Origin of the sequence: Chryseobacterium sp. Bi04 (genome assembly GCF_918698085.1) — a bacterium.
Lineage (GTDB): Bacteria > Bacteroidota > Bacteroidia > Flavobacteriales > Weeksellaceae > Chryseobacterium.
This window is the reverse complement of record NZ_CAKKLP010000014.1, coordinates 1-57,671: the sequence shown is the minus strand read 5'-3', so window position 1 is coordinate 57,671 and position 57,671 is coordinate 1. Positions and strand designations below refer to the sequence as shown.

General features: G+C 35.8%; 44 protein-coding genes and 1 CRISPR repeat array (1 of these 45 running past the window's edge). Of the genes, 16 read left to right on the top strand and 28 right to left on the bottom strand.

Annotated elements, in window-relative coordinates:
- The 4 genes from gndA to LQV47_RS18465 all read left to right on the top strand — a co-directional run.
- Positions 1 to 124 carry the 3' end of an NADP-dependent phosphogluconate dehydrogenase gene (gene gndA, locus LQV47_RS18480; protein WP_230040153.1) on the top strand. 1,295 nt of this gene lie to the left of the window's left edge, so 124 of the gene's 1,419 nt are visible here — the last part of the coding sequence; the start codon falls outside the window, past its left edge; it ends in the stop codon at positions 122 to 124.
- Between the two features lie 11 nt (positions 125 to 135).
- A complete protein-coding gene (gene zwf / locus LQV47_RS18475; protein ID WP_230040151.1) occupies positions 136 to 1,614 on the top strand; it encodes a glucose-6-phosphate dehydrogenase in 1,479 nt (492 codons plus the stop codon).
- Between the two features lie 26 nt (positions 1,615 to 1,640).
- Positions 1,641 to 2,351 (top strand): 6-phosphogluconolactonase, encoded by a 711-nt coding sequence (pgl, locus tag LQV47_RS18470; RefSeq protein ID WP_230040149.1) that lies wholly within the window; start codon positions 1,641 to 1,643, stop codon positions 2,349 to 2,351.
- 608 nt (positions 2,352 to 2,959) lie between these two features.
- A complete protein-coding gene (locus LQV47_RS18465) occupies positions 2,960 to 3,466 on the top strand; it encodes a RidA family protein (protein ID WP_230040141.1) in 507 nt (168 codons plus the stop codon).
- An 80-nt stretch (positions 3,467 to 3,546) separates the two neighbouring features.
- Here the strand turns inward: LQV47_RS18465 and LQV47_RS18460 are convergent, their stop codons facing one another.
- Positions 3,547 to 3,993, bottom strand: coding sequence for a KTSC domain-containing protein (locus LQV47_RS18460; protein ID WP_230040138.1), 447 nt, complete (start codon positions 3,991 to 3,993; stop codon positions 3,547 to 3,549).
- A 934-nt stretch (positions 3,994 to 4,927) separates the two neighbouring features.
- Here LQV47_RS18460 and LQV47_RS18455 point away from each other — a divergent pair.
- On the top strand, positions 4,928 to 5,566 hold the full coding sequence (locus tag LQV47_RS18455) for a TetR/AcrR family transcriptional regulator (protein WP_230040136.1): 639 nt from the start codon (positions 4,928 to 4,930) through the stop codon (positions 5,564 to 5,566).
- Between the two features lie 377 nt (positions 5,567 to 5,943).
- On the opposite strand, the gene LQV47_RS18450 is transcribed toward LQV47_RS18455, so the two are convergent.
- A complete protein-coding gene (locus LQV47_RS18450) occupies positions 5,944 to 6,546 on the bottom strand; it encodes an NAD(P)H-dependent oxidoreductase (protein WP_230040133.1) in 603 nt (200 codons plus the stop codon).
- A 119-nt stretch (positions 6,547 to 6,665) separates the two neighbouring features.
- Between LQV47_RS18450 and LQV47_RS18445 the strand changes: the two genes are divergently transcribed.
- Positions 6,666 to 7,022 (top strand): helix-turn-helix domain-containing protein, encoded by a 357-nt coding sequence (locus tag LQV47_RS18445; protein WP_230040130.1) that lies wholly within the window; start codon positions 6,666 to 6,668, stop codon positions 7,020 to 7,022.
- Between the two features lie 47 nt (positions 7,023 to 7,069).
- Positions 7,070 to 7,666, top strand: a complete 597-nt coding sequence (locus LQV47_RS18440) for a Crp/Fnr family transcriptional regulator (RefSeq protein ID WP_230040128.1) — start codon at positions 7,070 to 7,072, stop codon at positions 7,664 to 7,666.
- 73 nt (positions 7,667 to 7,739) lie between these two features.
- Here the strand turns inward: LQV47_RS18440 and LQV47_RS18435 are convergent, their stop codons facing one another.
- The 3 genes from LQV47_RS18435 to LQV47_RS18425 all read right to left on the bottom strand — a co-directional run bounded on the left by LQV47_RS18435 (position 7,740) and on the right by LQV47_RS18425 (position 9,912).
- On the bottom strand, positions 7,740 to 8,588 hold the full coding sequence (locus tag LQV47_RS18435) for a universal stress protein (RefSeq protein ID WP_230040126.1): 849 nt from the start codon (positions 8,586 to 8,588) through the stop codon (positions 7,740 to 7,742).
- Positions 8,589 to 8,594: 6 nt separating this feature from the next.
- Positions 8,595 to 9,062, bottom strand: a complete 468-nt coding sequence (locus LQV47_RS18430) for a MarR family transcriptional regulator (protein ID WP_230040124.1) — start codon at positions 9,060 to 9,062, stop codon at positions 8,595 to 8,597.
- A 259-nt stretch (positions 9,063 to 9,321) separates the two neighbouring features.
- Complete coding sequence (locus LQV47_RS18425; RefSeq protein WP_230040122.1) at positions 9,322 to 9,912, bottom strand: alpha/beta hydrolase; 591 nt, start codon at positions 9,910 to 9,912, stop codon at positions 9,322 to 9,324.
- A 305-nt stretch (positions 9,913 to 10,217) separates the two neighbouring features.
- Here LQV47_RS18425 and LQV47_RS18420 point away from each other — a divergent pair, with 305 nt between their 5' ends.
- The gene (locus LQV47_RS18420) at positions 10,218 to 10,577 is read left to right on the top strand and encodes a DUF488 family protein (protein WP_354961219.1); all 360 of its coding nucleotides are present in this window, start codon (positions 10,218 to 10,220) and stop codon (positions 10,575 to 10,577) included.
- A gap of 169 nt (positions 10,578 to 10,746) precedes the next feature.
- Here LQV47_RS18420 and LQV47_RS18415 read toward each other — a convergent pair whose 3' ends face one another.
- The 20 genes from LQV47_RS18415 to LQV47_RS18320 form a co-directional block, all read right to left on the bottom strand.
- Complete coding sequence (locus tag LQV47_RS18415) at positions 10,747 to 11,685, bottom strand: alpha/beta fold hydrolase (RefSeq protein WP_230040120.1); 939 nt, start codon at positions 11,683 to 11,685, stop codon at positions 10,747 to 10,749.
- Between the two features lie 35 nt (positions 11,686 to 11,720).
- Positions 11,721 to 15,428 (bottom strand): metallophosphoesterase, encoded by a 3,708-nt coding sequence (locus LQV47_RS18410; RefSeq protein WP_230040118.1) that lies wholly within the window; start codon positions 15,426 to 15,428, stop codon positions 11,721 to 11,723.
- Between the two features lie 96 nt (positions 15,429 to 15,524).
- Positions 15,525 to 16,697, bottom strand: a complete 1,173-nt coding sequence (locus LQV47_RS18405) for a Pycsar system effector family protein (protein WP_230040116.1) — start codon at positions 16,695 to 16,697, stop codon at positions 15,525 to 15,527.
- 13 nt (positions 16,698 to 16,710) lie between these two features.
- Positions 16,711 to 19,026: a hypothetical protein gene (locus LQV47_RS18400; protein ID WP_230040115.1), complete on the bottom strand. Its 2,316-nt coding sequence runs from the start codon at positions 19,024 to 19,026 to the stop codon at positions 16,711 to 16,713.
- 109 nt (positions 19,027 to 19,135) lie between these two features.
- Positions 19,136 to 21,127 carry a polyphosphate kinase 1 gene (ppk1, locus tag LQV47_RS18395; protein WP_230040112.1) on the bottom strand — a complete coding sequence of 664 codons (1,992 nt, stop codon included), beginning with the start codon at positions 21,125 to 21,127 and terminating at the stop codon, positions 19,136 to 19,138.
- Between the two features lie 712 nt (positions 21,128 to 21,839).
- Complete coding sequence (locus tag LQV47_RS18390; RefSeq protein ID WP_230040110.1) at positions 21,840 to 23,366, bottom strand: CoA transferase; 1,527 nt, start codon at positions 23,364 to 23,366, stop codon at positions 21,840 to 21,842.
- Between the two features lie 33 nt (positions 23,367 to 23,399).
- Positions 23,400 to 24,356, bottom strand: coding sequence for a 3-hydroxyacyl-CoA dehydrogenase NAD-binding domain-containing protein (locus LQV47_RS18385; protein ID WP_230040107.1), 957 nt, complete (start codon positions 24,354 to 24,356; stop codon positions 23,400 to 23,402).
- Positions 24,357 to 24,586: 230 nt separating this feature from the next.
- Positions 24,587 to 25,576: a helix-turn-helix domain-containing protein gene (locus LQV47_RS18380; RefSeq protein ID WP_230040105.1), complete on the bottom strand. Its 990-nt coding sequence runs from the start codon at positions 25,574 to 25,576 to the stop codon at positions 24,587 to 24,589.
- Positions 25,577 to 26,148: 572 nt separating this feature from the next.
- Entirely contained in the window at positions 26,149 to 27,156 is a 1,008-nt protein-coding gene (locus tag LQV47_RS18375) for a cytochrome d ubiquinol oxidase subunit II (protein ID WP_230040103.1), read from the bottom strand.
- Positions 27,157 to 27,190: 34 nt separating this feature from the next.
- Positions 27,191 to 28,522, bottom strand: a complete 1,332-nt coding sequence (locus LQV47_RS18370; RefSeq protein WP_230040101.1) for a cytochrome ubiquinol oxidase subunit I — start codon at positions 28,520 to 28,522, stop codon at positions 27,191 to 27,193.
- A 32-nt stretch (positions 28,523 to 28,554) separates the two neighbouring features.
- Entirely contained in the window at positions 28,555 to 29,292 is a 738-nt protein-coding gene (locus LQV47_RS18365) for an OmpW family outer membrane protein (protein ID WP_230040100.1), read from the bottom strand.
- Between the two features lie 145 nt (positions 29,293 to 29,437).
- Positions 29,438 to 30,352 carry a hypothetical protein gene (locus LQV47_RS18360; RefSeq protein WP_230040098.1) on the bottom strand — a complete coding sequence of 305 codons (915 nt, stop codon included), beginning with the start codon at positions 30,350 to 30,352 and terminating at the stop codon, positions 29,438 to 29,440.
- A gap of 41 nt (positions 30,353 to 30,393) precedes the next feature.
- Entirely contained in the window at positions 30,394 to 31,665 is a 1,272-nt protein-coding gene (locus LQV47_RS18355; protein WP_230040095.1) for an NAD(P)/FAD-dependent oxidoreductase, read from the bottom strand.
- 526 nt (positions 31,666 to 32,191) lie between these two features.
- Positions 32,192 to 33,397, bottom strand: coding sequence for an ABC transporter permease (locus LQV47_RS18350; RefSeq protein WP_230040093.1), 1,206 nt, complete (start codon positions 33,395 to 33,397; stop codon positions 32,192 to 32,194).
- Complete coding sequence (locus LQV47_RS18345; protein ID WP_230040091.1) at positions 33,387 to 34,562, bottom strand: ABC transporter permease; 1,176 nt, start codon at positions 34,560 to 34,562, stop codon at positions 33,387 to 33,389. Before LQV47_RS18345 ends, LQV47_RS18350 begins: the two co-directional genes overlap by 11 nt.
- A 9-nt stretch (positions 34,563 to 34,571) precedes the next feature.
- Positions 34,572 to 35,573 carry an efflux RND transporter periplasmic adaptor subunit gene (locus tag LQV47_RS18340; RefSeq protein WP_230040089.1) on the bottom strand — a complete coding sequence of 334 codons (1,002 nt, stop codon included), beginning with the start codon at positions 35,571 to 35,573 and terminating at the stop codon, positions 34,572 to 34,574.
- A 32-nt stretch (positions 35,574 to 35,605) separates the two neighbouring features.
- Positions 35,606 to 36,952: a TolC family protein gene (locus LQV47_RS18335; protein ID WP_230040086.1), complete on the bottom strand. Its 1,347-nt coding sequence runs from the start codon at positions 36,950 to 36,952 to the stop codon at positions 35,606 to 35,608.
- 462 nt (positions 36,953 to 37,414) lie between these two features.
- The gene (locus tag LQV47_RS18330) at positions 37,415 to 38,620 is read right to left on the bottom strand and encodes an MFS transporter (protein WP_230040084.1); all 1,206 of its coding nucleotides are present in this window, start codon (positions 38,618 to 38,620) and stop codon (positions 37,415 to 37,417) included.
- An 88-nt stretch (positions 38,621 to 38,708) separates the two neighbouring features.
- Complete coding sequence (locus tag LQV47_RS18325; protein ID WP_230040082.1) at positions 38,709 to 39,623, bottom strand: helix-turn-helix transcriptional regulator; 915 nt, start codon at positions 39,621 to 39,623, stop codon at positions 38,709 to 38,711.
- A 71-nt stretch (positions 39,624 to 39,694) separates the two neighbouring features.
- Positions 39,695 to 40,210, bottom strand: coding sequence for a hypothetical protein (locus LQV47_RS18320; protein WP_230040080.1), 516 nt, complete (start codon positions 40,208 to 40,210; stop codon positions 39,695 to 39,697).
- A gap of 117 nt (positions 40,211 to 40,327) precedes the next feature.
- Between LQV47_RS18320 and LQV47_RS18315 the strand changes: the two genes are divergently transcribed.
- From LQV47_RS18315 to LQV47_RS18305, 3 genes are all read left to right on the top strand, one after another.
- Positions 40,328 to 41,734, top strand: a complete 1,407-nt coding sequence (locus LQV47_RS18315; protein WP_230040078.1) for a PLP-dependent aminotransferase family protein — start codon at positions 40,328 to 40,330, stop codon at positions 41,732 to 41,734.
- A gap of 299 nt (positions 41,735 to 42,033) precedes the next feature.
- Positions 42,034 to 42,210, top strand: coding sequence for a histone H1 (locus tag LQV47_RS18310; protein WP_047377485.1), 177 nt, complete (start codon positions 42,034 to 42,036; stop codon positions 42,208 to 42,210).
- A gap of 213 nt (positions 42,211 to 42,423) precedes the next feature.
- Entirely contained in the window at positions 42,424 to 43,995 is a 1,572-nt protein-coding gene (locus tag LQV47_RS18305) for a M20/M25/M40 family metallo-hydrolase (RefSeq protein ID WP_230040076.1), read from the top strand.
- 82 nt (positions 43,996 to 44,077) lie between these two features.
- Here LQV47_RS18305 and LQV47_RS18300 read toward each other — a convergent pair whose 3' ends face one another.
- On the bottom strand, positions 44,078 to 44,713 hold the full coding sequence (locus tag LQV47_RS18300; protein WP_230040073.1) for an HAD family hydrolase: 636 nt from the start codon (positions 44,711 to 44,713) through the stop codon (positions 44,078 to 44,080).
- 33 nt (positions 44,714 to 44,746) lie between these two features.
- On the bottom strand, positions 44,747 to 46,870 hold the full coding sequence (locus LQV47_RS18295; RefSeq protein ID WP_230040072.1) for a Tex family protein: 2,124 nt from the start codon (positions 46,868 to 46,870) through the stop codon (positions 44,747 to 44,749).
- Positions 46,871 to 47,399: 529 nt separating this feature from the next.
- On the opposite strand from LQV47_RS18295, the gene cas9 reads away from it, so the two are divergent.
- The 5 genes from cas9 (at position 47,400) to LQV47_RS18270 (ending at position 55,443) form a co-directional block, all read left to right on the top strand.
- Positions 47,400 to 51,686 carry a type II CRISPR RNA-guided endonuclease Cas9 gene (gene cas9 / locus LQV47_RS18290; protein WP_230040070.1) on the top strand — a complete coding sequence of 1,429 codons (4,287 nt, stop codon included), beginning with the start codon at positions 47,400 to 47,402 and terminating at the stop codon, positions 51,684 to 51,686.
- Positions 51,687 to 51,690: 4 nt separating this feature from the next.
- Positions 51,691 to 52,221, top strand: a complete 531-nt coding sequence (locus tag LQV47_RS18285; RefSeq protein ID WP_230040068.1) for a DUF6155 family protein — start codon at positions 51,691 to 51,693, stop codon at positions 52,219 to 52,221.
- Complete coding sequence (gene cas1 / locus LQV47_RS18280) at positions 52,221 to 53,114, top strand: type II CRISPR-associated endonuclease Cas1 (protein ID WP_230040065.1); 894 nt, start codon at positions 52,221 to 52,223, stop codon at positions 53,112 to 53,114. The genes LQV47_RS18285 and cas1 overlap by 1 nt, the downstream gene beginning before the upstream one ends.
- Positions 53,111 to 53,449, top strand: coding sequence for a CRISPR-associated endonuclease Cas2 (gene cas2, locus LQV47_RS18275; RefSeq protein WP_034678328.1), 339 nt, complete (start codon positions 53,111 to 53,113; stop codon positions 53,447 to 53,449). The genes cas1 and cas2 overlap by 4 nt, the downstream gene beginning before the upstream one ends.
- 57 nt (positions 53,450 to 53,506) lie before the next feature.
- A CRISPR array of direct repeats spans positions 53,507 to 54,540; the repeat unit is 46 nt; unit sequence GCTGTGACTAATCACTAAGATAATAATTTTGAAAGCAATTCACAAC.
- A gap of 585 nt (positions 54,541 to 55,125) precedes the next feature.
- Complete coding sequence (locus tag LQV47_RS18270) at positions 55,126 to 55,443, top strand: helix-turn-helix transcriptional regulator (protein WP_230040063.1); 318 nt, start codon at positions 55,126 to 55,128, stop codon at positions 55,441 to 55,443.
- Between the two features lie 94 nt (positions 55,444 to 55,537).
- Here LQV47_RS18270 and LQV47_RS18265 read toward each other — a convergent pair whose 3' ends face one another.
- On the bottom strand, positions 55,538 to 57,541 hold the full coding sequence (locus LQV47_RS18265; protein ID WP_230040060.1) for a T9SS type B sorting domain-containing protein: 2,004 nt from the start codon (positions 57,539 to 57,541) through the stop codon (positions 55,538 to 55,540).
- Positions 57,542 to 57,671: the final 130 nt, after the last annotated feature.

The window sequence follows — 57,671 nt, the reverse complement described above, 5'->3', positions numbered from 1 at the left end:
TACCACAGAATCTTTACCGGTAAATCTTATCCAGGCCCAACGTGATTATTTTGGTGCACATACCTACCAGCGAGTAGACAGAGAAGGTGTTTTTCATACGGTATGGAACAGTGCAAACAATTAAAATTCGGAAAAATGAATGAAAATAAAATCTTGCAGCCAACTACAATTATTATTTTTGGTGCTACAGGAGATCTGGCGAAAAGAAAACTTTTTCCGGCGTTTTATAATTTATATATCGATGGTAGAATGCCTAAAGGTTTTAATATTGTTGCATTAGGAAGAGCAGATAATACCGACGAATATTTTAGAAGCTATGTTAAAGAAAATCTGGAGAAATTCTCCAGAAAAAAAATAACTTCCGAAGATTGGGCAGGCTTTCAAGCCCATATTACCTACTTTCAGCATCAGCTGGATCAGGAAAGCTCGTATCAGGATCTTCATCAGAAATTAAAAGATTTTGATACTGTTTACGGAATAAGAGCCAACAGGTTGTTTTATTTATCCATTGGCCCGAATTTCATTGCTACGATTTCTAACCATATTAAAAATACAGCTTTAGCTTCTGATGCTAAAAAAGACCGGATTATTATTGAAAAACCCTTTGGACATGATAAACAATCCGCAATTGAGCTCAACAGCCTGCTTGCGCAGACATTCGAAGAAGAGCAGATCTACCGTATCGATCACTATTTAGGAAAAGAAACCGTACAGAATATATTGGCATTCAGATTTGGAAATTCTATTTTTGAGCCTTTATGGGATCATAAGTATATAGAATCTGTACAGATTACAGTGGCTGAAGAAGTAGGAGTAGAAACAAGAGGGGCTTTTTATGAGCAGACCGGTGCCCTGAAAGATATGATTCAAAACCACTTATTACAGATTCTCTGTATGGTGGCCATAGAACCACCGGCTTCTTTACAGTCGGGTGAGATTAGAGACCGGAAAGTAGATGTTTTGAAATCTATACGCAGGATCTCCCCGGATCAGGTAGATCATTATGCAGTAAGAGGACAATATGCAAAAAGTACAATCAACGGAACTGAGGCAAAAGGCTATCGCCAGGAAGATGGAATTGCTGCAGATTCCAATACAGAAACTTTTGCCGCTATAAAATTTTATCTCGATAATGAAAGATGGCAAGATGTTCCTTTCTATGTCCGTACCGGAAAAAAAATGAAAGAGAAACACTCTTATATTACCATTCAGTTTAAGCCTCTTCCGCATTCTACTTTTTCAGGAAGTCACCTTTTGTCGGCAAACAGGCTCATTATTAATATTCAGCCAATGATGGATATCAGACTGCAGTTTATGACCAAAAAGCCGGGGCTGTCACTGGTTCTACAGCCGGTAGAAATGATCTTTGATTACTTTGCCTGCCAGGAAGATACTCCCGAAGCATATGAAACGTTACTATTGGATGCTCTTTTAGGCGATCTTACACTATTTATGCGTTCTGATCAGGTAGAAGAAGCCTGGGATGTTGTAAAAACAATTCAGGAAGCCTGGGAGAATAATAAAGATTCATCCTTTCCAAACTATAGCGCGGGAAGCTGGGGACCGGAAGAGAGTTTTGCATTGGTGGAAAGACAGGGCCACAGCTGGGTATAATACCATATCAATTTAAACAGACGAAAATGAATATTACAGTATTTAATGATTTAGAAAAGCTGTACCGAAAGGCAGCAGATACATTTGTTGATCTTTCAAAAGAATCTATCCGTAAAAATAACCGTTTTACAGTAGCATTAAGCGGAGGCTCTTCTCCAAAAGCGATTTTTAAATTGTTGGCAACCGAAGACTATGCCGGAAAGGTGGAATGGAATAAGATATACTTTTTCTGGGTGGATGAGCGATGGGTTCCTCTTGATGATGAGAAAAGCAATGCACGTATGACGTTTGAGACACTGCTTAATCAGGTTCCTGTTACTAAAAACCACATTTTTCCTATGTATCAGGAAGGAATATTGCCGGAAGATTATGCTAAAGACTATGAGCAACAGATAAAAAGTGTTCTTGGTAATGAAGGCGTTTTTGATTTTATCCTTTTAGGAATGGGAGATGATGGCCATACCGCTTCATTATTTCCAGGTGAAGAAGTTCTTAACGAACATGAAAAGTGGGTTTCTGCCTTTTATCTGAAACCTCAGGAAATGTTTAGGATTACGCTGACTGCACCGTTGATCAACAAAGCCGAAAATATACTGGTTGTAGCATTCGGAGAATCCAAAAAACATGCACTGAATGAAGTATTACAGGGAGAGTATAATCCTAAATTATATCCCCTGCAGCTTATTGATAAAAAAGAGGGCTTTCAGGTTTTTACAGATGAAAAAGCAAAAGGCTAGTCTATTGTAGATATATTTAAGATTCATGTTTGGAGAAAGAACAGTTACTTCCCCAAACACTATAAAACAGTACCATTGGATTTCTAATGGTACTGTTTTATTTCGCAGCATTGAATTGAGACTTTAAAAATGATAATGTACTGCCTAAAAAAATAGGAAACGTCAACATATGTATAGTTTTTTAATGATCTTCAGCGATACATTTGGGATCAAGTTATAAACTTGGGGACTAAGCAAATTGGGTTAAATCTAAAACTTCTTGTTTGGACGGCATTCAAAAATCTATGTATAAAATATGTGATTTTTATATTTGACTTGAAAATAGGATGGAAATAACCTTTTATTTCACGCAAAGGAATAATCATTCGGATGTTCTATTTTTAAGAAAGCAAAGAAAGGCGACTTTGTCGCTGAATAAGCGATATAAAGAGGTTAGCTTCATCAAAATCGATTTCTAATCGATTCATTCTTGGCTCACTTAAAAATCAAGCATAATAAAAATAGAACTTTGCGTCAAAGAAAAGCTGTATTGATGTATGTTTATGCTCTCCCCCAACTTTTGCACCTGGTCCTACATTTTGTTTTCAATAATTCAATACAAAAATATCATGAAATGTATACTATTTAATTTATCCGCTCTTTGCATAGGGTTTCTGGCCTTTTCACAACATACTAATGATCATAAGGCGTTAAAATCCAATACTATGAATGCTGTTGCTTACAAAAATCCAAAAGCTCTTTTCGATCCGACACCATTTGCTTTTTCTCATTCTGCAACTCCTGAAGGGGAGGGGAAATATGTATTTATATCCGGACAAAGCGGAGGCGAAGGCTTGAAACACAGCCTTTCAAAAGACTTCAGAACCCAGGTAAGGGTAGCGCTGAAAAACCTGGAAACAGTACTCGCAGACTATGGACTGCAAACCAAAGATGTTCTTAAAATTACCATATTGATTGTAAACCATGATCAGGAAAAGCTTAAAATCTGGACAGAAGAAATGCATACAGCATGGAAAAACCATGAGTTTCCGGCAAGTACTTTAATTCCGGTTCCTAGGCTGGCACTGGATGATATGCAGATAGAAGTGGAAGCCATTGCCTTTATGAAAAAATAAAACCAATAAACCAGCCTTCTGATCATAAAAAAGGCTTTCAGTCATTCTGAAAGCCTCTTTGTTTATTTTTATATGAAAAATTAATCTTCCATAGCCTCACCGGATTTTCTGTAGATGAAATTTCCATAAATATGTCTTCTTGCAAAACGGCTTGGTGAATCAGCATTCACCATTTTAATATAAGTATTTCTTGGAACACCAATATATTCATACATCTTTCCGTTCAAATGCTGAACCTTCAAAATCTGCTTTTCAAGATAGAAATCCTGAATATTTGATTTTGTTGTCGTTTCAGTATATTCTTCTTTATATTTTTCCTGTGTTTCCGGATTGATACTTACCAAAAAGTGGTAGGCTTCAATCACAGATTTGCTCTTTTCTTCTGCTTCCAGTTTTCCGGCTTCATCATCAATAAACTTATCAGGGTGCGAATCTTTCATCGTATTCCTGTAAATAGTCTTTAATTCTTTTAAAGTAACGGTTTTGTCAACCCCAAGAAGCTTTCTGTGCTCACCAACTCTTTTCATATTTTGAATCCTTATTTTCGGGGTGCAAAATTAAGGAAATAAATTCAAAAAACCGTAAGTTATTCATTATTAATTTATTTCGGCCTGCAAAACGGAGCATTAATTTTCACTATTAAGATGATATAGAGCCTTTCAGCTAGCTTAACGGATCAGTCGGGGTCAGGTTATAAACTTAGGGACTAAGCATATTGGGTTAAATCTAAAACCTCTTGTTTGGATGACATTCAAAAATCTATGTATAAAATATGTGATTTTTTTATACTTGACTTGAAAATAGGATGGAAATAACCTTTTATTTCACGCAAAGGAATAATCATTCGGATATTCTATTTTTAAGAAAAGCAAAGAAAGGCGACTTTGTCGCTGAATAAGCGATATAAAAAGTTAGCTTCATCAAAATCGATTTCTAATCGATTCATTCTTGGCTCGCTTAAAATCAAGCATAATAAGAATAGAACTTTGCGTCAAAGAGAAGCTGTATTGATACGTTTATGCTCTCCCCCAGCTTTTGCACCTGATCCACTTTTATAAAAAAACAGCATCATTAGAGTTCTAATGGTGCTGTACACAGTTCATGTTTTTACCTTGGTAAAATGGTGTTCGAAATAATCTACTTTTCAGTATTTGTGTTCAAATCATCATCTGCATTACATCGTAAAACATCTTAGTATGAAGAAATAAACTGCAGAAACCATGTAACGTGAGGATCATTCAGTTTTTAATTTACCTTTTATACAGCTTTTAGGATGACTGCTGTGGTAAAAGGTGGTACTGACTGACCCTTCACGAAAGTTTGGAATATCGTTTTTACAACTTCAATAATTGTTTTAATATATTGAATGGTATTAGTTTGTACAAATATACACAATAAGACACTACAAAGTGTTTAAAATGATAAAAATTTTTCATAAACTTGTATCATTGAATGTTTATCATGGAGAGAAAATCAGCAGCAGGCAGTATCCGGAACAAGGAACGTAGTAAAAAGAAATTTTTGGATGCGGTTGGAAAAATTCTGAAAACAAAGGGATATGCAGCCTTGAAAATCAATGATATTGCTGCTACAGCAGGAGTGGATAAAAAAATGATTTATACCTATTTTGGAGGGATGGATGGCCTGATGGACGAATATATACGTTCGCAGGATTATTGGAGTAATGTGACAACCGACAAAACAATACCTGATTTAACAGACGGAGGAAAGTTACTTACAGAACAATTATTACTGTCACAATTTGATTATGTATTCGGCAACAAAGAGTTTCAAAAATTATTATTGTGGCGTTTATCAGAACCCAGAAAGTCATTAGCAAAACTCACTGAGAGGCAGGAAGAAAACGGAGAAACTCTGTTTAAACTCGTTGGTGACCCTTATTTCAAAGAACATTCACAGGATTTTCGCGCCGTAATGGCCATTATGGTTTCCGGACTTTATTATTTGAACCTTTATTCTTCCATGAATGGCAGTATTTTTTGTGGTATAGACATCAATACTACGGAAGGACGTGATAAAATCAAAAAAGCAGTCTCTTTTTTAGTAGGGCAAACCTATGACAATATTCAGCAAGATTAAAAACAAGACGTATGGTATTCTGTATTTATTATAGAAATTGTTTACACTTTTTATTTTAACCATAAATTGAAGATTATCTCCTTTCAGTCGATGAATGTTATTTCGACGCAGTCAAAAGTCACGAAGTTTCCTGAACAGTTAATAAAACTGTGAAAATAAGCTCACTAAAACTCACATAAGTTTTAAAAAAATCAAAGATTTTTTGCTTACGTGTACTTTTTATTTTCAATCAGTATAAACTTAAAATAAACTAAAGTGTTTATAGTTTTTCACTCAGATTTTGTGACTCAATTTTTAATTAGTTTAAACAGGCTTATTACAAACCTCCCAAATAAAACAAAAATGCTGCCTCATTGAAAGCAGCATTTTTTTAATTCCTATTCTACGACAATACTTTCAATGCCTTTTTGCAGAGCCGTTTCCTGAATAACAGGTACAGATAAGCCCTCGGCCCGGACTACAGAAATATCTGTCATTCCCATAAAACCAAGTGTTTTTTTAAGATAAGGAACCACAAAATCATAGCCCTGTTTTTCACCCTCGGAATAAATTCCACCGCTTGAAAAAGCCAGATAAACTTTTTTGTTTTTGATCAATCCCTCAGGCCCGTTTTCATCATACCGAAAAGTTACACCCGCTCTGGCGATATGATCGAGCCATGACTTCAATGTGGAGGTTATACTGAAATTATACAGGGGAGTTTCAATAACAATGAAGTCCGCTTCCTGAAGTTCCGCAATTACTGTATCCGAAAGTTTAATAAATTCTAATTGTTCAGGAGTACGGTGTTCAGCCGGGGTAAAAAATGCATTGATTTGCTTCTCTTCCAAATGAGGAAAAAGAGGATTGGCCAGATCACGTTTTTTTAAAATAATATCAGGATACCTGGCTTTAATTTTTTCTACCACCGCATTGCCCAGTTTTTTGCTTACTGATGATTCTGTTCTTGGACTTGAAATAATATGAAGTACTTGTTTCATTTTTTTATTTTTTAAAAAATTTGATGTTTCAAAATTATCTATATTTACTAAAAAAAAGATAGCAGTTACCAAAAGGTTAGTAATAACTTTTAGGTTAGTAACCCCAAAAATTAAGTAAAATGGAAGGAGAAAAACTAACATACTCACAGCCTCAATGTACCACCCATATGTCTGCTACCGAAGATGCTTTATACGTCCTTGGCGGGAGATGGACCATACGCGTAATGATCGCCATTTTGGGAGGACACACCCGGTTTAACGAACTGCAGCGAACAATACATGGAATTTCCGCAAGAGTTTTGTCGAGTGAATTGAAAAAGCTGGAAGTTAACCATCTGGTAGAAAGATCGGTTCTTGCCGACAATAAGCCTGTTTTGGTTGAATATATCCCTACAGAATACAGTCAGTCATTAAAAGATGTAATTGCTGCTTTAGCAGACTGGGGTGTAAAACATAAAAAGAAAATTACAGCCTGATAAGGGGACCATTCTCTATATTTAATTTTACTTAAATCAATGACAAGATGGTTATATGTGAAAATCTCCTGCTTTCTTATGGAGCCCGGATGGAAAAATACAATGTGGACGACTATATTTTTGAGGAAGGCACAGGGGCTAAATATTATTTGCAGATAAAGACGGGCACTGTGAAGCTGAATACTTTTTTGGAAGATGGAAAAGAGTTTGTACATGGGCTGCCTTTTGATGGGCACTGTATTGGGGAAAGCTATTTATTTACCACACAACATTATGCTGTAAATGCCATTGCCGTTACCTATTGTGAGATCATTAAGATTTCTAAAAATAAAATTTTAAATATTTTACTGGAAAAGCCAACATTAATGCTGGATCTGAACAGGTATACAGCAGACAGACTGCATTTCAGATATATGATCTCGAGTTTTTTGGCTATTTCTGACCCTATGATCAAGCTTGAGAAACTGTTTGATTATCTTAAAAATTATTTCGGATTTGAAGAGATCCATTCTTTTCTGATCCCTTATACCAGGCAGCAGATTGCAACTTTAACCGGCCTGAGAGTGGAAACTGTGATTCGGAATGTCAAAAAAATGCAGGAGCAAAACCTTGTTAAGCTTGATAACACCAAGATCTACTATTAATTTTCAAAGCTATTTGAAAAGAACAGCTTCCATATTTATTAAAAAGTAGGGCTCCGGTTAAGTAAGAAGAATATTATTTTAATATTAAAACAGGCTGATGGGTATTTTGGTAAATTCCTTCAGAAATACTTCTGCTTGCCAAATAGTAAAGGAAACTATGCTTTCCCGGTAATGCAATGATAAGGTCAGTTTCATGAGAAGATGCAAAAGTCAGAATTCCTTTGATAATGTTTTCATCATATGAATAATGAATGCTGCTTGGGATCTCGGTAAGATGCTGACGGATATATTCTTCCAGTTCTTTCTTCTTATCATTACTGGTATCCTCGCCTTCATGGGTATTTATATTTAAGAACTGTAAACGGACATCCTGCTTTTGAATAATAGATTTGTGATGAAATAATCGCTCTAATTTTTTAATACCATTGACATCGCAGGGAATAAATATGTTTTTAATAGTAGAATAGCTGTAGCTATTGGGAACAATTAAAGTTTTGACAGGGCTTGTTCTTGCAATGCTTATAATGTTGTCTGAAACATAGCTGCTGGTAGAAGAAGCAGCGTCATCACTTCCCAGAATAATCAGTTCTACGGAAGGATGATTAGTTAAAATCTCATTGATACTTCTGGTAACAGCCCAGTCGCTTAGCACTTTTGAAACTTTTATACCAGGTGCTTTTTCTGTAATAATACTGGCTAACTGATCCAGCAGTGTCTCTGTTCTTTCGAGTAAATTATTGATGTTTTCTCCATTTACAAATGAATGTCCTTCCGCTATATGAAGGAAATCAAATTCAGATTCTCCCGCTGTTTTTAAAAGAATAATATGCTCATATTCGTAATGGCTTGCCCAATCTGCAGCTAGTTTTACTGCATTTTCTGTGGTTGATGTAAAATCAATAGGTACAAGGATTGTTCTCATATTTTATTATTTTAGATCCTGATTTTCGAGGTTTGCCGTCATTTTTCTGACCAGAATAAGGGCTCTGTTGATCTCATCTTTATGAAGGTCACCAGCTGCCTTTCCATAAAGCTCAAGGGCCCACGGATAAATAGCTTCTACGGCCTGCTGCCCTTTGGGCGTAAGAAAAATCTGTTTATTTCTTCGGTCATTTTCATTTTCAACCCGTTCCACTAATTCCCGTTTTACCAGACTGTTGATAAGATAGGTGATACTTGACTTGTCCTTACTTACCAGAGTTCCGATTTCCTGCTGGTTGATGCCGTTATTGCGGGAAAGGAGACCCAAAATCTCAATCAGTTCAAAGGAAAGATCAGAACCATATTCATTAATTTTAGACTGAATCTTTTGTCTCAGCCGACTTTTCATCTCATTCATAGCCAGCCCCAGTTCTAAGGCCAGTTCTGAAATAGGGGTTGATTTTGCAGACATCATTTTTAGTAAATAATTATACTAAGCCTGGAAGAGATTTTCTCATGACTTTCATAACAAATATACTCAAAATTAGTTTTAATTAAAACTAATTGATCGCAAAAAAGAGAAAAAGGAAAATGAAAAATAAACTGACGTTGCAGCAACTACAGCTTTTAACCTTGGAAAACCAGGAACTGACAAAAAATTCTCCTTTCGAAGCTGATATGTACAGATAGACACCTTGTCTTAATTCTTGTTGTAGTAATCATAGACTGCAGGTTTATTTTTGCAAAAATTCCAATACTTTCTCGGTCATATATTTTCTTTCTTCAGGCGTTACATCATTGTCCATACTGCTGTGATGGATGGTCGTGAATTCTACGACCATTCCATATTTTTCTTTCTCTTCTTCTGAGGGTAAAACTCCTTCATCTGCAGGATAATCATTGGAACGGAGGGTATAGATTTCGGGTGTTTTTGTTCTGGGTAATGCCATTCTGCGGTTGTCCAGGGCAATTACTTTATGGGTGAGTTCCGGATGTTCATGCGCAAACAATGACGTCATATCACCACCGTTAGAATGTCCCATTACAACAAGTTGACGGTACTTAAGATCAGGGAATTCTTTTTTCATTGTATTCAGAACAAAAAGGATATTCCGGACACCGCGTTCCCAGTTGGGTTTTCTTGTCACCTGAAGTTTTCCATCCATAGCCAGCATTTCATCCGTAGGAAGCTCGTGTTGGATACTGACCACAAAATATCCTTTTGAAGCAAGGAATTCCGTCAGGTAAGAATAGATAAAATAATCACCACCTTTATTTTCGCCCCAGCCATGGCTGAAAATCACAGGGATTCTGTTTGCATTCACTGGATTTGAGGGGCTGTATATCGCAACGGGAATTTCTCGGTGCCTGGATGAGTCAAAATAAGTTAAAGTATCGCGTCTGAAACCTGCAGTTGTATCAGAAGATATATTCTTTTTTACCGAACATTGGAAGGAAAGAATACTTAATAAAATGAATAGGAATAACCTCATTGGGATTAGTAAATTGGTAAGATCTTTTTAAAGGGGTAAGATCGGAATTTCTTGCTGAAATAAAATAGATTAACTGAAAATTTTAATAGGAATGCATTTTGTTGTAAATATGATGAAGTAATCTTAAAATTATAAGAATGTCTGCTATTCCTGTCATTGCATTAAAAAGGGTATATGAAGCTCCCTCTCCGGAAGATGGATGCCGTATTCTGGTTGACCGTTTGTGGCCGAGAGGGCTTTCTAAAGAGAATGCAGCTATTGATGAATGGAACAAAGATCTGGCGCCCACCATAGAACTTAGAAAATGGTTTCATCATGATCCCAAATTATGGGAAGGTTTTTCTGAAAAGTATAGGAAAGAGCTCCATGAAACCAATCTTGGAAAAGACTTTCTGAAACGCCATCGGGACCAGGAAAAAATTACACTGGTGTATGCTGCCAAAGATCAGGAACATTGTCATCCTGTTATTTTAAAGCAATATTTAGAGAACCTGTAATGAACTGTATTTTTATAATCCGGATGATTCTAAAAGATTAAAAGATTTTGTAATAGTTCACATCTGCTTTTTGAGCTCTCATGCGATAAAAAATAGCCTGTTAACGGTACTTCCTTTGTATATAGGATATTTCATTAACAGGCTAAGAATGTTATTTGATAATAATTAATTATTCACTGACTTGTTTGTTGAGCCATTCCAGGATATCAGCATACACTTGTTCTTTGATATCCTCATTTAATATCTCGTGTCTCATCCCGTCATACAAATTCAATTGTACGTTTTTGAATCCATCAGTTTTTAAATTATCAACCGTAGATTGTACTCCCTTACTAAATTCTCCCACAGGATCATCAGCACCACTTACAAAAATGAAAGGGAACTCCTGCGAAATTGATTTTGACCAATCTCTGGCAGTTGCAGTTTCCATCAATGAAAAAAGCGTATAGAATGCATTATTGCTAAAAGGTACTCCACACAGTTCGTCAAGCATAAAAGCCTTTCTGTTTTCTTTATTTACACTCAGCCAGTTGGTACCGTAGTCAAATTCTTCATCCTTAAAATGACTGTTGCTTATTTTACCGAATAATTCGGCAATAAGTTCACTGCGGTTATAAGGGGATACAGAACTAAGAAGAGAAAGAAGACCTTTAGCAGGTCCGATAGCCGGGTTTGGGCCGCCTGTTCCTACAATGGCTGCTCCCTTGAAACGGGATGATTGTTTTCTCAATAAACATCTCGTAATAAAAGATCCCATTGAGTGTCCTATAATAAAATGAGGAACTTCCGGGTAGCTTTTTTCTACAAATTCAGCCATATTTCTGGCATCGCGTATAAGTCGCTTTTCCGGGGCTTTTAAAGTGAAAAATCCCATTTCCTCTTTGCTTTTCGCTGTTTTTCCATGTCCTAAATGGTCATAAGTGAGTACAGCGAAACCCTGGTGAGCCAGGTATCTGGCAAAGTCTGCATAACGGCCACTATGCTCCTGCATACCATGAAGAATCAGTATAGTAGCTTTTACTGTTGTTTCAGGTTGATAGAAAGTATAATATAATTCATGGGTTTCATCGCTTACAACACTCGGTAGATAATTTGAAGTTTCTTTCATTTTTTTTAAATTTTTATTATTAATATTTTTTTACATTAAAACCAGAATCCAGCTCCTGCTGTAAATCGGCCTCCATCGCTTCCTGTAAAATAAGTAGCCCGTATGGAAAGTGTTTCCAGAGCACTGATCCATATTCCTCCACCCACAGACTGGTGCCATTTTCGTGAATATTCATCATCCATCCATACACGTCCGTAGTCGTATCCTGCCAATATTCCGAAATCCATAGGAGCAACTCCGTTTTTTACATGTCCAAAGTTCCAACGGATTTCACTGCTTTGAAATAGTGAAGAACGCCCCAAAAATCTATAATTCCTGAACGACCTTAAACCGTTGTTTCCTCCCAGATCTGCGCCCTGGAAAAATTCAAAATTGCTGTTGTTGATATATTTTCCCTGTACCTTTGTTGCAAGTACAAAGCGTCCGTTATTGTCAATACGATGGGCAATATTCAGGAGACCTTCATAAGTCATAAAGTTGCGCTGGGTATCCTCCAGATTTGTTTTCCAGGCTGCCGACAGTGCAAATCCAAATCCCATCGTAGGAAAAGCAGCATTATCACTATGCTCATAACTGAATGTATATTTTGCGCCTGCAAATTTTTGACTGTCAAATATTTGAGGGTCAATTTGATTGGATTGAGCAATAAAACGCTCCGGAGTATATTTAACCTTATAATCTTCATAGCCTAGCTGAATAGTCTGTACAAGGCCCAGGAAGCTCTTTTTGGAGAAAGATGGAGTTACCTGTAACTGTTGCATTCTTACTCTGTTATAATCTATATCGAACTGATCTTTATTGTCAACCGTATTATTCCCAAATCCAAAATAATTTTGTGCAAAGTTGGGTGTTGTAAAACGTGCATTTAAATTAAATGCCCATTTACCTATAGCATTAGGGAAATTTCCATTATATATAAGTTCAAGTCCACTTGTAGCGGTCAGATAATTGGCATTAAAAGTATGTTTAGCAGTATAAGGATCACGTTCAAACCCATTTTGGGTATAGCTTATAAGCGCACCAACTTTGGCTCCCTCATCAGGGTTGTAGCTTATGCTGGGATAGCCGGCCCAAAAGTTATAAACGGGTTTTTTATAATCATAGGTATTGATCTCATGCTCATCTGTTATTTTTTTAGCGGTATGCCCTGTAAGATTATAGGTGTTGTTCTGAGATTTAAAATCATATAATTTAATATTTCTTCCATTTTGAACATTATATACATCATGGTTTTGCCCACCAATAATTCTTACTTTTATTCCTGTATTTCCTGTTCCTGAGATATCGAAAATATCATCATCATCCAATCCATAAACCCATATTTCTTTAGTGTCATTTTTAGGATATTCCCGTTGAAAAACAAGCTCTTCACCTTCTTTTTTTACGCGGTATTGTGAAATATGAATTTTATTTTTTTCTTTTGTAATTACAAACCGGTCTTGTTTGTTGGTTCCGGTGAGCAATACAGTTTTTTGTAAAGCTTTATAATAATCGGCAGCATATTGTACCATTTTATCCCTTCTTATTTTAAGGGTTTTCTGGATAAGCTGTATGGTTTCATCCTGTATTTCTTTAGGTAAATTACGGAATGCATCATCAATGACTTTGTCTGAAAGGTTTTGTTGAATATATTCTGCTTCTTTTTTCCAGTCCTGTTCAGTGGCATTTCTTAAAAAAGCAAGGTCCAGAGGATAAGGCTCCCGGTTCATCCATTTTACATCGCGGATGTCTTCTTTGAAGCTCTGCATATGCCGTAAAGGGGGCGTTCTCATGATAAGCTGAAAAATTAATCCGTCATATTTACTGAATGCCTGGTCACGGTCTTTTGGAATAGGTTTATAAACGTAACGGTCATTTTCTTTGTATTCTGCCCAGCGCCATTGCCCTTCATGCCTGTCCCAGTCGCCAATAAGCATATCAAAAATACGGGCACGGATATAGCTTTGCTCGTCTACAGAATATTTTTCGGATTTTTGAAGGTTTTTCATCATATCCGGGGTATTCATTGTGGAGGTTGCCCCATTAAGCTGCTTCAGATCTTCATCGCTTCCGGACAATCGTTCTTCAATCTGATAGAGCTCATTTCCATATTCATTATTAAACTCACCAAGCGCTTTTTGTTTGGGGATATAATAGAGCTGGGAACTGGAATGAAGAACATTTATTTTTTCAGCAAGGTTTTCAATGGCAAAAGGAGTATATGGGTGTCCTGTGGTATAAAAATCCAGTAGGAATTTTTCTGCAACAGTTCCTTCGAAATCGCTTCCAAAGCTGGAATTTTTAAATGCAACAGCATTAAGGAACCGTATGGCACTTTTTTTTACCCCTCTCATTGCATATTCTTGTTTGTTTTGAGCTATGAGACGTAATGAATTGGACTGGTGCCCCCCACCCGCACGGACAGGAGAAAGCCCGCCTTTTAAAGTGTCTAGTGTCGCTACTTTGGCCTGTATAGGTATGCTATAATATTTTCTATAATGCTCACCCCATAACCAGGTGTATAGCTTGGATTTTTTTGTTAAAGATTCGGGATATACCGAAGTCATTATGGTTTTTGAAAATTTTTCCGGATATGTTTTTTGAACAGTGGGTTCCTGAGCCTTTTGTAATACCTGAATCTTTGTCAGAAGTTTTTCAGAGTCGTTTTTTGTATTAAAGTAAGATACATTGGCACTGCCGTCCTGGTTAATATCCAGAATGGCATATCCGTTTCCGCCAAAAGAAAAATCCTGGGAATGGGTTACTTTTGCGGCGCCATTTTCAGATCCTGCTCCGCTGATAATCTGCCGGACATTTTTTTCTTCCAGATATTGAAGATTATGGTCATGTCCTGATACGAAAATAACATTATTATTGTTTTGTACAATAGATTTGATACGGCTTGTCAGCGCAGCATAATGAACGTTGTTAGTATCCTGAGGGCTGATACTTGATGTTGAACGGAATACATTGATAAGAGTTCCCAACACAGGTAAAGGAACCTGATTCCCCAGAGGATACAGCTGGTCTTTCCACGAAAAATATCCTGCATGAATGCCTTTACTGATTAGGGGGTGATGTAATGCTACAACAATAAGATTATTTTGGTTTTTGTTGATCAGATCTTCAAATTCTGCAAAAAAGTCATCCCTGGATTTTATCGTGCAGCCAGCATTGATTTTTGGATTGTTTTCCCAGTTTTCTAAAAACCATTGGCTGTCAATAGTGATTAAGGTAATATTATCCTCTAATTTTACTTTATCAATAGGGCATCCGTTTTTGGGAAGGAATGCTTTTTTATTATCCATGTATTTGGAAACTGCTTTTTCCTGATTTTCTAATCCCTTAACCCCATATTTCCAATCGTGATTACCGGGAATCACTATGGTCTTTCCTTTGTAATTTTGAGTGATCTTAAGTTGGTTTTCGAGTTGCAGCTTTGCCTCCTTATAGTCTTTGTCATTTTTATCAGGCATACCTTGCGGGTAGATATTATCGCCAAGAAAAAGCAATGTAGAATTGGCCGGCGCATTATTCAGCCTATTTTGTAAGTGATCAAGTGTATGTTGATCCCGATTGTTTTGTGTATTTCCTACATTACCGATAAGCAGAAATTGGTGCGCAATATTAGTTGAGTCTTTTGAAGAAACTTCAGCCAAATTTTTTCCTTTCTGAACATTATAGGTAGCACACGATTGAAGTATGATTCCAAGAACAGATATTTTAATGGAAACGGGAACTGTATTTTTAATATTGAAGTACATAATTTTACGAATTAATATGGTTATAACTTTCAATCATTTTATTTAAATCTCTGACTCTTGGATTTAATTTCCTGTATCTGAAATTTAATTTTTAATCTATTTTAATAAGATGAGTGAAATAATAAAACTAATGGCTGAGGTTAAAATGCCAAACATAAAGACGTTGTAGGAAATCCGAAGACGTCTGTATTTTTTACTAAGGACGATTCCTTGTATATAAATATCCTTAATCAGGGTCTGATATAAGTAATGGTCATCTTCCATTACAGAGATCATAGCCTTATGATAGTTATCGAAAGGCATATTATAATAATTTCCAAAAAATATCAGATTTACTTTTTTCTCCTCTAAATCTTTTTGAGTGAATTTTCCGGAAGAAAGGTTGGGACGCGTTGCGAGGAGGGAAAAAAATATGGTAAATATATTGACTGCTAAAATCATATAAGTGGGTATCGTTAAATAGGAACTTTCATCTAATTTTCTAATCAACTGACTGAAAATAATAGATAATATGATAGAATTAACTGTTATGAGAATTTGAGCCTTTTTGTCTGCCATATCAGACATCCTTTGGTTGTTTCCCGATGCTATTCTAAACATGGTTTCTACGCCTTTACTAGGCTTTTCTACTTTTTCTTTTTTAGGAGATGAAAGTTGATCTGTTTTATTCTTTTTTAGGAGTTCTTTTACTTGGTTAATGTTATCTTGTTTTCCAGGGGTGTAACTGGAATCTGCATAAGTTGTAAAATAAGAATGAGAAGACATGAGCTTCAGGGTATCAGCCAGCCATTCTTCTTTGGAAATTTTTTTTCCTGATATGTTTTCTCTCTCTTTCCTGAGGTTGTCATTATATACTAAAAAATCGGGTAAGGAAAAATGATGTAAATCTGCATCGCATATTATTTTCTCTTCTCCAGTTTTAGGCTCCTGAGGCATTTTTGTTGAGAGGATACATCTTGTAACAAAATCTTTATCATCATCCGGGACTCCATTTTTGTTTAAAAACTCTTGGGCAATTTCTACACTTACAGCTTCATGGTTTTCTCCTTTAGTTTGAAAATAACCTGTATCGTGAAACCATGCTGCAATAAATAAGAGAGCTTTTGACCTTTCATCATACTGATAATGTACCGCCATGATTTCAGAAGCTGCTGCCACCGAAACGGTATGCTGAAGATTATGGTAAGTAAACTCCGGATGCGGCGTGGATTCAAAAAAAATTGTTACCTCACTTTCAGCCAGAAGACTAAGTTCTTTATAATTTATCATTTGTTGTTATTTGCTATTTTCCAGGTGTATTCTGAATGGTCACTCTTATTGCTTTTAATCCCGATACGCCCTGCATATCTTCAAGATCCAAATCTTCTATTAAAGGCTCAAGAATTTTATTCTTCTGGAGGTATTCAATATGTTTAAGATAATCTTCAATATCCTTTTTGTTATAGTACACTATGGCTATTTTACGGGGCTGTGTCAGCCTTTCATCAGAATTTTTGATAACAGCTTTATCAATTCTTTTTTTGATAATTTCATATCTTACATTGTAAGCTCCTTCCACATCAAATCTTTTTTCATCATGACGGAAACTGATGGTAATGGTATTGGGCTGCACAAAAATCAGCTGTGTCGTCTGAATCTTTTTTGGAAGAAGATTTTGACACGACTCTGTAATTATGGTAATATTTACCATTGATATAAGCTGACGAAGTCTGACATTTTTAAGGTAAACATCATTAAAAGGTCTGTCCGGAGCAATAGACTGCCCGATATATATATTGAATTCCACACCGTCTGTCCGGTAGCGGTCAAAATAATAGGGATAGGAATCCTGAAGTTCTTCATTCATCTTATCCAGTACTGAAATGATATGGGTATTCAATATCAGGAATGTTTCTTCAATGGCAATACTTTGTTGGTGAAAAGCTCCGTCTTCGGCCAGCTCTTTCAGATAAGGAGCCGTTAGATTCTGTATTTCTACATCCTGAATACCTAGCTGTAAAATTAAATCCAGGGATTCTACTGATAAAAAGTAGGTGATCTCTGCATCATCATTAATACTTAAATTATTATCTTCTATTCTCTTAATAAAAACTTCTGCCTGATAAATCATTTCTCCCAACAGATCTATATTTCTGATTTGCCTAAGCGCATTTAAAGTATGGATTAATGCATTCAGCTGGGTGGTATAATCTTCTGTAAGGGCTTTATTTCTTTCAATCGTAGAATTCCGGAAATCTATTGCCCCATAAATAGGATGTATATTATCAAAGTTAATTGCGATAGATGATGAATTTTCGCCCTTTTTTTCATTTTTTAAATAAGACATTCCTACATTATTGAACTTCCATTCTACAGCTGGCTGAATGGCTGTAAAATGATTTTTAATCGTTTGGTTAAGCTCTCCTAAATATCTGTTAATGATAGAAATGAAGAGGTTTTGTAAAGGAAATGTGAATTCCTGAAAACTGGATATAATGAAGTCTGTTTCTAATCCTAAATTTTCATATAAGATAATAGAAACGCCAATAATTTTTTCCTGATGGAAAATTGGAAGTACGAAAAGCCCGGAGATTGACGTATTGTCAAAAGAATACCAGGTTTCTTCATCGTCTTTTCCATATCTGATTTCGGGATTTTTAATATAAGTGGCTATAAATGCCGTGAAGTCCGAAAATGATGCTCCGTATTTTGTAAGGATTGCATTGAGTACGATATCAAAATCTTTCCAGATCTCTGTATTAAGCTTCCCGTCGATTTCTAAAATAGGAAGGAAAAGAATATCCAGATCACCTGTTCCGATCAGCCTTTTCATAGCCTCTGTCGCCTGAAGAAGAAAATCATTTTCGATGTCCTGGGAAATAAAAAGTTTGCTTAGCTTTTCTTTGGTTATTTTATACGTAATATCTTCAACCCGGAGTACGGAGAAACCTCTAAACTTAAGTTTCTGAAGAGGCAGATGTTTCTTCAGAAGCTCTAAAACAGAATGTTTTGAAATGATTTCGGAAGTAATATTTCTAAGATCCGGAAACTCCCCTTTAAAGTCAATGTCTATAAAATCATCATTAATGTCGACCTGGAAATAGTGTTCAAAGCCATTTTCACCATGAATATGGACAACCAGTCCAAGATCATTAGAAAGGTTAATATTGTAGATACGTTTTATAATAAAGTTATAGGCCAGTAATTCAAAGACCTCTTTTTTATTGAGCGTTTTATTCTCTTCCCAATTAATAATACTTACCTCTTTTTCAGATTGAAATAACTCCAGCTGCGCTGAAATTGCCGGCGTTCCAAAAATCAGATCATAGGAAAATGGAGAAGATAATCCCCAGGAAAAAGTGTTCTCATCAACAAGTGCCGAATTCATCAATTGATATACAAGAAGATAGAGCTCTTCATATTGAGGAGTATCTTCGGGCTTAATGCTGCAATTGGAATCCGGGAAATGTTTATTAAGCTTTTCTATTGAGCTTTTTATTACTTTTTTGAGTACAGTCTCCTTACTGACAGAGCCCTTTAAATAATTTAAAAAGGGTCTGAAAGAAAATTCAGCTAAATTTTCATGAAGGGCATTATTTTTAGATTTATTCAAAATCATTTTCAAACTTAGGTATTGGAATATTATTTTCTGGTAACAAAAGCATAATCAGTTATCTCCAGGGTTTTATCGTGAAAGCTATTACTTTGGATAACCTCTGAATAAGTGGTTATTCAGTAAATTTCTTATGGATATGATCATAAATATCATATTGAGAACGGACAGGGATGCCATTATTGGAAATAGGTTTATTATCAAGATCTAAATTAATTTCTGTTGCTTTGATATTATCATTCATCTGAATGTTTATTAATTCCAGAATCTCATTTTTTAACTGCGGTGAATAGACAGGGCAGAGTACTTCAATTCTATCATACATGCTGCGGTTCATAATATCTGAAGAGCCTATCAGAATTTTGTTTTCGCCATCATTTTTGAAAATAAAAATTCTGCCGTGTTCCAAATAACGATCCACTATTCGGGTTACTTTTATATTTTCACTTTGTCCCGGTACTCCCGGTACAAGACAGCAGATACTTCTTACAATGAGCTCTACTTTAACTCCAGCCTGTGAGGCTTCATACAGTTTGCTTATGATAATGATTTCCTCAAGGTTATTCACTTTTATAATGATTCCTGAAGGTTTACCTTCCTTGTGGTTCTGGATTTCCTTTTCGATCATTTCCAGGATAAAGGGCATCAGGTTAAACTGTCCTACAGCCAAATGATTAAATGACAGCTCGTCTGAACTTAAAGGTTTTCTTTTCTTTAATAAAAAATTGAAAAATTGAAAAATCTCATCGGAAATTTCAGGATTCGCTGTAAATAGAATATGGTCTGTATAGTAACGCGCTGTAGACTCATTGAAATTTCCTGTGGAAATCAGAGCATATTTTTTCTTATCCCTTTTTATCAGAGCCACTTTTGCATGTACCTTAAGCTTCGGAATACTGGTAATAATATGTACTCCGGCATTTTTCATCTTCCTTAGCCATCTCAGATTGTTTTCTTCGTCGAATCTTGCTTTAAGCTCTACGAATACCGTTACTTTTTTACCCAGCTTGGCAGCGATCATAAGAGCTTCGATAATAACGGAGTTCATGGCTGTCCTGTAAATGGTAATATAAATCTCGGTTACTTTTTCATCGGTTGCTGCTTCCATAAAAAAGTCGATCACTTTATCATAAGATTCATAAGGGGTATGGATCATGAAATCTTGTTGATCGATCAGTTCAAATACAGGGATGTCACCCGGATGCCTTTCAATTGCCGTCATAGAAGGGTAGGAGGCTTCTTTATCTTCAATTGGAATTAAATTCAGATCTTTTAAGTGATGATAAGCACTACCTGCTACTGCATCTCTAAAAGGAATGCTTAATACATGCAGCAGATTTTGAAGTTTTTTCAGGGGCATATCTTTCTCATACAGAAATCTGGTTGTTTTTCCTTTTTCCCTGTTTTCAAGATATATTTCCAGGTTTTCCAGAATATCTTCTTCTTTTTCAAAATTGATATTGGCATCACGGGTCACTTTGAAATTCCATATGCTTACTACCATATTTGGAAAATACATTTCCGGTAAAAATTTCTTTAAAATATCATCAATAAAAACAATATGCCTGCGATTGTTGCTATCCGTTTTATAAAACCTTGAGAGTTTATGAGTCGGAATTTTAAGGATATACATATTTTCTTTACCCTCTGCGGAAGTAGTAAAAATAGCCTGGTATAAAGAATTACTTTTTATAAGAAACTTATCCTTAAGGGGAAGCGGATATAATTCTATGGCAGGAGCTACAGAATGGGTGAAATATTGTATAAGCCTGCCTTCCATAAATACAGGAATAGGCTTATTATAAATAAGCTCAATATTGTCCTTTTGCAGCTGAGGAAATATTTTATTGTGTAATATTCTTCCAAAAAATTCCTGCTGATTTACAATTTCTTTATGGATGGTTTTTAATAATGGTTTTTTCTTTCCTACCAATAATTTGGGTATTCTGACTTTGTAAAATTCATCTAAATTGGAAGAAAAAATAGAAAGAAAATTAAGCCGTTCCATTAAAGGCACAGTATCATTTTCTGCTTCAGATAGAACTCTGGCATTGAAAGATAGCCAACTTAAGTCTCTATCTGTAAATAAAGGCGCAATAGTTTTCATTTATCCGTTATTTAATCAGATATTTATTTTAGAATAATACAGAACGGTTACCGTAAGATAGATACCCTCAGGTATTTTGTTACAATGATGGCCGTAAGGAATATAAATTGTTTAATAATTTTAATCCTGTTATTGGTGTTAAAAGTATTAATAGTGCTGTGATTGGGAGGCATACATTAATTTTTATAAATTTCACATTGTTGTTTTTTAGGATTTATACAGAACCTGTTGTACATCTTTCAATAAAGTATGGAAAAAGGCATTTAAAATGATGTCTATAAATATAAATTCCTGTTGATATATTGAGATGAATAGAATTAAACTAATCTTTTACTAAATTTAAAAAGAGAAGATGTACAACGAATATAAAACCGGCATTTTACCAAAACCATTTGCCAGTATATAGGTTCTGTAATTTTTTACTATCTAATCTGATGTCAGAGGATAAGAGGTAGAGTTTTTTACATATTTTCTTGATTTAATACCACAGAGTTGGCTGCACATCTTTTTTATAAATTTTGAAAAAAAGGATTTTTGCTGCTGGCTTCATATAGATAAAAATGTTAGGGGTTTATATCTATTACTACGCTATAAAAAAGATGTACAGCAGATTATATACAGACCAAATCTGTCAATATACTTGCCTCTGTAATGTTTTTGAGATCAGCCTTATCAGGGCTTCTTCAAAAATATGGGTTAAAATAATTTGTGGTTACTCCCATTTTGGCTGTGAAGACTTTAACGGTTCCAGCAAATGTTTGTATTTTCCTGGGGTCTTTGTCATTTCAACCTGTTCTGCAACTCCCTGATAGAATCCCATTGGAGTCTGTTCTTTTATAAAGTCTGGCAGAATATAAGCATGCTCGTCATCTGAATTGGCTTTTTCATAAGCATATTTTTGGTCGAAAACTCCCATTCCCAGTTGCCACGCAACGGTTCTGCTTAAAGAAACACTTACTTTATAAGATCCGCCTACTGTAGCACGAAGTTTCAAAGCCTGTAAAATTCCTACTACGGCAAGCCATGCAGCCATATAGTCATTAATAACAGCAATTTGTGGTGTTACTCCCGGAACATCTGTTTTTTTGTATGTACCGCCCAAGCTTTCCAGCCAATACGGGCCTACAAGAGCTCCTGCAGAAACATCGAAGCCCACCCGGTCACTTCCCGGTCCTTCTTCACTATTGAAATAGACGGTAGCAGTAATTAATCCCGGATGCTTCTTACCTAATTCTCTAAGGTTTAATCCTTTTTTGTTCAAGAACCCACTTCTTCTATTGGAGAAGAAAATATCTGCTGTAGATAAAAGTTCCTGAAAAGCCTTATCATCTTCTTCATTTTTATCAAAATCCAGACAAGTGGAACGCATTCCCACATTGGATGTAAAATGGAATAGTTCATGTTCATAATCACCAGAACGCCAAACATTAAGGACATCTGCCCCATGAAGAGCCAAAGCTCTTCCTATTCCACATCCTGCAATGACATGCCCTAATCCCAATGCTTTAATACCACTCAACGCATCCTCTCCCCCCTTAGGTAAAGGAATAGGGTCTGAATCAGCCACTTTCTCAATTTTGATAACCGGAAGATGTTTAGCAACCTGCTGAAACATGTCGAGCTTCATAAATTCTTCAGGAGATCTTAAAATATATAATGGAATTCCCGCTTTACCTCCTGCTTCTTCAAGATCTGCTGCATTCCATTGCTTCACCGCTTCTGTAATTTTTTCCGGGGTTGGTGCGCAACCCAAGAGTTTTCCTGCGGCATGTCTTAACGTTGGATAAAGACAAGTAAACTGAATCCACTTATCGTCCTTTGTTTTATAAAACATATTGGGAGCAAGGCCAGTCCCTAATTCGGAATTGGTATTACCGGGTTTTCCGTTTACCTGTTCTAAAGTTCCTTCAAAGAAGCTTGCAAATCTTCTTAATGCTTTTCTAAGGTCCACATGAATATCCTGTGTTTCCCCAGTTTTAAGCCTCCATATATCTGCAATTTGAGCTGCTTTTGCGGCAAGTGTAACGGCAGACTGTGCACCATAGCGAAGTACACTAGGAATTATTGGGTCTTTACCGTAAAAAGTAAGCTTCCCTCCAAAATCATTTAATGAAGCTCCTACAGTATTTAAAATATACTCAGTCTCCGCATGCAGATCAAATTCATCAGTGGTCAGTCTGTTGTTGAGATTGTCCTGAATTATTTTTTCTAAATCTACTTTTATGCTATTTTGATCCATTTTTGTTTTTTTTTATGCTGTGTAAACAATGTTTTAACCTAGTTTAGAGAAAGCATTCATTAATTCAATCTGCTTCACATCACGCTCTTCTGCCAGCTGTACAAGGCTTTTATTTCCATAATGTTCTTTCACTTGCTCATCCAAAAGTTGAGTTGTTTTTTCATCATAGGATACAGGCTTAGACATTTCATCTTTCCAAATAAGCTCCATACCAGGTCCAAGGTGATGCAGGAAGAATGGGAAACCACCATCTCCACCACCCAGGTGGAATGAAACGAATGGTCCTCCCACTGCCCAGCGGATTCCTAGTGAAGCGGTCATAATATCATCCAATTCTTTTACATTTACGACTCCATCTGCAACCAGGGATACACATTCTCTGAAAATGGCAGCCTGTAATCTGTTGGCAACAAATCCTGGAGTTTCCTTATGAAGTAATACAGGAACTTTTCCTAATGAATGATAAAAGTCCATGGCTGCTTCTACTCCGGCATCATTGTCTTTTGCTAAAATCTCAACTAAAGGAATCAAATGTGGTGGATTAAACGGGTGACCAATTAACAGGCGGGATGAATTTTTCATTTTTGTACCCTGCTGTGAAATCGTGATCCCTGAGCTTGAAGAAAGAAATAAAGAGTGCTCTGGTGCATTAGCCTCAATAAGTTGCCATAAATCCTGTTTGAAAGCAGGGTTTTCCGGTCCGTTTTCCTGAACATAATCAGCATTTTTAACTGCAGTAGCAGTATCAGCTACATAGCTCAAATGACTTTTATAATCTGAATCAATTGTATAACCCAATTTTTTTAAATCAGCAATATTCCCATCTAATTTACCATTAAAGTAATCCTGGATATCCGGTTTAGGATCACTTATAACGACTTTCATACCTGCTGCAAGAAATAATGAAGCCCATGAAGCGCCAATCAGGCCACCTCCGATTACAGTAATTGTCTTACCTTTTAAATTTAATTTTTGAGGTTGTTTTTTCATTTTTTTTGTATTTGAATTATTTATAAATATTTAATTGATATTTTCTAAGTGTTATTGGCTAAGTAGCCCCGTTAAATAGGAGATAGGGTGTTAGAAACTTTCTAAAGCCTTTTTCATCCGTGTTTTAAACAAATTTATGATGGTTCATAAAGCTTTTTATTATCTCAATGTCACTTTTTATTGTTCCATATTCTCTTTTTAGTGACTTAAAAAGCAGCTTTTCATATTGCTTAGTCTAAGTTATTTTTGAGACCTAATTTGTATCGGTATTGCATAGGGGAAATCCCTACCTGTCTTTTAAAAAATTTACTGAAAGACTGCAGATCCGCAAAAGGGAAAGAGTTTGCAATCTCACTGATAGAGAGTTTATTCTTTTTCAATTGTATTTTGGCAATTGAAGCAATAGCATCATTAATGAAATAGCCTGGAGCTTTGCCTGTTGTTGTTTTGATAATTTTAATTAAATGCTTAGGAGATACAAAAAGAGAGTCCGCATAAAACTGAAGGCTTCTCTCTTTAAGGCAATTTTCAAAAACCATTTTCTTAAAATTTTCAGTAAAGACAAGACTTCGGGTGTGAGCCTGTAATGCCGTTATTTTTAATTCTTTATAGAAAATAATAGCTGATTCGAAAACATATGAAATAATCAAATTCCTGATAACCTCAATATGTAGATTGGAATTTACTTTGTCCCGTCTGGAAAGCAGTGAAGTATATAAGTCGATAACTTTATCCATATCTTCATCATTCAGTTTAATGTCATTCTGAAAATGAACCGAAAAATGATTAAAAGATTCTAAAAAGAAATAATTATTTGAGCTGTTAACCAGAAAGTCTTTGGTAAATAAAATGGTCCTCGTTTTGAAATCTTTGCTTTGTGACATTTTCTGGAATGTATGGTTGGGCCCTATAGCCAGAAAAGTTTTTTTATCAATTCTGATGATTTCATCATTTAATTTAATTTCCATCCATCCGCTTATCCCTAAAATCAATGCATAAAAATCAGGCTTGAACATGTTTTTATTTTTAAGTTCAAAAGCTACACTGTCTGAAGAAATATAGTAATCTTCAAAATTCCAATCATGGTCCTCAATATCTTTTATCATTTCAGATAAGGTAAGTATGGGAATTTGTTTATCCTGTTCCATGTATGCAGAGATATTGATCATACTTGTTGGACTTATGTAGAGGTCTGCTTTCACCGGATTGATATTGTGCATAATCATAAGTGTTGTATAAAGAGGACAATATTTTCGGAAACCTGACAACTATCTTTTTTGAATATATCTTAGAAATGATACATTCAGAAATTATTTATTTAGTCTACCCTTGGAAAAGTTAGAGAAGGATGTCGTTAAATTTTTTTTTTCGTTATTGTGTTTTCCCGTTTTGTTCTCGTTGTTTATATATTCTTCTTTACTTTATAATCTATAATTTATTCAGGTAGGGATTTGTACAATGCCATACAAATACAGTATGACATTTGTTTTACCTATTAAAAAATCAAATTTTAAATAATGATGTGATTATGATCATCAAAATAGTAAAGTAGAACCGTGAAAGAGACTGATTTATCTCCGTCTGTAAGTGAGTAGAGGTTCTACCAATTTTATTTTGATGTTGTAAAAGTAAAGACTATTCTATAATCTGGAGAATAAAAAACCACTGATTAAAGGTGTGTAGTACATGTGTAGTAGGTTGTATTTCTCACTGGTCTCACGGATGAAATTACAATAAAGATTAATTCTTTAGTATTTTGTTTTAGTTAGATGTTTAATAATAGAAAATTTTGCTACCAGAATTTCTTTTTGCTGAATCCGTATACCAAATAAACAAAAGAAGGCATTATGAAAATACTACCCAAAAGAAGAGCTGTTCCCAGGTAGCTTATAGATTTTTCATTGCCACTTGCTACTAAAGATAATCCATCACTATTCTTAATTCTGACAATTACCGGATAAAGACTGTACGTTATGGCTATAAATAATAAGGTAACCTGGCTGCCTGCAATAATCCTCAGAAGATAAGTTTGCTTTTTTATTAACAGGTACCACAACCAGATAAGGGATAATGTACAAAGTATAACACATGTTAAGCTTACAGGATTGCCGATAAGCCATTCTGTAAGAGGAATCTGATTCTGACGTGCTACGATGAACAGTATACCTGCCAATAGAATACACATGATATTCATTTGTTTGGCTTTATAAATAGCGTAATTTTTTTCTTCTATATTCTCACCTGTTTCTTTAATGATAAAAATGGAAGCGATAAACCCAAAAACTGCAATCGTGTAAAAACCTACCAGAATAGGAAAGAGATCCAGCCAGGGATGTATAAATGCATCCATAAAATTATTGGCTTGAGGATCTATTTTTCCGGAGACTATACTCCCTGCAATAATTCCAAGAAATAAAGGAGTAACAAGGCAGGAATATACATATATCTTCGTGTATAAGGTCTGCATATTATCCTGTATGGCATCATAATGTCTGAAACCAAATGCCGTACCTCTGGCTATAATACCAAATAGGAGAGCAATTAACGGAATATAAAGATAAGTGGCAGCTGTAGTATATATGTCCGGAAATCCCACAAATAAAATTACGATGACCAGAATAAGCCACATATGATTGGCTTCCCAGATGGGGCCCATTGCCTGATACATTATTTTACCTACCCGGCCTTTAGCCCTCTTTCTGGAGAAAAACTCTACAATTCCGGCACCAAAATCTGCACCTCCCATAATAACATATAAAAGGGTGCTTATCCACAGGAATGCTAATACTATATAAAACATGTGTTTTTTAATTTAAAAGATTAATAAATAAACTTTAATGTGCATCTATTTCTGCATTGCCCACATCATACAGCTTGTCTACCATTTTTACCTGACGGTAAAGTAAATAAGCCACCGTAATGCCTAAAAGTACATAGATACCTGAAAATAGATAAAAAGAATACGCTAATCCCGGTATAGGATTTACTGCATCTTTTGTTTTCATAATCCCATATATTATCCATGGTTGTCTGCCTACTTCCGTAACTGTCCATCCTGCTTCAAGAGCTATAAAGCCTGCAGGAATTGCAGCAACAAAAAGTTTCAGGAGCCAGCTTTTTGTCATCCATTCTTCTTTTCGCCAATAGGCAAAGAGATAGAGAGCTCCAATAAGCATCATAAATGTTCCCATACCCACCATGATCTGAAAGGCAAAATGGGTGACTACAACGGGAGGGCGTTCGTCTTTTGGAAAAGCATCCAAGCCGGTTACTTCAGCATTAAAATCTGAAAAAGCAAGAAAGCTGAGCCCACCTGGGATTTTTATTGCATAATTTACAGTTTCCGTTTTCTCATCAGGAATTCCTCCAACAATTAGCGGAACATTTTTCTCTGTTTTAAAATGAGCTTCCATTGCTGCAAGCTTTGCAGGCTGGCGTTTAGCTACATCTTTTGCAGACATATCACCACTTAAAGGCTGGAGTAATGCTGCAATAGAGGCAAATATGGCTGCAATGCGGAATGCTTTTGTATGGAACTCCACATTTTTTCTTTTTAAAACCATGAGAGCATGTACTCCTGCTACGGCAAAACCTGTAGAACAAATAGCAGCAAGTACCATATGCAGAGCCTGCAATGGCCATGCTTTATTAAACATGGCAGCCACAGGATCAATATTTAGATATTGTCCGTTTATATAGTCGAATCCTGCAGGGCTGTTCATCCAGGCATTGGCAGCTACTACCAAAATTCCTGAAGCCATCCCGCTTATTCCAACAACGACACCTGTAAACCAATGGAACCATTTGTTAAAAACCTTTGCTCCATAGAGATAAAAACCTAAAGCAATTGCTTCTATGAAGAAAAAGGTACCTTCCATTGAAAAAGGCATCCCAAAAATAGGACCGGCATGTTTCATAAACTTTGGCCACAGCAATCCTAGCTCAAAAGATAATACAGTTCCGGATACAGCTCCCGTAATGAACAGAATGGCAACGCCTCTTGCCCATGCACGGGTAATATTTTTATAAATTACATTTCCGGTTTTTAAGTATCTGAAGTGGGCAATAGCCATAAAAAAGGGCATTACCATTGCTATGCAGGAAAAAATTATATGAAATCCCAGTGTAAATGCCATCTGGGAACGAGCGGCCATTAGATCATCCATAAGAAATAATTTTATTGAGTTATTAATAGAACCTAATTCTTTTTACGCTTTTTAAAGACGTATCCTATTGTTGCATAGGTCATTATTGGGTTTAGATCCACATCTATCTTGGATTTAATGATCTGGTTTGTCTCCTGGTGTCGGGTGGTAAGAACTGCATCAACACTTAATGGAATTACAGAAAAATTACCACCTACAAACCACTGATCTGTTATAGCATACGTCAAACCACCAGAAAATGCTGGTCTGAAAGCTCCATTTATCTTTAGATCTGTAGGACCGCCTAGTAATTCACCCAGCTGATCATTTGTTATTTCACTGCCTGTAAACCAACAGTAGGTAAAGCCTGCTGATAGCGAGGCGCTTAATTTAGGCGTAATGGGTTGGCGGTATTTTACCTGTAATATGGGGGTCCATGCAGTGGTTTCAGCAATTTTTCCAAGAGGTTCCAGTGCATCCCATCCTTTAATGTCAAATTTTGGAGGAATTCCTGCGGTAAGTTCCACTCCCCAATGGTCTGTGAAAAAATAACCCCCCGAAAATCCTACTGTATTGGATTTACCAAGTCTAACAGCTGTATGGGGTAATTCAACATCGGTGGGAGCAGATCCCACTTCTATAATACGTAATGTTGAACTTTTAGATTGTGGAGCAAGATACATCCATCCGGCTGTGACATAAAATTCTTTTGCTTTCTGTGCATGGACATCTAAGGCCCATAAAGTAATTAATGGTAGTATTAACTTCTTTATGAAACGGTAATATTTCATCTGAGTGTTTTTTAATTGTGTTAAAAAATGATCAATTTCTATTAATATACGGCTCTATTTTATGTGTGGTAAGTGTGTTGGAATATTTATGTGAAATGTGTTTTTAGTGATTGTAAAAAGAGCCGTATATTATATTACTTCTATCTTATTTATTATTCATAATGGTAATACCTGTAAGCAACAGTTCTTTTCCTCCTTCGTAAATCATTTTCTGTTCTCCGGTATTGACATTAAACTGTCTTATGTGGCCACCTAAATCTGCTGTGAATACAGAATTGTGATCTGGAGCAATAGCTAACCCAATTGCTTCTTTATGACCTGATCCAATAATTTCAACTTTACTTTTACCGATATTTTCTAATTTTGCACGGTTTAAAGTATTTCCTCCGACAGCATCCACTCCTCTGTCAGTCCAATATAAATATCCGTTTACAAAATCTAATTCCAGGTCAATACATTCAGGAAGTTTTTCATAAAGGAGTTCAATATCGGTTCGGTTGGTGGCTGTTTCTCCCGCAGGCATTTCAATTTTTGCTCTGAAGATACGTCCGTTTCCTCCTTTAGCAGGTCCTTTTTGTGTCCAGTAAAAATATCCTGCATCCGGATCAACAGCAACACCTACGCAATGTCTGTTTTCATCCATCATGTCTTCTTTACCTTTTCCCCTTTCTACAAGAGTAAGGACATCACTGCCGTCTAAGTTTGCGCTCATTACACGCATTCCTTCACGATCGCCCCAGTAAATACGTTCATTTTTACGGTCTAACGTAAGCTGCTTTGGGGTAACTGTTACCCCCACAGGAATGATTATTTTATGATTGGATCCATCCAGATCGATACGTTCAATAGAACCATCATTATTATAAAGTGTTTCTCCTCCTGTAGGAACGCCCATATTGGTTGCATAAATATGTCCGCGAACATTATCGACAACAATACCGTCAGGAGATTTTCCCGGAGTATTGATTAATAATTCTGCAGCTCCGGTTTCTGGATTGATTTTTAAAATTTTCTGGCCAAATGCAGCCAATGCAAGGATTGAATAACTGGTGTTTTCCATTGTGTATTTTTTATTTTTGATTTAAAGAATTATCGTTACGCTTATGATGGATCAGAATCTTTTTTTTCAGGCTCCAGAATAAGTCTTAGAGTTGGATCATTGGTCATAAAACTTACAATCCAGTTGGTAGCGAGTTTAAATTTATTACGGGATCCCGATATAGGAACAAGGTGTATCAATAACCAGGTAAGCCATGCCATAAACCCTTTCATAAATCCACCTTTTGGAAAATCTACGACAGATTTAAACTTTGCAATTGCCGCCATGCTTCCTTTATTATTGTATTTGAAAGGTTTGAGTGTTTTCTGTTCTACCAGTCTTGGAATATTATCTGCTAATAGAATTCCCTGCTGAATGGCAATTTGTGCCAGCTGAGGATGTCCGTTCGGATAGGCTGCATCTGCTGTTTGAAAACACTGATCACCAAGTGCGAAAATATTTTCAGTACCCGCGACCTTATTATATTCATCAACCATAATTCTGCGTCCTCTGGTAATTGAAGATTCCGGAAGGCCGGGAGCTTGTCTTGCTATAACCCCTGATGCCCATACCAGAGTAGCGGTAGGAATTGTCTGGTCATTGCCTAATGTGACAATATCATCATTATAATCTTTTACCAATGTGTTTAATATAACTTCGACTCCTCTTCCTGACAGAACCTTTAATGCTTCCTGCTGTGCTTTCTGGCTCATAGGTCCAAGCAAAGCATTTGAGCCGTCTATAAGATATATTTTACCGCCTCCTTTTTTAAGGTTGGGATAATCTTTTGAAATAATATGATGAGACATATCTGAAAGCATTCCGGCTACTTCTACACCTGTAGCGCCGCCACCGGCAATGACGATATTTCTCAGTTTCTTTTCTTCTTCGGGATTCTTAGTGATGGTGGCTTTTTCAAGACTGGTTAATATATGATTACGCAATGCTGCAGCATCATTTATATTTTTCATAGGGTAGGCCTTCTCTTCAATATTTTTGTTTCCAAAAAAATTAGTTTCTGTTCCCATGGCTAAAACCAGGTAATCATAGGGTAGGCTTCCTTTGTCTGTTTCCACGATATTAGCTTGCTGGTGTATCATGACCAGAGATCCTAAATGAAATTCCACATTTGGTTTTCCCTGAAACATTTTGCGGAAAGGATAACATATATTTGAGGGCTCAATGAATGCTGTAGCTACCTGATAAATCAGTGGAGGAAAGAAATTATAATTGTTGTGATCTACAAGGGTAATATCAAAATCCTGATTTTTCCCTAATTTATTAGCAAGGTTGGTACCAGCGAATCCGCCTCCAATGATGACTATTTTCTTCATATTTCATGTGTTAATTTATAATTAGAGTTTAATAATAATCCGATTTGTGTATTTGAGTATTTTATTGAACCTGAATTATTATTTCTTAGTAAAACAAAGTTATTGATGAGGGTTTTATAGTATATTGTCTTAAATTCTCTTTTAGTGGTCCGGAATTCTCTCTGTAATGAATTATTGTTTGGTTTAACAGTATATTCTTACCTGCTTTTAAATAAAAAATACCCGTGATATATTGGATCTAATATCAAATAAATAGATAATATTCACGGGCATTTACGTGCTATAAAAGTTGAAAAGTTTGACTTATTTTAAATTAATTTTTTATTATGAATCATTACTTTCAATAGGACAAAGTTATGGATGAATGGCTGAAAGTTTATTATCTGTGATTCTCTTTTAATAGTTTAAAATTCTCTTTTTGATGAATTATTTATGCCAATAAATTGCTTATACTCATTTTGATATGGAACCTGTAAATGTGTAAACTAAGAATATTATAATAGCAGTATTCAGGAAACTGTAATTATTATTTGCCTAACTTAGAACTACTATGAAATTTTAACCGATAATTGACCAGTACGGCAATAACGAAATAAAAGGCTGCTGTCAGCCACATTTGCCCCCATAGATCTTTTATATCCCCCAGGCTTGCCTGAAATTGACTAAGTGCTAAAAATCCCCTGACACCCACTGTTGAAGGAAACACGTAAGATAATATTTTTACCCAGTGAGGAAAAGCAACTACCGGCCATGAAATCCCGGTAAGAAAAACTGCCGGAGTAGACAGAAATGTAATGGACATTGCTGCATCTTCCCTTCTTTTGAAAATTCCCATCAGGGAAAATCCTAAGAATATGACTGCTAAGAAGAAGGGTATTAAAAATATAATGACATCTCCGAATGCAGCCCTGAAAGGTAATTTAAAAATAGTGAAAGCACTCCCGATTATCACTGAAAATACCAGAATACACAGTAATAGGTATGCTAATGCCCGTCCCAACAGTATAGGAATGATTTTAAGATGTAGAGAATCTGAAATATTATATGTTTCAAGATATTTGTTTTGTTCCCGGAAAGTTCCTCCTAAAACCCCAATAGCTGTAAGTAATAATGTCTGCATAACGACGAGAAATACAACAGGTAAGATGAAAGTGCCATATCCTGCATAAGGATTGAAAACGGGTTTGGTTATAGCGGCAACTGATCGGCGGGAAATAGTACTGTTTTCGTAGTTTAGCCCGCTGTGTAAAGATTTATTTATTTCTATTTGGGCATTGAAAGTACCCATAACGGAAGATGTTGCGCCGGAAATAGCTTTGTTATGCAACATATTTGAGGCATCACTGTATAATGATAACGAGGTTTGGTGTCCTAGAGATACTTTTTGTTCGAAATCTTCAGGGATAACCAGTATTCCAAAGATTTTTCCCTGAGTAAATTCTTTTTTTGCCTCATTCATATCATTAGAAACCACAGGAACACTTACCTGTTGAGTAGCCGCAAGCATTCTTATATAGTTTCTGCTCATACTGCTCTTATCCAAATCTACTACTGCTATAGGTGTTTTTTCAATAATTTCATTATTGTAGACTGAACCATTTAAGAAAGCAACAACAATTGTAAATACAAGAAATGTAGTCCGTAAAGCATTATCACCAAAAAAATGAAGTAATTCTACCTGGCAGGCATTGAATATGGTCTTTATAATTCTGTAAAATAAATTATTTTTCATAATATCCTCCTTTTTGTAGTTGATAACTGAATTTTTTTAGTGAGAGTAAGCCTATCAAAGCAAAAACTCCGAAGCCTATCAAATAGGGAAGAGATTCAATAACGGGCATTCCTTTGACGGCAATATTGGTAAGTGCCCTGGCATATGAAGAAAAAGGAAAGATAGAATCCAGGATTTTAATTGCTGTAGGCATCCCTTCCTGCGGAAATGTATACCCGCTGAATGAATATGCTAAAGAAGAATATCCACCTCCCATGGCACATAAGGATCTGAAATCCTTGCTGATCGTTACAAAGAAAACGGCCATGAGCTGATATACGACTATTAAAATAAGAGTCAATATATATACATTGACAACAGTGGTATTGATTGGGATACCCAGATAGCCAAAGAGGTAGGCTACCATCAAAATAGTTAATAGGGAAAAAATAATAGTGTAAGGCAATATTTTTCCGAAAAATGCGAAAAAAACATTATTACCACTCAATTGGTATAACTCCTTCCCTTTATTATATTTCAAAATACTGCCCAGTATGTATAATGTAGTGATCATTACCGTAAGCTGCAATGCCATAGGAAAAAGAGAAAGACAAAGGTAATAGGCATAGTTAACAAAAGGATTAAATAATGTATGGCTTCTCATAATAACAGGCTGAACGGCGTTCTTTGCCTGTAGGGAAGATGATCCCTTTTTCATAATTGTATTTACTTTTGCAGAAGTGGAAAAACTTCCTACAGCTGTATTAAATCCTTTATTTATAAGCCCTGCAGGAGTCATATAATCATTATTGATATACAATACTACATTGACATTCCTTCCACGGCTGATGTCTTTTTCAAAGTTGCGGGGAATAATAACCAGGCCAAATACATGACTGGTCTGTATTTGTTTAAGTCCTTCGTTTTCGGTATTTACTTCTTTCGTGAAATCCAGTGTAGAATTGGCATCTATCTGCCTGATAAGCTCCCGTGATACAGATGTTTTATCCTCATCCAAAATGGCTATGGGAAGCTCCCGCAGTACACCGTCACCAAAAATGGCAGCGTAAAGGATAAATATGGCTAAAGGAACTCCTAATGTCCAAAGTATTATACTGGGTTTCTTTATGATTGTTTTCCATTCATAGAAAAACACTTTCCAGAAGCCGTTTTTCATTGTATCCATTTTGGTTAGTTATAATGTTACAGAGGGTATCAGTACACTCATTCCCGGACGGAATCCATCAATTTTCTTTGTAGGATAGGCTTTAATTTTGAATGTTCTCATATCAAAGCCTCCTTTTGTTTTGGTGGCTGTCCAGGTAGCAAAATCTCCCAGTGGGGCAATAAATTTTACCTGAAGTTCAATTTTTTTATTATCTAACGCAGGAACCACTCCTTCGAATTTGCTGTTCATTTTGAATTTTCCCATCTGATCCTCTTTGATATTGATAACAACCCAGATATCATTCAGATCCACAAGATTTACAATGGGATATCCAGCATTGACAAGTTCCCCAAGGTTAGGAAAATATTGATTGACCTCTCCGTCTGCAGGAGCAATGACATTAATTTCACTTCTATATACATTGACTTCCTTTACGGCGCCTTCAGCCTGTCTCATAGAGGCTGCAGATGCATTTTTATCCTCGGTTCTGGCTCCGTTTTTTGCCATCAGATAATTATTGTATGCTGCTTTTTCCTGTTCTCTCGAAGCATTTTTCTGACCCTTGGCTTCATCTCTTTTCTGCGCAGGAATTACTTTCTCCTGGTAAAGGTTTTCCATTCTTTTGTAAGTAGTTTCTGCAAGATCAGCAGAAGCTTTGGCCTGTTGCCAGGAATTATAAGCCCCCTGAACCTGTTCATAACGGGTTCCGTTTATAGCTTTATCATATTGTGCGGTTGCAGCGTCTTTTGCAGATTGTGCCTGAATCAGTTTAGCGTCGAGTTCCGGGCTGGATAAAATAGCCAGTAGCTGCCCTTTTTTTACAGACTGTCCTTCATCAGCCAGTTTCTTCTCCAGTCTTCCGGTTACTTTAGGGGCAACATGAATTTCAGTAGCTTCAACTTGTCCTTGCAAGTAATCTTTTGTCGGACTTGTGAGAAAATAAACTGATACAGCAGCTATCGCTCCAAATATTAATATAATGATGAGGATATTAATGAATGTAACTGATTTTTTCTGGTTTGTCGCCATTGTAATAATTTTAAGTTATATAATTTGAGATTTTATTGGGCATTTTGGATATAATCGTTGCTCATTCCGCATACTTCAAAAAGTTTAGCCAGGTTGGTATCATAGTCCGTATATGCTTTCAGCTGTTCAATTTTTTTCCCGGATAGATCCAGCTCAGCATCAATAACATCCGTAGATGTAGATATTCCCTCTGCAAAAGAGGCTTTCCGTATTCTTACAAGTTCTTCTGCTAATTGTATAGATTCATTTAAAGAAACAATTTGTTCATCCGATTTTTTGAGCTCATTATATAGCTTTTCAACATAAGTTTTAATATCAAGCTGAAGCTTTTCTCTGGACATTTCAATCGTTTCTTTTTCACTTTTGGCAGCAAGAATTCTATTTTTCCGTCCAAACCCGTCAAAAATATCATAGGTAACCATAACACCTACAGTTAAAGGATTTTTTACCAAAGGATAGTTGTGTGAGGCAAGGATCTGCTGACCGGTTAATAAAACAGTAGGCAGGTAGCTTGCTTTTTCTATATTAATCCCTTGCTGGGCAATCTCTTCTAGAAGTTTTATTTTTTGTATTTGAGGATAATTGGCCGCTGCCTTCTCTTTGTATTCTTCCAAAGAATTCATATTTCCTTCCAAGAAAAACGGTGTAGTAAGTGTGAATTCTTCTTCCTGCTCTAATGTTGCGGAAAGAGCCGTTCTTGCCAATTGTAAATCTTTTTTAGAAGCAAGTAATTGTCTTTCCGCTTCAGAAACGGCTACCTTCGCCTGTAGAACGTCTACGCCTGCAATGATACCGTTACGCTCCATTTTTAATGAATTTGACAGGTGTACATTCATTACCTCTACCACATTTTCTTTTACAGTAACAGCCTCTTCGGCCAGTTTTGCTTTGAAATAACTGTTGGCCAGCTCGGAAACCAGGCTTTGTTCAGAATTGTTTTTTTCCACTTTTGCTACCTCAGCACTTATTTTAGCGATATTGACTCCTGATCTTATCTTTCCACCGGTATATATTGGCCAGCTCAGTGATATTCCTCCAAATGCCATATCTTTTTTCTGAAGGGCAAAATCCCAGCTGCCCAGCACGGAAGGTGAAGGAAGTTGGAATAAGGATGCCAGCTGATCTCTTTTCTCATTAAGATTGATTCTTGATTCTTTATCTGTATAAGTTAACGTTCCAAATGCTTTAATCTGAGGATACAGCATACTTTGGGCAGTTTTTATCTTATAATGGGCTGCATCTATCTTTTTATTATTTATTTTTACTTCAATATTTTTATTCATCATTATATCTCTGGCTTCAGAAAAACTGAGTGCAGATTGGGCATGTAAATAATTTACACCTGAGAATAGGATGATAAGTTTAATCAATAATTTCATTGCAGTTATTTTATAATTTATCAATTTAAAAGTGATTATGAATCATTGTAAAAAATAGAGAAACTGTATTTTAATAAAGACTAAAATACCAGCTTTTATCAGTGATATTTCCCAATATTGGGATAATAAAAATATAGGGTTTCTACCTTTATTATGCTGAAAATCTTATCTATATCAAGAATGATGTATAATTCCCATGTATAGATTTGGCTCAATTTATTTCCTTGTTATCTGAAATAAATTGTATATAAAATCTGTTATTTTTACTGCTATTTATTTAACAATCAATCATTGCTGCTAAATTATCATTGATCTCAGTATATCGGCTTATTTGAAAGTAGTTAAATGTAGTCCGAAAGTATCATTGTTCGGAAAGGATGGTTCAAACCCAAAGAAGAGTTCATTATAAGTGGGTGATAGGGGAAGAAAGACATCTTCTGATATGAATAAAAAAAGCAGAGATTAATTCTCTGCTTTTTCTTTTTTGATAGCCTGGTTCATAATAAGGATAATCCCCAGAAGGAAAAAAGCTATAATAAGATAGCGCCATGCCAGTCCTTTTTGCTCTGTAACTGTTCCGCTTACAGAAATAATGAAACTTGAAATAGAGGTGATCACATAGACCAATCCTCCCATTAATCCACCTGCTGTTCCTGCATTTTTAGGGAAATATAACATACTTGTTGTGAAAAATGAAGTAAACAGTATCCCTGAACAGATATGAATAAAAAAGGCAAAAGGAACCATGATGAAAAGGCTTTCTGCATAATTGCTGGTGACAATTAGTGCAATAATCAGGATGAGCTGCAACAGAACAGGCTGAAGGATACGGGGCTTAAAATCCAGCGTAAGCCTGCGTTTTCCTATAAAGCCGCCTATCATCCATGAAAATCCTAAGATCAAAGTACAATATCCAATAACTACAGGGCTAAAATGAAAAGTGTTTTCAATAATAAAAGGTCCTGTAATATTAAAAAGCATAACAATAGAATAGCTTAATCCCAAAATGAAAATTCCCAGCATAAAAATCCTGTTTTTAAGCATCATTTTATAGAGACTTATATTTTCGGCAATATCGAGCTGCTTTTTCTGGGGAAGGCTTTCTCCACTGAAAAACCACTCGAACAGGAAAATGACTCCTGCATATAAGGCCAGGAAATGAAAGTTGGCGTGCCAGTTAAAAAGTTTTTCAAGATAGCCTCCAAGAAAAGGAGCCAGAATAGGTCCGCAGGACCAGACAATGGTAAAATAACTCAGGTAATGTTTTACTTTTTCTGAATCATAGATATCCACAAAAATAGCGCGGGTAGCCACAACAAGTACCGAAACGGCAACACCCTGAAGAATACGCAGCAGACATATTAACAGGATACTGTCAGTCATTGTAATCAGGATACTGCTGACGACCAGAAGGAATAAAGCAAGCAGTTTTGGACGGTAGCGCCCAATACTGTCAAGAATTCCCCCCACAAACAGCTGGGAGATTCCATAGCTCAGCAGGTAAGAGGTTAGCGTAATCTGGATATCTTTTTCGGAAACTGATAGTTCTCTGGCCATTGATGGAAATGACGGCAGGTAAATATCTGTGACAAACCCTGAAAGAGGGATGGACACAAAGGCCATAATGGTTATTAACTTTATGCGTTTTTCAGATGCTTCTCTCAACATATTCATTCATTTTTACCATGCAAAAATAATTCAAGAAAACTAAAATCCAGTTTTAAAAGACAAAGTAAAAATTACAAAATTCAAATATTTAAAATGCATTTTTAAATTTTAGAGGGGAAGTCTGTGCATGCTTCTTGAAAAAATTGTTAAAATGGGAAGGCTGCTCAAAGCCTAAAGTATAGCCTATTTGCGCAATATCCCAGTTGGTATATTTCAACAGGTTTTTAGATTCTTCAAACATTTTGTCCTTAATGATCTGTGTGGTTGTAAGATGGGTCACTGACTTTACAGAAGAATTTAAATGATTCACATGTACATTAAGATGATCAGCGAAATCGGAAGGTGTTCTTAATGCCAGAGGATAAGCAGGTGAATCCAGTGGGAACTGTTTGGTAAGCAGTTCATCAAACAGTTTATAAAGGCGGACATTAGCGGGAAGTTCATTAGGGCTGATATCTTCAACACGGTTTTCCAGGGCCAGATGCAGAACAGATGCAAGATTGCTTTTAATACTGCTGCAGCGGTACGGATAAACTGAATTATTAATCCGGTACATCTGCTCAAAATAAAGAGTTGCCAGCTGGGTCTGTTCATCCGTTAAAAAAACAACAGGTTTGCTCCATTCCTTGAAAAGAGAGGTCTTTTTGAATAAATTAAACTCAGAATTTCCATTAAAAAACTCCTGATTGAAGAGACAAAAATAACCTTCCTGGAAATCACCGTCACATTCCCAGGTATAAGGAATGCTGGGGGAAGGGAAAAATAGGGCAGGGCGGTCAATATAGAGTTGATGGGCACCATAATGTATTGTACCTTTTCCTATGATAAAGCTGATTTTATAATAATCACGCCGGTTGTAAGGGCTTTTGAAACTACAATACTTTCGCATAGAAATATTGAAATGAGATTTTCCCATTTCAAAATCTTCCGAATCAAACAGTTTGATCTGATTTTTTCGAATACGTCTGTAATAATCTTCTATGGTTTCCAGCTGATCACTCATTGTGTTGAAATTATAAAAATCAAAGATACGAAATTGAAAGAGATATAAAGCTTCCCTATTTTTGATCATTTCTAATTTTTATGAATCTCCATTTTTAAAATATGTGACGGAAGCTGAAAAGGACCAGCCTGTGCCAGGGAAGCTGATGTAAAGCCACACTCCTTCAAAAACTCCAGAAGAGGATCATGGGCGAGTATATTGATCCATATGATATCTGTAAAACTTACTGCAGACCTGCATTTTTTCCAGAGAGACTGTCTTATTTCTGGGGAATTGAATTGAGGAAGAATAACAAAACTTATTTCTGTAGATCTTTTTCCTTCAGCTATTCCGGGATATACAGAGCCGCTTTTGATGATACTGTAGCCCACCGGTTGCCGGTCTGCATACGTCATGATGAGCTGGTTGGAAAGATCATTCAGTTCATTGATCATCTTTCTCGGATCTATTTCACTGCTGATATATCTTTTGATGTCTTCTTCAGAAATAAAATCTTTATGCAGACTGTAAACCGAAGAATCGATGATGGTTATAAGATCAGAAATTCCCTCTTCAGAACCTACTGTAAATTTTGAAATGATATCCATGAGTTTTTTTATTCAAAATTATAAGATTAATCCATTCAGAGGGGATACAGTTTGAGAAAATATAATCAGTACAGGTGTTTATTTTGTAAATTTGTTCGGTACAGTTTTACCTATTCTATGAAATCCTATAAGTACGAAATTTTTACAGCGGTTATTGAAGAACATATCTATAACGGAGTCTTACAGTACAAAGACCGCCTGCCATCTATCCGGGAAATTAAAAAAGCATATCAGCTGAGTATCAGTTCTGTTCAGAGTGGTTTCGAACACCTTATGATGAAAGGCCTGGTTAAAAGCAGTCCGCGTTCAGGGTATTTTGTTTCAGACATTATGGAAGAGAATACTCCAAGAAGAAGAAAGCTTGTTCCTGTAGCCAGGGATGAGGTCTTTATGAAAAACATGATGCTGACATCTAAAAGAACCTCGGAATTTAGTTCTTTTAATGCAGCTATGCCGGGAGATTTGCTGATTCCGCAAAAATTAATACTCCGGACCATGCAGGAAGTGATCCGTGAAAAAGGAGCTTCACTTCTTCGGTATTATCCTTCAAATGGGCTAGCATCATTGAGAAAACATATTGCAGTTCAAATGGGAAAATATGGAGGTACATTTAATCCTGATGAATTAATCATTACTGATGGTGCTTTGCAGGCACTGGTTATTGCATTAAGGTCTGTAACAGAAACCGGAGATGTGGTAGCGGTTGACAGTCCCTGTGTGTTTTCAGTATTAGAGGTGATTGCTAATCTGGGTCTTAAGGTTATTGAGATTCCTGTACATTACCGAAGTGGTTTTGATACAGAGTATTTCAGAAAAGTATGTGTAGAAAATAATATCCGTGCATTGGTGGTAACTCCCAACTTTCATAATCCTACTGGTATTTTGATGAGTGATAACATAAAGAAAGAGCTGCTGAAAATAGCTGTTATACATCAGGTGCCGGTTATTGAAAACGATATGTATGGCGATCTTTATTTTACAGAAAAAAGACCGCATTGTATCAAAAGTTTTGATGAAACAGGATTGGTAATGACATATTCCTCCTTTTCAAAGACATTGGCACCCGGCATTCGTCTGGGCTGGCTGTCGGCAGGACGTTTTTATTCAAAGGCTGAGAAAAGCAGGTTTGTATTGGGAAAATCGGTATCGCCCATTTATCAGGAGCTGGTATTGAAGCTCCTTCAGGGAAACAGCTATGAAAGGCATCTGCGTTCATTTCGAAAAAGGCTGAACGAGCAGGCAATTATTGTATTAGATGCATTAAGAAGACACTTTCCACAAGACTCATATTTTCACAGGCCGCAGGGTGGCTACAGCATTTGGGGACAGCTACCGGAGAGTGTTGATATGGATATATTTTACCTTTACTGTGAAAATAACAAAATTGTATTTACTCCTGGTACTACATTTTCTCTTACAGAGCACTACAGTCACCATTTTAGGATAGTATTTACAGAGAGAATAACCTCAGAGAGTCTCGCTTTACTGAAAAATGTAGGAGAAAAGCTCAGAAGTCTCAGTTGATTTTATCATATAAAACCTGATCTATGAGGTCTGGAAGACGAACAAAATGTTTACATATTGCTTCAGGGAGAATATCTCCACAATCATTCTATATGGTTTATTTTACAGGGCTTGATAAATTACAGAAACAAACCGTTTTGCAGTTGGCCATAACATGCAAAAACACCTCATATTTGATTATTTCTCAGGTTAAATAGAAAAGAATTTTACTGAAATTCACGATTTTTATAAATTTTCCGGGTGCTGTATTGGCTGGAATCACCATAAAACCTATATTTGCAGCCTAAATTTTTAAATAAATGAAAGAACTAATTGAAAAAATCAACGCAGAATTTGAAGCGTTCACAACTGAGGCAAACCAACAAGCAGAAAAAGGAAACAAAGCAGCTGGTACAAGAGCTCGTAAAGCAGCTTTAGAACTAAGCAAACTGTTCAAAGACTTCAGAAAAGTTTCTGTAGAAGAAGCTAAAAAATAATTTACCTCAAACCGGCTTTTAAAGCCGGTTTTTTTATGTCCTCAATTGCTCTACAAATTTCAGTCATTGCCGCTCATTCTGTGGTATGCTTTGTAATGAATATAAATTTTTCATACAAAAAGCTTGAAAACATTCTTCTGTAAAGACTTTTTTGCTTCCAATCCTTTATCATTTCCGCAATTTCTTTTATCTTTAAACCAATCAATATATGTTATGAAGATAAATAGATTTTTTGCAGTACCGGCAGTGGTGTTGGCTGCCCAATTTTCATGGGCCCAGGTAAAAGTAGATCCGAAAGAAAAACTTGATCCTATCGTAAAAAGTTTTGTAGATGAGGTAAATAACAATTCTCAGCTTGAAAATATGGCTGGCGAATTATTAGACGGCATAGGGCCGCGTCTTGTGGGAACTCCTGAAATGCTTGCTGCCAATGAATGGAGTGCGGGGAAACTTCGCTCATGGGGAGTAGAGGCAAACCTCCAGCAATTTGGAACATGGAAAGGCTGGCAAAGGGGAATTACGCATGTCGACATGGTGTATCCACGTGTAAAATCACTGTCTGCAACACAATTGGCATGGAGCCCGGCAACCAAAAAAGCTGTGGAAGCAGAAGTAATTGTTCTTCCTAAAGTATCTTCTAAAGCAGAATTTGATCAATGGCTGCCTTCTGCAAAAGGGAAAATTGTTTTGATGGCTCAATATCAGAAAATAGGGCGTTCTGACGAGCAGATCAAAGAATTTGCAACTCCTGAGCTTTATGAAAAACTTAAAGCGGAAAAAGAACAGGCTGCCAAGGATTTTACTGCTTATGTAAAGAATATAGGCTATGACAATAGCACACTTCCGGAAGCTTTGGAAAAAGCAGGGGCAGCAGGAATTGCTATTTCCAACTGGACGGGGATTATGGGAGCCAACAGAATCTTTGGAGCAAAAACATCCAAAATTCCAATGATTGACATTGATGTGGAAGATTATGGAATGCTTTACAGAATGGCCGAAAAAGGAAGTAAGCCAAAAATTAAAATTGATGCCCAGTCAAAAATCCTTCCTGATGCCAAAAGTTTCAATACCATAGGAATGATCAAAGGAAAGGAAAAACCTGAAGAATACGTGATCCTTTCTGCTCATCTTGATTCCTGGGATGGAGCTCAGGGAGCTACCGATAATGGGACAGGTACTCTTACGATGCTTGAAACCATGAGAATCCTGAAAAAATATTATCCAAACAATAAAAGAACAATTGTTATAGGACTTTGGGGGAGTGAAGAGCAGGGATTGAATGGTTCAAGAGGTTTTGTAGCAGATAACCCTCAGATCATCAAAGGCGTGCAGGCTGCTTTTAATCAGGATAACGGAACAGGACGGGTGGTAAACATCAGCGGTCAGGGATTCGTAAAAGCATATGACTATATCGGAAGATGGCTTGAGGGAGTTCCAAAAACGGTAAAAGGACACATTAAAACCGACTTCCCGGGAATGCCCGGAGGGGGTGGTTCTGATCATGCTTCCTTTGTAGCGGCAGGAGTGCCGGGGTTCTCCTTAGGTTCTCTGAACTGGGGATATTTTGGATATACCTGGCATACTACAAAAGATACGTATGACAAGATTGTTTTTGATGAAGTGAAAAATAATGTAGTGCTAACCGCTGCATTAGCTTATATGGCTTCTGAAGATCCTGAATTTACCAACAGAGAAAAAAGACTAATGCCTCAGGATGAAAAAGGAGGAACGGTGAAATGGCCGGAAGTTAAAGAGCCAAGAAGAGATTCTAAAGAATATAAATAATAGGATATTAGTATTCAAAATAGCAAAGGCTGTCTTAATAGGCAGCCTTTTTATGCAGATTTATTAATACAGTGCTTTACTATCAGATATAAAATTCTAAATCTGAAAACTTTGAAACAGAAGGCTCATATGCCGGATCAGTTAATTTTCCAAAACCATATTCACAAAAAATAAACTCCAGATCATTGGATCTTGAAGAGTCGTAATCTGTTTGGGTGTCACCAATATAAATGGTGTTTTCAGGCTTTAGCTGATTCCTTTCCATAATCAGTTTTATATTTTCAGCCTTGGGCTTTTGAGTCCGTCCGTGAGATTCAAAATCTGTAAACAGGTCATTGAACTGACAGTATTCCAAAAATGCTTCAATATATCCATCCTGACAATTGCTTACAATAAAAAGGTGGTGTGTATTGCTAAGGCTTTTCAGGGTCTCTTCCACACTATCATATAAAATTCCGCCCTGTATACGCAGTACTTCATTTTCCTGGGAAACAATTTCAGAAAGAATTTCCTGAATCTGCAGGTCTGAAATTCCGGGAACAATATCCTTAACGATATCGTGAGCCAGTAATCCCATATACTGATTCATATTTTCAGGTTTCAGGTCTTTTTTTATGAGCTGATGCTTGTTCAGAACATGATTCCATATTTTGATAATAGAAGCCCTGGAATCCCATAAAGTTCCATCTAAATCGAAAATTAAATTCTTATAATTCAAAATGTCTTTTGTTTGTTGATTAAAAATATGTGCTTACAGAATCATACTCAGCTGAATCCTTTTTCTTGCCTCATCTACCTCCGTTACCTTCACACGGACATGCTGATGAAGCTTTACCACTTCATTTACATCAGAAACAAATCCGTCTTTCAGCTGGGAAATATGTACCAATCCGCTTTCTTTGATTCCCAGGTCTACAAAACATCCGAAAGCCGTAATATTGTTGACGATTCCCGGGAGGATCATTCCTGTTTTTAAGTCTTTAATGCTTTTTACATGAGGGTCAAACTCAAATATTTTAACTGCTTTTCTGGGGTCTAATCCCGGTTTTTCAAGCTCCTTCAGAATATCTTTGATTCCTAAAATTCCGATTTCTTCTGTGATATAACTTTCTGGTTTTACCAAAGCAATTTTTTCTTTGTTGGCAATCAGTTCATGGGTTTTAATACCCAGATCTTTGGCCATTTTTTCTACAACTCCATAGGCTTCAGGATGTACAGCGGAGTTATCCAGTGGGTTTTCAGCATTGGTAATTCTGACAAAAGCAGCGGCCTGCTGAAAGGCTTTCTCTCCAAGTCTCGGTACTTTTTTCAGTTGTTTTCTATTTTCAAAAGCTCCGTTTTCCGTACGGTAGTTAACAATATTTTCTGCCATTTTCTCCCCAATTCCGGAAACATAGCTTAATAATGACTTACTGGCTGTATTTAAGTTGATGCCTACAGAATTCACACACTTCATAACGGTAGAATCCAGTTCATTTTTCAGCTGAGTTTGGTCTACATCATGCTGATATTGGCCTACACCAATAGATTTTGCATCAATTTTTACAAGCTCTGCCAACGGATCAGAAAGCCTTCTTCCAATGGAAACAGCCCCACGTACAGTGACATCGTATGCAGGAAATTCATCCCTTGCAATTTTACTTGCAGAATATACCGAGGCTCCGGCTTCAGAAACTACAAAAACCTGTAAAGGCTTATCAAACGCAATTTTTTTAATGAAAAATTCTGTTTCACGGCTTGCGGTACCATTTCCGATAGAAATAGCTTCAATAGCATAGGCATTGACCATGGAACGGATTTTCTTCATTGCCATTCCGGTTTCATTTTGTGGTGCGTGAGGGTAGATGGTTTCATTATGAAGTAAATCTCCCTTTTCATCTAAGCAGACAATTTTACATCCGCTTCGGTAGCCAGGGTCAATCGCTAAAATCCTTTTTTCACCTAAAGGCGGTGCCAGAAGTAACTGACTCAAGTTCCCGGAAAATATTTCTATGGCTTTTTTATCTGCTTTTTCTTTGGCTTCCTGCAGGCTTTCATTGGAAATAGCCGGTTCCAGAAGTCTTTTATAGCCATCTTTTATGGCCATGGCAATTTGTTCAGAAGATTCATTATTGGACTTGATAACAGCTTTCTCTATGAAATCAATAGCTTCTTCCTTATCAATACCTACATTTGTTTTTACAAAACCTTCTGTTTCAGCTCTCAACATCGCAAGAAGTCTGTGAGAAGGAGTTCTGCTGAGGCTTTCTTCCCAATCAAAATACTGAGAGAATTTTTGTGCCGCTTCCTCTTCTTTTTTAGCTTTTACCACTTTAGACGTTACCACAGCTTTACGCTGAAACAGACGACGGAGGTTTTTGCGGACATACATGTTTTCATTGATCCATTCTGCCATGATATCTCTTGCTCCCTGAAGAGCCTCTTCTTCTGATGAAACTTCATTATTCAGGTATTTTGAAGCCAAAAACCGGATATCGTTATTTTTCTGGCTCATAATGATTCTGGCTAAAGGTTCCAATCCTTTTTCCTTAGCTGCATCAGCCTTTGTTTTTTTACGCTTTTTGAAAGGCAGATATAAATCTTCCAGCTCCTGAATATCAAAACTTTCTTCTATTCTTTGCTGAAGCTCAGGGCTTAAAGCATGCTGTTCTTCTATAGATTTTAAAATAGATTCCTTTCTTTTGACAATCTCTTCAAACTGCTTGCTGATCTTTGAGATCTGCTCAATCTGAACCTCATCCAAATTCCCGGTTTTATCCTTTCGGTAACGGGAAATAAAAGGAATAGTGCAGTCTTCTGCTAATAACTGAAGGGTATTGTTGATGCTCTTTTCAGAGATGTTAAGCTGCTTCTGTATAAATTCTACGGTCGTCATTGTTCTGTTTTCGGGTAGCTAAAATAAGGTTTTTAAAAAGAAAAAAGGCGAGTTGCCCCGCCTTGAATGTTTTCACAACGGAATAATCCTTATTGTGAATTGCTTTTCAAAATTATTAATACAAATATAGAAGAAAAAATCTTTATCATAATTATGGGAACCCGTAATTCAAATGTTTTTTTTATTTCTATTTTTATGTATTAAGAAAAAACTAGATAATTATGGATAAATACTTTAATACAAAATTAAAAAGGCTACTCAAATAAGAGTAGCCTAGATGAAAAGCAATTCACAACTAACTCTGCACAATCTTAAATTTGTTGAAATTTTAGTTTGTGTTTAGTTAATTAAAATATTGTATAGTTACAAATTCTTGGGAAATATGTAAGATAAGTTCGGACCTTATCAAATTCAACTCGTCAGTCTAAATACTATCAATATTTAATACAAATGTAAAATAAAATATTTATATTTGGTGCAGAGTTAATAAATAATATTAGAACTTTAATATAAATGATTGATTATCAATATGAAAAATATTTTTGGGCTGGACATTGGAACAAATTCAATTGGTTGGGCTTTGGTAAAACAGGATTTTGAAAATAAACAAGGTGAAATTCTTGGGATGGGAAGTAGGATTATCCCAATGTCGCAGGATATTTTAAGTGATTTCGGTAAAGGAAATTCTGTTTCACAAACCGCTGCAAGAACTGGTTACAGAGGTGTGAGGAGATTACGTGAGAGATTTTTGCTAAGAAGAGAAAGACTTCACAGAGTTTTAAACGTTTTAAATTTTCTCCCCGAACATTATGCTTCACAAATTGATTTTGTGAAACGCTTTGGAAAGTTCAAAGAGGAAACTGAGCCGAAATTGGCTTATAATAAAGAAGAATTTATTTTCAAGAACTCTTTTGATGAAATGCTTAGTGACTTTAAAAATCATCAACCTCAACTTTTAGAAAGTGACAAAAAAGTTCCTTATGATTGGACAATTTATTATCTCCGTAAAAAAGCGCTTTCTCAAAAAATTGAAAAAGAAGAATTAGCCTGGATTCTTTTGAATTTTAATCAAAAACGGGGTTATTATCAATTGCGTGGTGAAGAAGAGGAAGAGAACCCGAATAAATTAGTAGAATTTTATTCTTTAAAAATTGTAGATGTTTTGGCAGATGAACCACAAAAAGGAAAATCTGATATTTGGTATTCTTTGGGTTTAGAAAATGGTTGGGTTTACAGACGATCGAGCAAATTGCCTTTGTTTGACTGGAAAGATAAAACAAGGGATTTTATTGTCACAACCGATTTGAATGATGATGGAAGTATTAAAACCGATAAAGACGGAAATGAAAAAAGAAGCTTCCGTGCACCCGGCGAAAATGATTGGTCACTTGTAAAAAAGAAAACCGAGCAGGAAATAGACAAATCCCATAAAACTGTCGGAGCATACATTTATGAAGCATTACTTCAAAACCCGAAGCAGAAAATCAAGGGAAAACTGGTTCGCACTATCGAAAGAAAATTTTACAAAGAAGAACTCAAACAGATTTTAGAAAAGCAAAAAGAATTTCATAGTGAATTGCAGAGTGATGATTTCTACAGCGATTGCATTCGAGAGTTATATCAAAATAATGAAGCACATCAATTGACTTTAAGCAAAAAAGAATTCGTCCATCTATTTATGGAGGATATTATTTTTTACCAAAGACCTTTGAAAAGCCAAAAATCATCTATTTCTAATTGTACTTTGGAATTCAGAAAGTATAAAGATGGAAATGGAGTAGAACATACACAATTTTTAAAAACGATTCCGAAATCCAATCCGTATTACCAGGAGTTTCGCATCTGGCAATGGATTTCTAATCTTAATATTTATAAAAGAGATGATGATTCTAATGTTACAAAAGAATTTTTAAATACAACTGAAGATTTTGAAAATCTGTTTGATTTTTTGAATAGCAGAAAAGAAGTTGACCAAAAAGGATTGTTAAAGCATTTTAAATTGAATGAAAAAACATATCGTTGGAATTACGTTGAAGACAAAAAATATCCTTTCAACGAAACCAAAGCAATGATTTTATCGAGACTGGATAAGGTCGAAAATATCTCTGATGATTTTCTGACAAGAGAAATTGAACAAAAGATTTGGCACATCATCTATTCTGTAAATGACAAAATTGAATACGAAAAAGCATTAAAAACTTTTGCAGGAAAAAATAATCTGGATGAAAATTCTTTCTTTGAGGCATTCAAAAAATTTCCACCTTTTAAAAGTGAATACGGCTCTTTTTCTGAAAAAGCAATTAAAAAATTATTGCCTTTGATGAGGGTAGGAAAATACTGGAATTACGAAAATATTAATGAGCATTCAAAAGGTAGGATTCAGAAAATTATTACCGGAGAATTTGATGAAAACATCAAAGATAAAGTGAGAGAAAAGACGATTCACCTTATGACAGAAAATGATTTTCAAGGTCTGCAGTTGTGGTTGGCTCAATATATTGTTTACGGAAGACATTCTGAAGCATCAATGATTGGAAAATGGAATTCTACCGATGATTTGGAAGGGTTTTTAAAAGAATTTAAACAACATTCGCTTCGTAATCCAATTGTAGAACAGATAATTACAGAAACGCTTCGTGTGATAAAAGATATTTGGTTGAAATACGGAAATGGATCTAAAGATTTCTTCAATGAAATTCATATAGAGCTGGGTCGGGAAATGAAAAATACTGCCGAGGACCGCAAGCAAATTACTAATATGGTTACGGAAAATGAAAATACAAATCTCCGTATTAAAGCTTTGCTGGCAGAAATGATGGATGATAATTCAGTAGAAAATGTTCGTCCTTATTCTCCAATGCAACAAGAAATTCTGAAAATTTATGAAGATGGAATTTTAAAATCAAACATAGAAATTGATGATGACATTCTGAAAATCAGCAAAACTGCACAACCTTCTTCATCAGATTTAAGGAGATACAAACTTTGGCTGGAGCAGAAGTATAAATCACCTTATACAGGGCAGATAATTCCATTAAATAAATTATTTACGTCAGAATATGAAATTGAACATATTATTCCGCAAAGTAGGTATTTTGATGACAGTTTTAGTAATAAAATTATTTGTGAATCAGCAGTTAATAAATTGAAAGATAATTATATAGGTTTAGGATTTATTAAGCAGTTTGGAGGAACGATTGTTGAGTGTGGCTTTGGAAAAAGTGTAAAAGTTTTTGAAGCTGAAGAATATGAAGATTTCGTAAAAAAACATTATGCGAATAATGGGAGTAAAAGAAACAAGCTCCTTTTAGAAGAAATTCCTGAAAAAATGATTGAGCGTCAGCTGAACGATACCCGTTATATCAGTAAATATATCTCAGGTGTTCTTTCTAATATCGTTCGACAGGAAGACGGAACAGATGAAGGCGTGAATTCTAAAAATATTATTCCTGGAAATGGAAAAATCACTACACAACTAAAACAGGATTGGGGGTTGAATGATGTATGGAATGAATTGATTTTACCCCGTTTTGAACGAATGAATCAATTGACCAATTCAACAGACTTTACTTCCTGGAATGAAAATCATCAGAAATTTTTACCAACCGTTCCGGTTGAGTTTTCAAAAGGATTTTCAAAGAAAAGAATTGACCATCGCCATCATGCTTTAGATGCCTTGATAATAGCTTGTGCTACGAAAGATCATGTGAATCTACTTAATAATCAGTCAGCAAAATCTGATACTAAGCGTTATGATTTGAAGAGAAAACTGATGAAGTTTGAGAAAGTGGCTTACAACCATCCGCAAACTGGCAATAGAATCGAAAAAGAAGTTCCGAAACAATTTCTAAAACCGTGGGAAAACTTTACGGTTGATGTTAAAGACAGATTGGAGAAAATTATTGTAAGTTTTAAACAAAATCTTAGAGTAATTAATAAAGCCACTAATTATTATGAAAAATATGTAGAGAAAGATGGTGTGAAGATGAAAGAAAGAGTAGAGCAGACCGGAACCAATTGGGCAATAAGAAAGCCGATACATAAAGAAACCGTTTCCGGAAAAATTGATTTACCTTGGGTGAAAGTTCCGAAAGGAAAAATATTGACTGCAACTAGAAAAAGTCTTGATACATCTTTTGATGTAAAATCAATCTATTCTATCACAGATACAGGAATTCAAAAAATTCTTAAAAATTATTTAGAATATAAAGGAAGTTCAGAGTTTGCATTTTCGCCTGAAGGAATAGATGACATGAATAAAAATATCGAAAAATATAACGACGGAAAGCTCCATCAACCCATCAATAAAGTCAGAGTTTTTGAATTAGGAAGCAAATTTCAAGTTGGACAAACCGGAAATAAGAAAGATAAATATGTGGAAGCTGCAAAAGGAACTAACTTGTTTTTTGCAGTGTATGAAGATGGAAATAGAAAAAGAAGCTACGAAACCATTCCTTTGAATGAAGTGATCGAAAGACAAAAGCAAGGGTTGTCTGTCGTTGATTTAAAAGGAACAAATGATTTTTTCCTCTGCCCGAACGATTTAGTATATATTCCTTCGAGTGACGAACTTGAAAATAGAAGTAATATCGATTTTAAAAATTTTACCAAAGAACAAAATGAAAAAATTTATAAAGTTGTAAGTTTTTCAGGAAGCCAGATGTTTTTTGTAAGACATGATATTGCTGCATCAGTTGTTAATAAAGCAGAGTTCTCAACATTAAATAAAATGGAACGTGCAATTGATGGCTTAATGATTAAAGAGAATTGTATCAAATTAAAAACAGACCGTTTAGGAAACATTTCAAAAGCATAAAAATATGTCAAAAGCAGCATTAAAAAAAGAGCTTCAAAAGCTCACAAAAGAGCAGATTATTGAACAGCTTTTAGATTTGTATGAAAAGAATAAAGCCGTAAAAGAATTTTATCAGTTCTACCTAAATCCTACGAATGAGAAAGAATTGGCAGATAAATATAAAAAACTAATTCGGAAAGAGTTTAATGTAGAAAATCCCATGCGGAGTACAGAAAAGTTTTCAGTGGCAAAACGTGCGATTTCTGATTTCAAAAATCTGCAGCCTTCTCCGGAATCACTTGCAGATGTTATGCTTTACTTGCCCGAAAGTGCCTGTGAACTTAGTGCTTTATTTGGAGATTTTTCCGAACAGTTTTACCATTCGGCTTTTAATAATTATAAATCAGCTCTTGAGTTTTTAGAAGAACACCATTTATTAAGGCAATTTCAAAACAGAGCTATGCAATGTGTAAAGTGGGCATCAAATTGTGGCTATGGCTTTGCGGATGATGTCGCAGGTATTTACTATGAATTTTATCAGGAAAACTCAGACTAATGATCACCCGCTCCATCTACATTGGCAATCCTGCTTATCTTAAACTTAAAGATGAACAGATGTATATTTTGGAACCTTCCACAAAAGAGATGAAAGGTAAAGTTCCGGTGGAAGATTTGGGCTTGCTGATGTTGGATCATTTCCAGATTACGATTTCGCATCAATTGATTCAGAAAATGATGGGAAATAATGTGGTTGTGGTCAGTTGCGACAGTCATCATTTACCACACGGAATTATGCTGCCGCTTTACGGACACACTGAACATTCTGACCGGATCAAGGATCAGTTGGAAGCCAGCGAACCGCTCAAAAAGCAACTTTGGAAACAGACTGTCGAATGTAAAATTGAAAATCAAAAAGAGGTTTTAAAACGCTTAGAAAATTATTACGAGCCGATGATTGATTATCAGAATAGTGTTAAAAGTGGCGATATGACCAATATGGAAGGTATTGCGGCACAACATTACTGGAAATACCTCATCAGTTTGGATTTTCTAAGACAGCGTTTTGGAGATTCACCCAATCAGTTTTTTAATTTTGGGTACTCAGTCCTAAGAAGTATTGTCGCAAGATCAATTGTTGAGACCGGATTACTTCCCGTTCTTGGAATTTTCCATAAGAATAAATATAACCCTTACTGTCTTGCGGATGACCTGATGGAACCTTATCGTCCTTTCGTTGATTTATTAGTAATGCAATGGCTTGAAATCAATTCGGAAACTGAAGAATTAACTAAAGAATTTAAAGCTTTCATTTTACAGATTGCGACCAAAGATGTAAAAATAGATGATAAAACCAGGCCATTATTGGTTGCGGTGAAAACAACAGCTACGTCACTGTATAAGTGTTATACGGGAGAAAAGCGTCTGATTTCTTATCCTGAACTGATATGAATGCCGAAAGGTTTAATGCATACCGAATTATGTGGGTTTTAGTATTATACGATTTACCGACAGAGACTAAAGCCAATATGAAAGACGCCAACCGCTTTCGTAAATCTTTGCTTGATGATGGCTTTACCTTATTTCAGTTTTCAATGTATGTGAGACACTGTCCAAGCCGTGAAAATGCTGAAGTTCATATTAAAAGAGTGAAGTTTATGCTTCCAAAAGCCGGAAAAGTGGCCATTATGTGTATTACGGATAAACAGTTCGGAGATATTGAAATATTCTTTGCCAGAAATAAAGAAGAGCCACCACCAACCTTTCAACAGCTTGAATTATTCTAAATTTTAAATTCTAATTAATTAATAAACCCGTTGAATTTCAACGGGTTAAATTTTGAGGCTGTGACTAATCACTAAGATAATAATTTTGAAAGCAATTCACAACCACGCGCTTTGCATTATATCAAACGTAAAAGCTGTGACTAATCACTAAGATAATAATTTTGAAAGCAATTCACAACACAAATTTACAAAACAATTATAAGCATCATGCTGTGACTAATCACTAAGATAATAATTTTGAAAGCAATTCACAACCCATAACATGCACTACAATTTGATTTCTTTGCTGTGACTAATCACTAAGATAATAATTTTGAAAGCAATTCACAACTAGATGAAAGTTTCCTTTTTCTTGATGGGTGCTGTGACTAATCACTAAGATAATAATTTTGAAAGCAATTCACAACATCCGGAGAATATTCGACCGAATTCGATCGGCTGTGACTAATCACTAAGATAATAATTTTGAAAGCAATTCACAACTAGCCGGCGATGGTGATGAAAGCTACACAAGCTGTGACTAATCACTAAGATAATAATTTTGAAAGCAATTCACAACATCCGGAGAATATTCGACCGAATTCGATCGGCTGTGACTAATCACTAAGATAATAATTTTGAAAGCAATTCACAACTAGCCGGCGATGGTGATGAAAGCTACACAAGCTGTGACTAATCACTAAGATAATAATTTTGAAAGCAATTCACAACCAAATAAAGACTGATAATCCTCTCTTACTTGCTGTGACTAATCACTAAGATAATAATTTTGAAAGCAATTCACAACAGCAACCTTCACAACCTGCAAGGGACAATAGCTGTGACTAATCACTAAGATAATAATTTTGAAAGCAATTCACAACAGAACACGCTGTCCAGATTTTCCCGCTAACGCTGTGACTAATCACTAAGATAATAATTTTGAAAGCAATTCACAACAATATTTACTTTTGAATACTCATTGTTGATGCTGTGACTAATCACTAAGATAATAATTTTGAAAGCAATTCACAACAATTTGGAATACAGACAAAAACTTCATGTCGCTGTGACTAATCACTAAGATAATAATTTTGAAAGCAATTCACAACAATGACGCCATTGCTAATGCTTTTTCTAAGGCTGTGACTAATCACTAAGATAATAATTTTGAAAGCAATTCACAACAATTTGGAATACAGACAAAAACTTCATGTCGCTGTGACTAATCACTAAGATAATAATTTTTGAAAGCAATTCACAACACGAAGTCAAGAAAGTATATGAGCAGGGAAGCTGTGACTAATCACGAAGATAGTAAATTTTGAAAGAGATTCGTTAATATCTATTCTTTTAAAACCGATAAGCAAAATCCTGATATCCGATTTCGTATGCATCTTCTTTTATATTATAAGGGGGAAGCGGCAAGGAAATGAACCTTTTATCTGGATGATTCCGCCATAAATCGTCAATTTAACCATGATTGATAATTGATCTAATATACTATTTTTTAAAATTCATAACTACGGGAATCCATAGTGTAAATCAGTTCAATAATTTTAGTTTTACGAAAAATAAAAGAATTTATAATGAATATCTGTTACTAAAATAAGGATAAAGAGTATTGGAATAATGACATGGTTTGCTCTTGACCTATGATTTTTATACTTATTAATTCAAATTTTATAAGACTCAAAATGAAAAAAAAGAAGTTACAGGCCATAAGAAAACAAAAAGGAATTACCCAACAACAGATTGCTGATATCCTTCCTACTGAAGTCTCAAACTACAGCAGGAAAGAGAATGGTATTACAAAAATTATCCAGAAGGAATGGGTAAAGATCGCTAATTTCTTAAATGTTCCTGTTGAAGAAATTTATGAAGATGACCATAAAGAGATAAATGATTCTGGCATTGATGATGAAAATATTTATACGTACCTATCTCATTTAGAAAAAGAAAATGCAAAATTGAGAAATAAACTCGAAATGCTAAAAATAATTATAAGTGGTTAAGGAGAGATCTTAGACAGTTGAGGATAGTGATTAAAATGCCAAATAAAAACACGATCCGCAATAATAGCAGATCGTGTTTTCATATATTAAAATATTATTCCCTGTTTTTTACAAGGACCCAGCCTTTATATTGGATAGGCGTTGCCTTTTTGTCATTTTCATTCCAGGAAATGATATACCAGTAGGTAGCTGTGGGAACCTTTTTACCAAAAGAAGTGCCATCCCATTTGAAATTTCTTATTTTATCGGCTTGGTAAAGTCTGTTTCCGTACCGGTCATAAATTTCAAATATCAAATTGTTTTTATATGCCAAAGCAGAATAATCAATACTATCATTTTTACCATCTCCATTAGGGGTAATAGTGTTAACTAAATTGGCAACTGTCACTTCTACAGAAATTGGATCACAGTTGTAGGCATCTTTTACATGGAAGGTATGCTGGCCCCTCGTAAGATTGGTAAACGTATTGGAATTTTGCCATACGGCAGCATTATCAATCGAGAATTGATAAGATGGATTCCCACCGGTTACATGGATGATGGCTATATTGTTATTAATTTCTATAGATTGGATTACGGGTTGTGAAGAAGGATATACTGTTACCGTTTGTTTTGTAACACAGTTTCCTGATTTCAAATTAACCCAGTAGGTTCCTACATTTACATTATCGATCTGCTGGGTGGTGGCTCCGGTGCTCCATTCGTAAGCATTAAAGCCGGGGCCTGCATCAAGCGTTGTTGTTTCTTCAATACAAATTATTTTATCTACTAATACAGGAGATGTTTTAGGGGGTATAACTTCCAGGCTTACTTTGGCTACAGAAAAACAGCCATTAGTGTTGGTTATTCTTATGTAAACGACACCGTTCGGTGCAATATATGAATTGAGGTTATTTAAAATTTCGTTAGTTCCATTGGTCGCATCTGTTAAGGATGGAAAATACCGCCTTGTAACTCCTGCTTCGGAAGTTACATTAGCAGCAGTGAGATTAAATGAGGCTGTAGATGGATTGGATACCACAAAGCACTCCCTGATTACGGCATCGGTAACTGTGGGGGGATTGGTTATGGTAACGACAGCAACCTGGCTTACAGCATTACATTGTGTATTTAGAGAAGATCCCTGGGGACCTACTTTGAATCTGATCGAATAATTGCCGGCACCCCTGCCTGCAGAACTAAAAGTATAATTGGGGTTGGTTGTTGGGACGCCTTCATCCAGCCATGTGGTACCATTATTGTTGCTGAGCTGCCATTGATATTCGGCAGGATTATATGAACTTCCGGTAAGGGTAGCAGTAAAGTTTACTGTTGAATTTTGATTTGCGCATAATGATGTGCTGGCATTAGGTACAGCCTGAATAGTAGAAGGAATACAGGGGGATACCGTAATGTCATCAATGGCCAGGTCATTACCTACATTGGCACCACTTACATTATTGACTAGCTGCAATTTTACAGAGGAATCATTTCCGTTATTGAAATCCAAGGTGTATTCATGCCAATTAGTATCTGCAGGAACATTGCCTGTTGCAGCGGTTCCTAAAACTGCACCAGTTGTAGCATTCAGAACTTTTAGCATCATATTAGGATATTTATAATTTGGAATAGCGACAACTCCAGAAGAATTTGTGTTGAGTATCCAGATTGATAAATGTAGGGTTGTATTTGGACAAAGATTATTCATGGTATATTCCACAAAAACAGTATTTAGTGTCAAAGGAGCATCAACAAGCATCATAAGCCCATTTGGATTTCCTGTGTGGTCACTTTTATTTGCCCACCATTCATTAGGTAATGGTGTTCCTGCATTTTTGGCTAACCCTGATTCTCCATTGGCTAAGTTGCCATTTATTGTTCCTCCTGCTTGGCCAACAAAAACAGTTGAAGTGCTCACTCCGGGCGCATAAGAAGCTAAAGGACCATACCAGTTAGCAGTAGCATTTCCCTGTCCAAAATTTTGGTTTACAATAGGAGGTCCCCAGGTCCCGGTACAGATAGGAGCGGTTTGAGCATGAAATAATGAATAATAGAAGCTGAAAAATAAGAAAACCAATACACCGTAAGTTTTCCTGTTTGAAAGTAGTTTTTTTTTCATATTATGTTTTTTTATATTTTATGAGCTCACGGAGTAAATTTTTGATATAATAAGTGATCTTGATTTAATTTTAAAACTGATTTTATTAAAAATGATTAATTTTATATTTTTACTAATTATTTTATATATT

Excerpts from the sequence above, each read along its gene's own strand:
- LQV47_RS18295 (WP_230040072.1), bottom strand. The coding sequence starts at position 46,870 with ATGACGACCGTAGAATTTATACAGAAGCAGCTTAACATCTCTGAAAAG.
- cas9 (WP_230040070.1), top strand. The coding sequence starts at position 47,400 with ATGAAAAATATTTTTGGGCTGGACATTGGAACAAATTCAATTGGTTGG.
- LQV47_RS18415 (WP_230040120.1), bottom strand. The coding sequence starts at position 11,685 with ATGAAAGAAACTTCAAATTATCTACCGAGTGTTGTAAGCGATGAAACC.
- LQV47_RS18325 (WP_230040082.1), bottom strand. The coding sequence starts at position 39,623 with ATGAGTGATCAGCTGGAAACCATAGAAGATTATTACAGACGTATTCGA.
- cas2 (WP_034678328.1), top strand. The coding sequence starts at position 53,111 with ATGAATGCCGAAAGGTTTAATGCATACCGAATTATGTGGGTTTTAGTA.
- LQV47_RS18380 (WP_230040105.1), bottom strand. The coding sequence starts at position 25,576 with ATGCACAATATCAATCCGGTGAAAGCAGACCTCTACATAAGTCCAACA.
- LQV47_RS18345 (WP_230040091.1), bottom strand. The coding sequence starts at position 34,562 with ATGGATACAATGAAAAACGGCTTCTGGAAAGTGTTTTTCTATGAATGG.
- LQV47_RS18335 (WP_230040086.1), bottom strand. The coding sequence starts at position 36,952 with ATGAAATTATTGATTAAACTTATCATCCTATTCTCAGGTGTAAATTAT.
- LQV47_RS18285 (WP_230040068.1), top strand. The coding sequence starts at position 51,691 with ATGTCAAAAGCAGCATTAAAAAAAGAGCTTCAAAAGCTCACAAAAGAG.
- pgl (WP_230040149.1), top strand. The coding sequence starts at position 1,641 with ATGAATATTACAGTATTTAATGATTTAGAAAAGCTGTACCGAAAGGCA.
- LQV47_RS18320 (WP_230040080.1), bottom strand. The coding sequence starts at position 40,210 with ATGGATATCATTTCAAAATTTACAGTAGGTTCTGAAGAGGGAATTTCT.
- LQV47_RS18340 (WP_230040089.1), bottom strand. The coding sequence starts at position 35,573 with ATGGCGACAAACCAGAAAAAATCAGTTACATTCATTAATATCCTCATC.
- LQV47_RS18265 (WP_230040060.1), bottom strand. The coding sequence starts at position 57,541 with ATGAAAAAAAAACTACTTTCAAACAGGAAAACTTACGGTGTATTGGTT.
- LQV47_RS18350 (WP_230040093.1), bottom strand. The coding sequence starts at position 33,397 with ATGAAAAATAATTTATTTTACAGAATTATAAAGACCATATTCAATGCC.
- LQV47_RS18375 (WP_230040103.1), bottom strand. The coding sequence starts at position 27,156 with ATGTTTTATATAGTATTAGCATTCCTGTGGATAAGCACCCTTTTATAT.
- LQV47_RS18435 (WP_230040126.1), bottom strand. The coding sequence starts at position 8,588 with ATGAGAACAATCCTTGTACCTATTGATTTTACATCAACCACAGAAAAT.
- LQV47_RS18420 (WP_354961219.1), top strand. The coding sequence starts at position 10,218 with ATGTCTGCTATTCCTGTCATTGCATTAAAAAGGGTATATGAAGCTCCC.
- LQV47_RS18405 (WP_230040116.1), bottom strand. The coding sequence starts at position 16,697 with ATGATAAATTATAAAGAACTTAGTCTTCTGGCTGAAAGTGAGGTAACA.
- LQV47_RS18460 (WP_230040138.1), bottom strand. The coding sequence starts at position 3,993 with ATGAAAAGAGTTGGTGAGCACAGAAAGCTTCTTGGGGTTGACAAAACC.
- LQV47_RS18310 (WP_047377485.1), top strand. The coding sequence starts at position 42,034 with ATGAAAGAACTAATTGAAAAAATCAACGCAGAATTTGAAGCGTTCACA.
- LQV47_RS18365 (WP_230040100.1), bottom strand. The coding sequence starts at position 29,292 with ATGAAATATTACCGTTTCATAAAGAAGTTAATACTACCATTAATTACT.
- LQV47_RS18270 (WP_230040063.1), top strand. The coding sequence starts at position 55,126 with ATGAAAAAAAAGAAGTTACAGGCCATAAGAAAACAAAAAGGAATTACC.
- LQV47_RS18305 (WP_230040076.1), top strand. The coding sequence starts at position 42,424 with ATGAAGATAAATAGATTTTTTGCAGTACCGGCAGTGGTGTTGGCTGCC.
- zwf (WP_230040151.1), top strand. The coding sequence starts at position 136 with ATGAATGAAAATAAAATCTTGCAGCCAACTACAATTATTATTTTTGGT.
- LQV47_RS18370 (WP_230040101.1), bottom strand. The coding sequence starts at position 28,522 with ATGGATGATCTAATGGCCGCTCGTTCCCAGATGGCATTTACACTGGGA.
- LQV47_RS18440 (WP_230040128.1), top strand. The coding sequence starts at position 7,070 with ATGGTTATATGTGAAAATCTCCTGCTTTCTTATGGAGCCCGGATGGAA.
- LQV47_RS18445 (WP_230040130.1), top strand. The coding sequence starts at position 6,666 with ATGGAAGGAGAAAAACTAACATACTCACAGCCTCAATGTACCACCCAT.
- LQV47_RS18400 (WP_230040115.1), bottom strand. The coding sequence starts at position 19,026 with ATGATTTTGAATAAATCTAAAAATAATGCCCTTCATGAAAATTTAGCT.
- LQV47_RS18355 (WP_230040095.1), bottom strand. The coding sequence starts at position 31,665 with ATGAAGAAAATAGTCATCATTGGAGGCGGATTCGCTGGTACCAACCTT.
- LQV47_RS18430 (WP_230040124.1), bottom strand. The coding sequence starts at position 9,062 with ATGATGTCTGCAAAATCAACCCCTATTTCAGAACTGGCCTTAGAACTG.
- LQV47_RS18410 (WP_230040118.1), bottom strand. The coding sequence starts at position 15,428 with ATGTACTTCAATATTAAAAATACAGTTCCCGTTTCCATTAAAATATCT.
- LQV47_RS18315 (WP_230040078.1), top strand. The coding sequence starts at position 40,328 with ATGAAATCCTATAAGTACGAAATTTTTACAGCGGTTATTGAAGAACAT.
- LQV47_RS18390 (WP_230040110.1), bottom strand. The coding sequence starts at position 23,366 with ATGGATCAAAATAGCATAAAAGTAGATTTAGAAAAAATAATTCAGGAC.
- LQV47_RS18385 (WP_230040107.1), bottom strand. The coding sequence starts at position 24,356 with ATGAAAAAACAACCTCAAAAATTAAATTTAAAAGGTAAGACAATTACT.
- LQV47_RS18465 (WP_230040141.1), top strand. The coding sequence starts at position 2,960 with ATGAAATGTATACTATTTAATTTATCCGCTCTTTGCATAGGGTTTCTG.
- ppk1 (WP_230040112.1), bottom strand. The coding sequence starts at position 21,127 with ATGAAAACTATTGCGCCTTTATTTACAGATAGAGACTTAAGTTGGCTA.
- LQV47_RS18330 (WP_230040084.1), bottom strand. The coding sequence starts at position 38,620 with ATGTTGAGAGAAGCATCTGAAAAACGCATAAAGTTAATAACCATTATG.
- LQV47_RS18455 (WP_230040136.1), top strand. The coding sequence starts at position 4,928 with ATGGAGAGAAAATCAGCAGCAGGCAGTATCCGGAACAAGGAACGTAGT.
- LQV47_RS18360 (WP_230040098.1), bottom strand. The coding sequence starts at position 30,352 with ATGGAAAACACCAGTTATTCAATCCTTGCATTGGCTGCATTTGGCCAG.
- cas1 (WP_230040065.1), top strand. The coding sequence starts at position 52,221 with ATGATCACCCGCTCCATCTACATTGGCAATCCTGCTTATCTTAAACTT.
- LQV47_RS18450 (WP_230040133.1), bottom strand. The coding sequence starts at position 6,546 with ATGAAACAAGTACTTCATATTATTTCAAGTCCAAGAACAGAATCATCA.